This window comes from Monashia sp. NPDC004114 (assembly GCF_053603855.1).
The window spans coordinates 1-53,714 of sequence record NZ_JBSGGK010000028.1; the positions used below are offsets into that span (position 1 = coordinate 1).

At 71.3% G+C, this 53,714-nt stretch carries 40 protein-coding genes and 1 riboswitch; of the genes, 19 read left to right on the forward strand and 21 right to left on the reverse strand.

Annotated features, from left to right (window positions below):
• Positions 1-279: 279 nt before the first annotated feature.
• Both ACWEOW_RS23510 and ACWEOW_RS23515 read left to right on the forward strand, forming a co-directional pair.
• On the forward strand, positions 280-1,401 hold the full coding sequence (locus ACWEOW_RS23510; RefSeq protein ID WP_452271678.1) for a GuaB3 family IMP dehydrogenase-related protein: 1,122 nt from the start codon (positions 280-282) through the stop codon (positions 1,399-1,401).
• Positions 1,402-1,647: 246 nt separating this feature from the next.
• Positions 1,648-4,461 (forward strand): bifunctional glycosyltransferase/CDP-glycerol:glycerophosphate glycerophosphotransferase, encoded by a 2,814-nt coding sequence (locus tag ACWEOW_RS23515; protein ID WP_452271679.1) that lies wholly within the window; start codon positions 1,648-1,650, stop codon positions 4,459-4,461.
• Here the strand turns inward: ACWEOW_RS23515 and ACWEOW_RS23520 are convergent.
• Positions 4,359-5,993 carry a glycosyltransferase family 2 protein gene (locus tag ACWEOW_RS23520; protein ID WP_452271680.1) on the reverse strand — a complete coding sequence of 545 codons (1,635 nt, stop codon included), beginning with the start codon at positions 5,991-5,993 and terminating at the stop codon, positions 4,359-4,361. The genes ACWEOW_RS23515 and ACWEOW_RS23520 overlap by 103 nt on opposite strands.
• A 219-nt stretch (positions 5,994-6,212) precedes the next feature.
• Between ACWEOW_RS23520 and ACWEOW_RS23525 the strand changes: the two genes are divergently transcribed.
• Both ACWEOW_RS23525 and ACWEOW_RS23530 read left to right on the forward strand, forming a co-directional pair.
• Entirely contained in the window at positions 6,213-8,354 is a 2,142-nt protein-coding gene (locus ACWEOW_RS23525; RefSeq protein ID WP_452271681.1) for an acyltransferase family protein, read from the forward strand.
• A 157-nt stretch (positions 8,355-8,511) separates the two neighbouring features.
• Positions 8,512-10,212, forward strand: a complete 1,701-nt coding sequence (locus ACWEOW_RS23530; protein ID WP_452271682.1) for a GMC oxidoreductase — start codon at positions 8,512-8,514, stop codon at positions 10,210-10,212.
• A 402-nt stretch (positions 10,213-10,614) separates the two neighbouring features.
• On the opposite strand, the gene ACWEOW_RS23535 is transcribed toward ACWEOW_RS23530, so the two are convergent.
• The 10 genes from ACWEOW_RS23535 to ACWEOW_RS23580 all read right to left on the reverse strand — a co-directional run bounded on the left by ACWEOW_RS23535 (position 10,615) and on the right by ACWEOW_RS23580 (position 24,348).
• Positions 10,615-12,414 (reverse strand): ABC transporter ATP-binding protein, encoded by a 1,800-nt coding sequence (locus tag ACWEOW_RS23535; RefSeq protein ID WP_452271683.1) that lies wholly within the window; start codon positions 12,412-12,414, stop codon positions 10,615-10,617.
• A complete protein-coding gene (locus ACWEOW_RS23540; protein WP_452271684.1) occupies positions 12,414-14,126 on the reverse strand; it encodes an ABC transporter ATP-binding protein in 1,713 nt (570 codons plus the stop codon). The genes ACWEOW_RS23535 and ACWEOW_RS23540 overlap by 1 nt, the downstream gene beginning before the upstream one ends.
• A 141-nt stretch (positions 14,127-14,267) precedes the next feature.
• Positions 14,268-14,633, reverse strand: a complete 366-nt coding sequence (mnhG, locus tag ACWEOW_RS23545) for a monovalent cation/H(+) antiporter subunit G (RefSeq protein WP_452271685.1) — start codon at positions 14,631-14,633, stop codon at positions 14,268-14,270.
• Entirely contained in the window at positions 14,630-14,941 is a 312-nt protein-coding gene (locus tag ACWEOW_RS23550) for a monovalent cation/H+ antiporter complex subunit F (RefSeq protein WP_452271686.1), read from the reverse strand. Before ACWEOW_RS23550 ends, mnhG begins: the two co-directional genes overlap by 4 nt.
• Positions 14,938-15,588 carry a Na+/H+ antiporter subunit E gene (locus ACWEOW_RS23555; RefSeq protein WP_452271687.1) on the reverse strand — a complete coding sequence of 217 codons (651 nt, stop codon included), beginning with the start codon at positions 15,586-15,588 and terminating at the stop codon, positions 14,938-14,940. The genes ACWEOW_RS23550 and ACWEOW_RS23555 overlap by 4 nt, the downstream gene beginning before the upstream one ends.
• The gene (locus tag ACWEOW_RS23560) at positions 15,585-17,219 is read right to left on the reverse strand and encodes a Na+/H+ antiporter subunit D (RefSeq protein ID WP_452271715.1); all 1,635 of its coding nucleotides are present in this window, start codon (positions 17,217-17,219) and stop codon (positions 15,585-15,587) included. Before ACWEOW_RS23560 ends, ACWEOW_RS23555 begins: the two co-directional genes overlap by 4 nt.
• A gap of 25 nt (positions 17,220-17,244) precedes the next feature.
• Positions 17,245-17,859 (reverse strand): Na(+)/H(+) antiporter subunit C, encoded by a 615-nt coding sequence (locus ACWEOW_RS23565; RefSeq protein ID WP_452271688.1) that lies wholly within the window; start codon positions 17,857-17,859, stop codon positions 17,245-17,247.
• Positions 17,856-20,801 carry a Na+/H+ antiporter subunit A gene (locus ACWEOW_RS23570; protein ID WP_452271689.1) on the reverse strand — a complete coding sequence of 982 codons (2,946 nt, stop codon included), beginning with the start codon at positions 20,799-20,801 and terminating at the stop codon, positions 17,856-17,858. The genes ACWEOW_RS23565 and ACWEOW_RS23570 overlap by 4 nt, the downstream gene beginning before the upstream one ends.
• Positions 20,802-21,006: 205 nt before the next feature.
• Complete coding sequence (locus ACWEOW_RS23575) at positions 21,007-23,481, reverse strand: immune inhibitor A domain-containing protein (RefSeq protein WP_452271690.1); 2,475 nt, start codon at positions 23,479-23,481, stop codon at positions 21,007-21,009.
• Between the two features lie 180 nt (positions 23,482-23,661).
• Entirely contained in the window at positions 23,662-24,348 is a 687-nt protein-coding gene (locus ACWEOW_RS23580; RefSeq protein WP_452271691.1) for a DUF6636 domain-containing protein, read from the reverse strand.
• A gap of 82 nt (positions 24,349-24,430) precedes the next feature.
• Here ACWEOW_RS23580 and ACWEOW_RS23585 point away from each other — a divergent pair, with 82 nt between their 5' ends.
• The 3 genes from ACWEOW_RS23585 to guaA all read left to right on the forward strand — a co-directional run bounded on the left by ACWEOW_RS23585 (position 24,431) and on the right by guaA (position 27,390).
• The gene (locus ACWEOW_RS23585; RefSeq protein WP_452271692.1) at positions 24,431-25,210 is read left to right on the forward strand and encodes an SURF1 family protein; all 780 of its coding nucleotides are present in this window, start codon (positions 24,431-24,433) and stop codon (positions 25,208-25,210) included.
• The gene (locus ACWEOW_RS23590) at positions 25,207-25,638 is read left to right on the forward strand and encodes a DUF3817 domain-containing protein (RefSeq protein ID WP_452271693.1); all 432 of its coding nucleotides are present in this window, start codon (positions 25,207-25,209) and stop codon (positions 25,636-25,638) included. The genes ACWEOW_RS23585 and ACWEOW_RS23590 overlap by 4 nt, the downstream gene beginning before the upstream one ends.
• A 186-nt stretch (positions 25,639-25,824) precedes the next feature.
• Positions 25,825-27,390, forward strand: coding sequence for a glutamine-hydrolyzing GMP synthase (gene guaA / locus ACWEOW_RS23595; protein ID WP_452271716.1), 1,566 nt, complete (start codon positions 25,825-25,827; stop codon positions 27,388-27,390).
• 251 nt (positions 27,391-27,641) lie between these two features.
• Here the strand turns inward: guaA and ACWEOW_RS23600 are convergent, their stop codons facing one another.
• A complete protein-coding gene (locus tag ACWEOW_RS23600; RefSeq protein ID WP_452271694.1) occupies positions 27,642-28,106 on the reverse strand; it encodes a hypothetical protein in 465 nt (154 codons plus the stop codon).
• A 167-nt stretch (positions 28,107-28,273) separates the two neighbouring features.
• Between ACWEOW_RS23600 and ACWEOW_RS23605 the strand changes: the two genes are divergently transcribed.
• Positions 28,274-30,976 carry an asparagine synthase-related protein gene (locus ACWEOW_RS23605; RefSeq protein ID WP_452271695.1) on the forward strand — a complete coding sequence of 901 codons (2,703 nt, stop codon included), beginning with the start codon at positions 28,274-28,276 and terminating at the stop codon, positions 30,974-30,976.
• A gap of 21 nt (positions 30,977-30,997) precedes the next feature.
• Here ACWEOW_RS23605 and ACWEOW_RS23610 read toward each other — a convergent pair whose 3' ends face one another.
• Complete coding sequence (locus ACWEOW_RS23610) at positions 30,998-31,828, reverse strand: PIG-L deacetylase family protein (RefSeq protein WP_452271696.1); 831 nt, start codon at positions 31,826-31,828, stop codon at positions 30,998-31,000.
• Positions 31,829-31,933: 105 nt separating this feature from the next.
• Here ACWEOW_RS23610 and ACWEOW_RS23615 point away from each other — a divergent pair, with 105 nt between their 5' ends.
• A complete protein-coding gene (locus ACWEOW_RS23615) occupies positions 31,934-33,058 on the forward strand; it encodes a glycosyltransferase (protein ID WP_452271697.1) in 1,125 nt (374 codons plus the stop codon).
• A 75-nt stretch (positions 33,059-33,133) separates the two neighbouring features.
• On the opposite strand, the gene ACWEOW_RS23620 is transcribed toward ACWEOW_RS23615, so the two are convergent.
• Entirely contained in the window at positions 33,134-34,444 is a 1,311-nt protein-coding gene (locus ACWEOW_RS23620) for a chloride channel protein (RefSeq protein ID WP_452271698.1), read from the reverse strand.
• Positions 34,445-34,482: 38 nt separating this feature from the next.
• Here ACWEOW_RS23620 and ACWEOW_RS23625 point away from each other — a divergent pair, with 38 nt between their 5' ends.
• Genes ACWEOW_RS23625 through ACWEOW_RS23635 form a run of 3 tightly spaced genes read left to right on the forward strand, consistent with a single transcriptional unit; the run spans position 34,483 to position 35,800 of the window.
• Complete coding sequence (locus ACWEOW_RS23625; RefSeq protein WP_452271699.1) at positions 34,483-35,193, forward strand: NUDIX hydrolase; 711 nt, start codon at positions 34,483-34,485, stop codon at positions 35,191-35,193.
• Positions 35,194-35,203: 10 nt separating this feature from the next.
• On the forward strand, positions 35,204-35,557 hold the full coding sequence (locus ACWEOW_RS23630) for a hypothetical protein (protein WP_452271700.1): 354 nt from the start codon (positions 35,204-35,206) through the stop codon (positions 35,555-35,557).
• Positions 35,558-35,584: 27 nt separating this feature from the next.
• Positions 35,585-35,800 (forward strand): hypothetical protein, encoded by a 216-nt coding sequence (locus tag ACWEOW_RS23635; RefSeq protein WP_452271701.1) that lies wholly within the window; start codon positions 35,585-35,587, stop codon positions 35,798-35,800.
• Between the two features lie 7 nt (positions 35,801-35,807).
• Here the strand turns inward: ACWEOW_RS23635 and ACWEOW_RS23640 are convergent, their stop codons facing one another.
• The 4 genes from ACWEOW_RS23640 to ACWEOW_RS23655 all read right to left on the reverse strand — a co-directional run bounded on the left by ACWEOW_RS23640 (position 35,808) and on the right by ACWEOW_RS23655 (position 40,672).
• Complete coding sequence (locus ACWEOW_RS23640; RefSeq protein ID WP_452271702.1) at positions 35,808-37,496, reverse strand: sigma factor-like helix-turn-helix DNA-binding protein; 1,689 nt, start codon at positions 37,494-37,496, stop codon at positions 35,808-35,810.
• A gap of 72 nt (positions 37,497-37,568) precedes the next feature.
• Positions 37,569-39,134: an amidohydrolase gene (locus ACWEOW_RS23645; RefSeq protein WP_452271703.1), complete on the reverse strand. Its 1,566-nt coding sequence runs from the start codon at positions 39,132-39,134 to the stop codon at positions 37,569-37,571.
• Positions 39,131-40,114: a quinone oxidoreductase family protein gene (locus ACWEOW_RS23650; protein WP_452271704.1), complete on the reverse strand. Its 984-nt coding sequence runs from the start codon at positions 40,112-40,114 to the stop codon at positions 39,131-39,133. Before ACWEOW_RS23650 ends, ACWEOW_RS23645 begins: the two co-directional genes overlap by 4 nt.
• 69 nt (positions 40,115-40,183) lie before the next feature.
• A complete protein-coding gene (locus ACWEOW_RS23655; protein ID WP_452271705.1) occupies positions 40,184-40,672 on the reverse strand; it encodes an N-acetyltransferase family protein in 489 nt (162 codons plus the stop codon).
• 109 nt (positions 40,673-40,781) lie between these two features.
• On the opposite strand from ACWEOW_RS23655, the gene pcrA reads away from it, so the two are divergent.
• On the forward strand, positions 40,782-43,274 hold the full coding sequence (pcrA, locus tag ACWEOW_RS23660; RefSeq protein ID WP_452271706.1) for a DNA helicase PcrA: 2,493 nt from the start codon (positions 40,782-40,784) through the stop codon (positions 43,272-43,274).
• 331 nt (positions 43,275-43,605) lie between these two features.
• On the opposite strand, the gene ACWEOW_RS23665 is transcribed toward pcrA, so the two are convergent.
• Complete coding sequence (locus tag ACWEOW_RS23665; protein WP_452271707.1) at positions 43,606-44,283, reverse strand: M23 family metallopeptidase; 678 nt, start codon at positions 44,281-44,283, stop codon at positions 43,606-43,608.
• Positions 44,284-44,684: 401 nt separating this feature from the next.
• Positions 44,685-45,638 (reverse strand): esterase/lipase family protein, encoded by a 954-nt coding sequence (locus tag ACWEOW_RS23670; RefSeq protein ID WP_452271708.1) that lies wholly within the window; start codon positions 45,636-45,638, stop codon positions 44,685-44,687.
• An 80-nt stretch (positions 45,639-45,718) separates the two neighbouring features.
• On the opposite strand from ACWEOW_RS23670, the gene ACWEOW_RS23675 reads away from it, so the two are divergent.
• The 4 genes from ACWEOW_RS23675 to ACWEOW_RS23690 all read left to right on the forward strand — a co-directional run bounded on the left by ACWEOW_RS23675 (position 45,719) and on the right by ACWEOW_RS23690 (position 50,380).
• Positions 45,719-46,150, forward strand: a complete 432-nt coding sequence (locus ACWEOW_RS23675) for a cobalamin B12-binding domain-containing protein (RefSeq protein ID WP_452271709.1) — start codon at positions 45,719-45,721, stop codon at positions 46,148-46,150.
• A gap of 584 nt (positions 46,151-46,734) precedes the next feature.
• On the forward strand, positions 46,735-47,913 hold the full coding sequence (sucC, locus tag ACWEOW_RS23680) for an ADP-forming succinate--CoA ligase subunit beta (protein WP_452271710.1): 1,179 nt from the start codon (positions 46,735-46,737) through the stop codon (positions 47,911-47,913).
• Between the two features lie 39 nt (positions 47,914-47,952).
• Positions 47,953-48,849 (forward strand): succinate--CoA ligase subunit alpha, encoded by an 897-nt coding sequence (gene sucD / locus ACWEOW_RS23685; protein WP_452271711.1) that lies wholly within the window; start codon positions 47,953-47,955, stop codon positions 48,847-48,849.
• 151 nt (positions 48,850-49,000) lie between these two features.
• Positions 49,001-50,380 (forward strand): cell division protein PerM, encoded by a 1,380-nt coding sequence (locus ACWEOW_RS23690; protein ID WP_452271712.1) that lies wholly within the window; start codon positions 49,001-49,003, stop codon positions 50,378-50,380.
• Positions 50,381-50,641: 261 nt separating this feature from the next.
• Here the strand turns inward: ACWEOW_RS23690 and ACWEOW_RS23695 are convergent, their stop codons facing one another.
• Entirely contained in the window at positions 50,642-51,034 is a 393-nt protein-coding gene (locus ACWEOW_RS23695; RefSeq protein ID WP_452271713.1) for a hypothetical protein, read from the reverse strand.
• A gap of 137 nt (positions 51,035-51,171) precedes the next feature.
• Between ACWEOW_RS23695 and purN the strand changes: the two genes are divergently transcribed.
• Both purN and purH read left to right on the forward strand, forming a co-directional pair.
• Positions 51,172-51,783, forward strand: a complete 612-nt coding sequence (purN, locus tag ACWEOW_RS23700) for a phosphoribosylglycinamide formyltransferase (protein WP_452271717.1) — start codon at positions 51,172-51,174, stop codon at positions 51,781-51,783.
• Positions 51,784-51,921: 138 nt separating this feature from the next.
• Positions 51,922-51,999, forward strand: a riboswitch (ZMP/ZTP riboswitch).
• A 38-nt stretch (positions 52,000-52,037) separates the two neighbouring features.
• Positions 52,038-53,639, forward strand: coding sequence for a bifunctional phosphoribosylaminoimidazolecarboxamide formyltransferase/IMP cyclohydrolase (gene purH / locus ACWEOW_RS23705; RefSeq protein WP_452271714.1), 1,602 nt, complete (start codon positions 52,038-52,040; stop codon positions 53,637-53,639).
• Positions 53,640-53,714: the final 75 nt, after the last annotated feature.

The window sequence follows — 53,714 nt, forward strand, 5'->3', positions numbered from 1 at the left end:
CGCCCCGAGCATCGCTACCTGCCTCGACGCCGCTGACCGACCCACCCGCCGCGGGGGGACGCCACGGTTTGGGGGCCGCGGCGCCGAGGTGGTGGGTATCGGGGTGGTCTGGCCGCGTTTTGGGGGCCGCGGCGCCGAGGTGGTGGCTATCGGGGTGGTCTGGCCACGGTTTGGGGGCCGCGGCGCCGAGGTGGTGGGTGTCGGGGTGGTGGGGCCACGGTTTGGGGGCCGCGGTGGCGCCATGGCGGGTGAAGCGCGGGTGATCGATAGGATCGGCCGGTGACCGAGATCGAGATTGGCCGTGGCAAGCGCGGTCGGCGCGCCTACTCCTTCGACGACATCGCGGTCGTGCCCTCGCGGCGGACCCGCGACCCCGAGGAGGTCTCGGTCTCGTGGCAGATCGACGCCTACCACTTCGACATCCCCGTCATGGCGGCCCCGATGGACTCCGTCGTCTCGCCGGACAGTGCCATCGCGCTGGGCAAGCTCGGCATGCTGCCGGTGCTGGACCTCGAGGGCCTCTGGACGCGCTACGAGGACCCGGCGCCGCAGCTGCGCGAGATCGCCGCGATCGAGCCGGGCGCGGTGACGGGCCGGATGCAGGAGATCTACGCCGAGCCGATCAAACCCGAGCTGATCACCGAGCGCCTGCGCCAGCTGCGCGACGCCGGCGTGACCGTCGCCGGGGCGCTCTCCCCGCAGCGCACCCAGCAGCACTGGAAGACCGTCGTCGACGCCGGTGTCGACCTGTTCGTGATCCGGGGCACCACCGTCTCGGCCGAGCACGTCTCCGGCCGGGCCGAGCCGCTCAACCTCAAGCGGTTCATCTACGAGCTCGACGTCCCCGTCATCGTCGGCGGCGCCGCCTCGTACACGGCTGCCCTTCACCTCATGCGGACGGGTGCGGCCGGCGTGCTCGTCGGGTTCGGCGGCGGCGCAGCCCACACGACCCGCACCGCCCTCGGTATCCACGCTCCCATGGCCTCCGCCGTCGCGGATGTCGCCGCGGCCCGCCGCGACTACCTCGACGAGTCGGGCGGCCGCTACGTGCACGTCATCGCCGACGGCGGCGTCGGCACGTCCGGCGACATCGTCAAGGCCGTGGCCTGCGGGGCCGATGCAGTCATGCTCGGCGCCGCCCTGGCCCGCGCCACCGACGCCCCCGGTGGCGGCTTCCACTGGGGCCCCGAGGCGCACCACCCGGAGCTGCCCCGCGGCGAGCGGATCGAGCTCGGCGGCCAGGCATCGCTGGAGGAGATCCTCTTCGGGCCCGGCCGACGCGCCGACGGCACGACGAACATCATCGGCGCCCTCCGGCGAGCGATGGCCACGACGGGGTACTCCGACGTCAAGGAGTTCCAGCGCGTCGAGGTCGTCGTCTCGCCCTACCTCGGCGCCTGACCCCAGCCGGGAGCCGACTCGACGGGAGGGTGTGAGCTCCGGTCGAGCGGGCGCTTCGGCCCAGGCGAGACAAGGCAGTCCGGGGCGGCACAGGACGGTGACCGCCCACGCAGCGGATAGGATGCAAGGCGTCGTTGACCCGGCATACGGGGTGAATCGACACCAAGGGCGCGACGAGCTCTCGTCGCGCAGACCAGACGACACCAGATGCGGGCACCCGGTGGTCCGCGCGGGAAGGCACCAGTGATGACGGAGACGACCCCCGAGAACCCGACCGCGAGCAAGCAGAAGCGGCCGCTCTTCTCGATCGTCTCGGCGGTCTACAACGTGTCGCGGTACCTGCCGGAGTTCATCGAGTCCCTCGAGGCGCAGACGTTCGACCTGTCGCGCATCCAGCTCATCGCAGTCGACGACGGCTCCACCGACGACTCGCGCGCCGTGCTCGAGGAGTGGGCGATGCGCGCGCCGCTGGAGGTCGTCGTCCTGAGCCAGGCCAATGCCGGCCAGGCGGCCGCGCGCAACGCCGGCCTCGAGCAGGCCACCGGTGAGTGGGTCACCTTCATCGACCCGGACGACACCGTCAACGCGAAGTTCTTCTCCGCCATGGCCGCCTTCGCCAAGGAGAACCCCGAGGTCCAGTTCCTGTCGGCCAACGTCGTCCTGCGCAACGAGAGCACGGGCGAGCGGGCCAAGCACCCGCGCTGGCGGATGTACTCCGCCGACCAGCTCGTCGATCTCGACGTCGCCACGGCCTTCATCCCGGGCAGCTCGACGACGAGCCTGATGCGGCGCGACGTGGTCGGCGACCTGAGGTTCAACGCGGGGCTCCGGCCCAACTTCGAGGACGGCGACTTCGCCGTCCGCTACCTGCTGCGTGCCCCGAGCCGCCAGGCCGGCTTCATCGGCTCGGCGAAGTACTTCTACCGCAAGCGCGCCGACCAGTCCTCGACCCTGCAGACCGGCATCTCGGCGACGGGCCGCTACTCGACCGTCCCGCGCGAGGGATACCTCGCACTGCTCGACGAGGCCGCCGCGAAGTTCGGCTCGGTGCCGATGTGGGTCCAGCACGTGGTCCTCTACGAGCTGTCCTGGTACTTCTCGGCCGACGACGCGATGGCCAGCTCCGCCGCGGCGATCGAGGGTGAGCTCGCACAGACCTTCAGGGCGACGCTGCGGCAGATCATCGACCGCCTCGACCCCGACGTCATCGACGCCTTCGCGATCCGCAAGCTGCAGCCGCACTGGCGCGACATCATGCTGCACGGCCTGCGCGACGAGTCCTGGCACACCCCCTACGTCGTCACCGACAGCTACGACGCCGTCAAGCGCACGGTGCGGCTGCTTTACCGCTGGGTCGGCGAGCCGCCGGCCGAGGCGATCTACACCCGAGGCGAGCTCGTCGCTCCGGAGTACTCCAAGACCCGCGCCATCGACTTCTTCGGCGCGACGCTCATGTGGGAGAAGGTGCTCTGGGTCGACGCGCGGGGGACCGTCGAGGTGCGCCTCGACGGCACGCGTGTCGAGCTCGAGACCGCATGGCAGCGGCAGGCGGTCCGCGCGCTCGGGGCGCGCGCGATCTCCAACCGGTTCCGGCCGCCGCGGATGCGGCGTCGCGAGGCGCTCGACGCGCTGCTCGTCGACCCGGTGCGGCTGCTCGCGGCCCGGCCGCAGGTGCGCAAGGTCTTCAAGGACGCCTGGGTGCTCATGGACCGCATCCACGACGCCAACGACAGCGGCGAGATCCTGTTCCGCTGGCTGCGCACCAACCGGCCCGAGATCAACGCGTGGTTCGTCATCGAGAAGGACACGCCGGACTGGAAGCGCCTCAAGGCCGACGGCTTCGGCTCGCGTCTCGTCGCGCACGGCTCGCTGCGGTGGAAGCTGCTCATGATCAACGCGGCGCACCTCATCTCCTCGCACATCGACGCGCCGGTCCAGAAACCGCCGGCGATCATCAAGCACATCCAGCCGCGCTGGAAGTTCACGTTCCTGCAGCACGGCGTCATCAAGGACGACCTGTCGCGCTGGCTGAACGCCAAGCAGATCGACCTGTTCGTCACCTCGACCCCCGGGGAGTACGAGTCCATCGCTGCCGACGGGTCGCCGTACGTCTTCTCCACGAGGGAGGTCGCGCTCACCGGGCTCCCGCGCTTCGACCGGCTGCACGAGAAGGCCTCGCGGATCACCGGCGACGCCTGCGACCTCATCCTCGTCGCGCCGACCTGGCGCAACTGGCTCGTGCCGCCGCTCAAGCCGGGCAGCCAGCGGCGCGTCATCGACTCCCACTTCTTCGAGACCGAGTACGCAAAGTCGTGGACGGCGCTGCTCAACAGCCCCGAGCTCGCCGAGCTCGCCGCGCGCACCGGACGCAAGATCGCCTTCCTTCCGCACCCGAACATCCAGCCGGTGCTGGCCAAGATGGACCTGCCGGAGTCGGTGCTGCGGCTGTCGTTCGACGGCGCGGACGTCCAGGACTACTTCGCCCGCGCCGCCGTGCTCGTCACCGACTACTCCTCGATGGCGTTCAATGCCGCCTACATGGACCGTCCCGTCGTCTACTTCCAGTTCGACGCGCATCGGGTTGCGGCGGGCGGCCACGTCGGACGCGCCGGGTACTTCCGCTACGAGCGCGACGGGTTCGGCCCGGTCGTGGCGGGAGTCGACGAGGCCGTCGCGGCCGTCGTCGACATCGCCGAGAACGGGTATGCCGCCCGGCCGGAGTTCCAGCAGCGGATCGACGAGACCTTCCCCCAGCGGGACGGCCAGTGCTGCGCCCGGGTCGCCGCGGCGATCAAGCAGATCGGCAAGCCGGCACCCAAGCTGGAGGCGCTGGCCAGGGCCCCCAAGGGGGCCAAGGTCACCAGGGGTGCGAAGGCCACCGCGGCCGCGCGCGCAGACGGTGCGACCGCAGCGCCGTCAGCTCAGGCGGCTCAGGCGGCTCAGGCGGCTCAGGCGGCTCAGGCGGTCGAGTCGGGCGACCCGGCTGGGTCGGCCGACGCACCTACGGACGGGTCGGCCGAGGCGGGCCGCAGCGACACGTTCCCGTTGCGGGTGCGGTAGAGCTCGAGGCCGCTGTCCGCCGCGAGCGGCGGCAGCTCGAGCGCGCCCGAGACCTCCACGGCCCTGGGCCTCCGACCCGGGACCGGCACTGGCAGCAACCCGGGGAACGCCGCCTTCACGTCGTAGGCCTGTGCCGGCGGCGCGTCGCCTCGCAGCTGTGGCAGCGTCAGCGTGACCGCGAACCGCCCGTCGGGCTCGAGCCGGGTCAGGGCCGCGTCGACGACTGACGCGCGGTCGCGGTCGACGAGGACGACCTTCATCCGGGCGCGGGCGCGCAGGCTCCCGTCGCCGTCGACGACCGTCCCGGCGAGCGAGAGGGAGCGGGCACCGGCACTGATCTGACGGCATACGGTGGTCCGCAGGTGCCGGCCACGGGCGTGCTCGTTGCGGACCAGCCTGGTGACGTCGTGGGCGACGGTCGCCGACTGCGCGGGCACGTAGGGCCACCACCAGCCGCCCTCGCGGTGATCGAGCGGGCGGGCCACGTGCAGCCGGCGGTACGCGAACAGGCAGGCGGCCACAGCGCTTTCGTCCGAGCCCGTCACGATCTCCTGCACCGCGAGCCGGAACGGCTGCGCCAGCGCGGTCCGGCGCTGCTGGGGCTGCGCCTCGAGATAGTCGCGGGCGGCGGCGAGCCACTGGGTGCGGTAGTCGTCGTCGCGGCCGTCGATGTCCTTGCCGTACAGGGCCAGGTCGTGCTCGACGAACTTGGCCAGCTTCGCCTCGGCAAGGTCCGGCCGGCCGTCGAGGATGCGGTCGATCGCACGGTTGGCGGTGAGCCGGTCGTGGAAGTTCGAGATCTCGTGACGTCGCGCCGTGATCGACTCGCCCCCGGCGACGTTGTAGACGTACCAGTGGTAGACGGTCTCGTCGAGCGTTGCGATCCGCGACGCCTGGGCCCAGAGCGCGACGGTGAACGGCTGGTCCTCGTAGAGGATCCGCTCGGGGAAGCGGATCGCGTGCTCGTCGAGGAAGTCGCGGCGCATCACCTTGGCCACCGCGATCGTGTCGTGCCAGAGGGGGGAACCCGGGGCGAGCGGCGTGACCGGACCGCTGGTGTATGCCGTCGCCGGAAGAGGCGTGACCCGCTCGGTCCGCTCGTTGTACCGCGACACCGCACCCGCGGCGACGTCGGCGTGCTCGGCCTCGGCGAGGTCGACGAGCCTCCTGAGCGTACCCGGGAGGTACTCGTCGTCGCTGTCGACGAAGGCGACCCAGCGACCGCGCGCCTCGTCGAGGCCAAGGTTGCGCGGGGCGCCCGGAGCGCCGTCGTTCTCCCCACGGTGCACCACTCGCACGCGTGGGTCGGAGGCGGCGAGAGCGTCGGCGACCCGTCCGGTGTCATCGGTCGACCCGTCGTCGACGATGAGCACCTCGATGTCGCCGGTCGCGTCTGCCGCTGACACACCCTCTGCATGCCTTGCGGTGGGGGGAGTCCACGCCGCGAGCGCCGAGGCCACAGCCCGTGGGAGACGCCCTGCGTCGTTGTAGACGTTCGAGATGACGGTCAGCGAAGGAGTCGGGCTGCTCACGCAGAGTCCACTTCCGGTCGGGATGGCGACAGGGCGATCCTAGCCGGGGCGTGAGTCCCGAGGCCCACGCGACCGGGACTGAAGTCCCGCTGCGCCGGTGGTTACGAACCGGTTGCGAGCCGGTGGCTCTCCGGTGGCTAAATGGGAAATGACGGCCTCGTGCGTTAGGTTGTCCAGGTTGATTTTCGGGCATGGGTTATCACGTACGGAGTAAGTTTCTTGGCTGCACCCGACGCTTTGGGCACGACGGTCGTCGGCGGAGTCACGAAAGTGACGACCCCACCGGCGCGACGCGAGCGACCCGTGGAGGCCGGTCCGCGCAAGGACATCCAGGCTCTTCGTGCGATCGCCGTCACGCTGGTCGTGATCTACCACTTCTGGCCCAACCGGCTCACCGGCGGCTACGTCGGTGTCGATGTCTTCTTCGTCATCTCCGGCTTCCTCATCACGCTGCACCTGCTCGAGCGCCCGATCAAGCGCACGGCCGACCTGTTCGCCTTCTGGGCCAGGCGGGTGCGGCGACTCATCCCTGCGGCGACGCTGGTCCTCGTCGTCACGCTCGTCGCGAGCATGATCTGGCTCCCGCAGACGGTGCACGCGCGGGTGGCCAAGGAGGTCATCGCCTCGGCGCTCTACGTCGAGAACTGGATGCTGGCGTGGACCTCGACCGACTACCTCGCGACCGACCAGCTGCACTCCCCGACCCAGCACTACTGGTCGCTGTCGGTCGAGGAGCAGTTCTACATCATGTGGCCGGTCCTGATCGGCCTGGCGTTCCTCGTCTGTCGCCGGCTGTCGCGCTCGTTCCGCTACGTGCCGCTGTTCGTCATCGGTGCGGTCAGCCTCCTCTCGCTGGCCTGGTCTGCCTGGTTCACCAACGACGACGCGGCGCAGGCCTACTTCGTGACGACGACGCGCATCTGGGAGCTCGGGGTGGGCGCGGGGCTGGCCGCGGCGGTGCACGCCGGCCTCCGCTTCCGGTCGACGCTGCTTCGGGCCCTGCTGGTCTGGGGCGGCCTCGCGGCGATGATCTGGGCCGCGTGGAGCTACACCGGGGGGACGCCGTTCCCCGGCCTGGCCGCGATCCTGCCCACCGTCGGCGCGGCGATGGTCATCGCGGCGCGCTCGGACGACCTCGCCCCCAGCCCCCGTCACCTGTGGTCGGGCCGGCCGGTCCAGTGGCTCGGGGACGTCTCCTACTCGGTGTACCTGTGGCACTGGCCCGCGATCGTCATCGCGCCCTTCGTCCTCGGCGACGACAACGTGAAGGGGTGGCAGAAGCTCGTCATCATCGCGATCGTGCTCGCGCTCTCGGGCCTGTCCAAGCGCTGGGTCGAGGACCTCATGCGCTTCACGCCGGCGATCGCACGGAGCACCAAGCGGTCCTTCATGCTGCTCGCCGCGTGCCTCGCGATCTCGCTGACGACCGCCGGTCTCGCCCTGTGGCAGTCCGACCGTGCCGCGTCCGAGGCGGAGTCGGTGCGGGTGAACCCGGCCGCCCAGTGCGTCGGGGTCGACGCATTCCGCGACCCTGCGTGCGCCGGCCGGACGATGGCGATGCTGACGAACCCGATCCAGGCGGCCGACGACAAGCCCGACGTGTACGCCGACGACTGCTGGAACAACCGGCCCTTCACGAGGCACAAGGTCTGCTCGTACGGCCCGAAGAACGCCACCGTCAAGATCGCCCTGTACGGCAACTCGCACGCCGGCCAGTGGGAGCCGCCGATCGTCAAGACCGCCAAGGAGCGTGGCTGGCGGGTCGACACGTATCTCGCGTCGGAGTGCTACTCGGTCGACGTCCCCGTCCAGTTCGGGACCAAGACCCTCGAGGACAACTGCGTGGCCTGGAACGCCTGGGCGCGCGGCCGGATCGCCGACGGAGGCTATGACCTCGTCGTCATGTCGGACCGCACCCTGCAGCCGCTCGCGGGTGTCCCGGCCGCGCAGAAGACGGCCGTCGCGAAGGCGTCCTACAACCGCGTCATGGACACCTTCATCGAGGCGGGCGCTCGGGTCCTGGTCATCCGTGACACCCCCGGAGCGACCGGCAGCGTGCCTGACTGTGTGGCCCGCTACTCGAACGACGTGGCCAAGTGCGCGACCAAGGAGGCGCCCCAGCCGACCAGCGGGCTCGAGCCCGACCCGCTCGCCGATGCCGCTGCCGACCGGGTCGGCAAGGACGTCACTCGGCTCGAGGTGACCGACCTGCTCTGCCGCGACGGGTCTTGCCCGGCAGTGCTCGGAGGCCTCATCACCTACTTCGACCACGGCCACATGACCAAGACGTTCTCGCTGACGCTCTACCCAGAGGTCTCCCGCGCGCTGCGCACCGCGCTGTCCGGCGTGCCTGGGGCCTGAGCTCGCAGGCGCCGACCGCGGCCGAGGTATTCGGATCGAGGTATTCGGATCGAGGTGATCGGTCGCGCGATGCGCCGACCTCGTACCTCCACCCGGATACCTCGAACCGGGAACGTGTCGTGTGTCGCGGGGGAGTGGCCCGCCTAGGCTGGCCGCCATGGGGTACGACCACGACGTCGTCGTCATCGGGTCCGGCTTCGGCGGATCGGTGTCGGCGCTGCGGCTGGCCGAGAAGGGCTACCGCGTGCATGTCTTCGAGGCGGGCCGCCGATTCGAGGACGCCGACTTCGCCCGCACGAGCTGGGATGTGAAGCGCTACCTGTGGGCGCCGCGGCTCGGCTGCTTCGGGGTGCAGCGCATCCACCGGCTGCCTGACTGCCTCGTCCTCGCGGGCGCCGGTGTCGGTGGCGGCTCCCTCAACTACGCCAATACCCTCTACGTGCCGCCACCGCCCTTCTTCCGTGATCGCCAATGGGCCCACATCACCGACTGGCAGTCCGAGCTTGCGCCGCACTACGCGACCGCCCAGCGGATGCTCGGGGTCGTGACGAACCCGTGCGAAGGCCCGGTGGAGCAGCTCATGCGCGACACGGCATACGACCTCGGCGTCGGCGCGACGTTCGCCAAGACGCCGGTCGGCGTCTTCTTCGGCAAGCCTGGCGTTCGGGTGGCGGACCCGTACTTCGGCGGCGCCGGGCCGCAACGCACCGGGTGCACCGAGTGCGGCAACTGCATGGTCGGCTGCCGGGTCGGGGCGAAGAACACCCTCGTCAAGAACTACCTGGCGCTCGCCGAGCGGCTTGGCGTCACGGTCGAGCCGCTGCGGACCGTGACGTCCGTGCGTCCCGTCGACCCGGCTGTGCCGGAGCAGGGGTATGCCGTCACGACCGTCCGCAGCGGCGCCTGGGGGCGGCGCCGGGCGCAGTCGCGCACCGTCACGGCGGGCCAGGTCATCGTCGCCGCGGGCGCGTGGGGCACCGCTGCGCTGCTCCAGGCGATGAAGGCGACCGCCGAGCCCGACGGGCTCCCGCACCTGTCCGACCGGCTCGGGGAGCTGACCCGGACCAACTCCGAGGCGCTCGGCGGAGCCATGACCGCTCGCACCCCCCACGAGGTCGACCTCACGCGAGGGGTGGCGATCACGTCGAGCTTCCATGTCGATGACACGACCCATGTCGAGAACGTCCGCTACGGCAAGGGTTCGAACCTCATGGGAGCGCTCGCGGTGATGCAGGTCAACGGGGGCGGACGGGTGCCCCGGTGGGCACGGTTCCTCGGTGGGGCGGTGCGGCATCCGGCGGTGTTCGCCCGGTCGCTGTCGACCCGGCGCTGGAGCGAGCGCACGGTCATCGCCCTCGTCATGCAGAGCAGCGACAACTCGATCACCGTGCGGCGCAAGCGCGGCGTGTTCGGGTGGCACCTGACCTCGACCCAGGGCCACAGCGAGCCCAACCCGACGTACATCCCGCAGGGCAACGTGGCCGTCCGTGCGATCGCCGCGCGGCTCGAGCGCGCCACCGGCGAACGGGCCTGGGCGGGTTCGTCGATCGGGGAGATCCTCGACATCCCGATGACGGCGCACTTCCTCGGTGGCGCGGTCATCTCCGACTCGCCCGACACCGGGGTCATCGACCCCTACCACCGGGTCTGGGGCTATCCCGGTCTGCACGTCGTGGACGGGGCAGCGGTCTCGGCGAACCTCGGCGTGAACCCGAGCCTGACCATCACGGCGCAGGCCGAACGGGCGATGTCGCTGTGGCCGAGCAGCGGCGAGCCGGACCAGCGCCCGGCCCAGAACGAGCCCTACCGCAGGATGGCCGGATCGCAGCCGGTCGTGGGGGCGGGCCCGCTCGTGTGAGCCCGCAGGGGTGGGGCCGTCTCCCCTCACAAACGGCCCCACCCGATGGCGCGGGCCGCACCTGGTGAAGGTTGCGGACCGGCGGGGGTGAGACCGTCACCCCTCAGAGACGGCCTCACCCATGGCGCGGGCCGCAACCGGTCAGAAACGAGCCCGGCACCACGCTGACAACGACATACCCAGCCGAGGGTTACGCCGGTCACCACCGCCGATCCCACACCACCAACCCCGTCGAGTGGCCGCTTCGTCACTCGTGACGCGTGAGGCGACGAGGCCACTCGACGGGAGGTGGCTGGGACGACGAGGCCACTCGACGGGAGGTGGCTGGGACGACGAGGCCACTCGACGGGAGGTGGCTGGGACGACGAGGCCACTCGACGGGGCTCGAGTGGCCGGGTCGTCTCAGCGGGCCGGCTGGGGCTCGTCCCGCCAGGAGCGCCAGAGAGCGGCATACGCCCCGTCGGCCTCGAGCAGCTGCTCGTGCGAGCCGATCTCGCTGACCAGCCCGTCCTCGACGACGCAGACCCGGTCGGCGTCGTGCGCCGTCATGAGCCGGTGCGCGATCGCGACAACCGTCCGGCCCTCCACGACCGCCGCGAGCGAGCGCTCGAGGTGACGCGCCGCCCGAGGGTCGAGCAGCGAGGTCGCCTCGTCGAGCACGAGCGTGTGCGGGTCCGCGAGCACGAGCCGGGCCAGGGCCAGCTGCTGGGCCTGCGGCTCGGTGAGCCGTTGGCCGCCCGAGCCGACGACGGTGTCGAGCCCATCCGGGAGCTCCTCGGCCCAGACGCGGGCGTCGACCGCCTCCAGTGCCTCGAGCAGCTGCTCGCGGGACGCGCTCGGCCGGGCCAGGCGCAGGTTGTCCTCGAGCGAGCCGACGAAGACGTGGTGCTCCTGGGTCACCAGGGCGACCTGACCGCGCAGCTGCGGCAGCTCGAGGTCGACGAGACGCACGCCGCCGACCTCGACCCGACCGACCCGCGGCCCGTCGATGCCGGCCATGAGCCTGCCGAGGGTCGACTTGCCGGCACCGGACGGGCCGACGATGGCAAGCCGCTCGCCCGGCGTGAGGTCGAGCGAGACACCGCGCAGCACGTCGCGACCGGTGCGGTAGGCGTAGTGCACGTCCTCGACGTCGAGGCGGTCGTCTGCCGGCTCCTGGCCCGTGGCCGCCCGGTCCGGAGGCACGTCGGCGATGCCGATGACCCGCGCGAGCGAGGTCGCGCCGACCTGGATCTCGTCGAGCCAGGAGATGAGCTCGTCGAGCGGTCCCGCCATCTGCTGGACGTACAGGGCCACGGCGGTCACGGTGCCCGCGGTCACGATGTCGCGCGAGATGAGCCACCCGCCCCACAGCAGCGTCACCGCGACCGGCATGAAGAAGGCGAACTCGACCGACGGGAACCAGCGCAGCCGCAGGTTCAAGGTGTACAGCTCGGCGTCGTAGCAGTCGCGCAGGGCGTCGTCCATCCGCCGCCGGCGACGCCGGCCGAGCCGCAGGGCGTCGATGGTGCGAGCGCCGTCGGCGGACTCGGTGACGACCCCGTTGAGCACGGCATACGTCGCGCGCTCGCGCAGGTACCCGGCGGGCGCGTAGCGCAGGTAGCGGCGCGTCGAGATCCAGAGGATCGGGATGCCGACGACGATCGCCAGAGCGACCTGCCACCCGGTGATGAATGCGGCAACCACGGTGATCACGGTCGTCACTGCGCCGACGAAGATCGACGGGATGCCGAAGCGGATCACGTGGGAGAGCGCTTCGACGTCGTTCGTCGTGCGCGAGACGAGATCGCCCGTGCCGGCGCGCTCGACGGTCGACAGAGGCAGCTCGACGACCCGCCCCATGAACTGCTCACGCAGCTCGGCGAAGACCGTCTCGCCCATGATGAAGGACGCCCGCCGGGCGAACCACGTGACGATCGTCTGGAGGACGACCGCGCCGGCGATCCACATCGCGAGTGTGTTGACGACCGCGAGCGAGCGCCCGTGGCTGATCTCGTCGACGAGCAGGCCGATGGCGCGCGGCGCGACGAGCGCGGCGACGGCGGCGAGCGAGTGGAGGCCGACGACGAGGGCGAGGCTGCCTCGGTGGCGCCCCAGCAGGCCCCGCGTGTGCGCCCGCACCGATTCCATGTCGGCGACTGGCAGCGTGCGGGTCGGCTGCCCGGGGTGCTCGGCCGGCAGGGTGGCAGGTGTTGCGGACATCAGTCCTCCTCTCCGCGGATCACGGTTCGTCGGTAGTCGGGTCGGTCGGTCATGAGCTCCTGGTGGGTGCCGGTCGCGACGGCCTTTCCGTCCTGCAGGAAGACGACGCGGTCGGCGCGGTCGAGGATGAGCGGGCTCGCTGTCATGACCACTGTCGTTCGCCCGGTGCGGGCCGTCGTGAGACGGTCGGCGATCCGGGCCTCGGTGTGGGCGTCGACGGCGCTCGTCGGCTCGACGAGCACGAGTGTCTCGGCGTCGGTGAGCAGGGCCCGGGTGAGGGAGAGCCGCTGCCGCTGGCCGCCGGAGAACGCACGTCCGCGCTCCTCGACCTCGTTGTCGAGGCCATCGGGCAGCGCCTCCAGGACGTCCTCGCCGCTCGCGACGTCCAGCGCGGCGAGGATCGTCGCGTCGTCGTGCTCCCCGCGGGGGTCGAGCTCCTCGCGCAACGTGCCGGTGAACAGCCGCGGGTCGGTCTCCGAGACCACGATGCGACGCCGGAGCTCGGCGAGCGGCGCGTCCGCGAGACGCGTGCCGTTCAGCCGGGCGTCCGTGTCGTGCGGGCCGAACCGGCCGAGGCGGTCCGCGAGCGCAGCCGACTCCTCGGGCCGGGCCGACACGACGACGGTGAACAGCCCGGGCTCGATGCTGACCTCGCTGTCGGGGTCGACCAGCCGCGCCGGGTGGGTCGGAAGCGCTTGCGTCGCAATGGCTTCGAGCTGGTCGGGGGTGACGGCGAGGACCCGGATGAGCTTGCGGGCGCCGATGTGTGCACGGGTCGCGCGGTCGACCATCTCTGTCGCGGTGCGCAGCGGGATGACGAGGAAGGCGGTGTAGCCGTAGAAGGCGACGAGCTGGCCCGGGGTGATCTGGCCCTCGATGGCGAACCTGGCCCCGAGCCACACGACGACCAGGACGAACGCGCCCGGCAGCAGCACCTGGGCGGCGTCGAGCGCCGCCTGGTAGCCGGCCACCCGGTTGCCGACCTGGCGCACGGACTGTGACTGTGCGGCATACCTGGTCAGAAAGGTCTGCTCGCCGCCGATGCCGCGCAGCACGCGCAGGCCGGCGACCGTGTCGGCGCCGAGCCCGATCAGCTTGCCCGACTCCTCCCGCTGCGCGAGCTGGCGCTGCTGGAGCGGGCGCACGATGAACGTGAGGCACGCGACGAGCACCGGGACGCCGATGAGCACGACGAGGCCGAGCGGCGCGGAGGCGCTGAGCAGGATGAGCGCGACGACGACGTACGACACGACCGCGCCGGCGAACCGGGCCAGGACGTCGTAGAGCCCGCCGATCCGCATCGCGTCCGAGCTCACCGTCGCGACGACGTCGCCCGTCGGCACGGTGCGCGTCAGCGCCTCGCCGGTGTCGGCGGCCTTGTGCCCGACGAGCTGGGCGGAGCGGAACGCGCCCTGGAGCCAGTTGGCGACGGCGTACTTGTGCCGGAAGGCGCCCGAGACCGCGCTGACGAGGACGAGGCCGACGAGGATCGCGCACCAGAGCGCGAGCGACCCGGCGTCGCCGCCGATGATGCCGTCGTCGATCGCCTTGCCCATCGCGGCGGGGAAGAGGGCCTGGCTCACGAGCCAGACGACGCCGAAGCAGATCGCGATGACGAGCGTGCGCCACTGTCCCTTGCCGAGCCACCGCAGGTATGCCGTCGGGCCGGTGAGGTCCGGAGTGCCGGGGTCGGCGTGGGGCAGCGAGATCACTTGTTTGATGTTACGTTCGGCCCAGGCGTGCCTCATGCCATTTTTCGGCGGCTCCCGCGGGCGACCGCAAGAACTGAAGCCGAGTTGAGATCAAACCGCACAACCCCTCGCGCCGAACGCGGCGTTGGTATGCCTTCCGGCTCAGCTGGTCTGGTCCGACCCGGAGCGCTCCAGGGCGTCCGAGAGCTCGTCGACCACGAGGGTGGACTCGTCAACCCGGCCGTTGCGGTAGGCCGCCCGGCCCACGAGGTGGGCCGAGACCGGTGAGGTGAAGAACTGGGTGGCGCCGAGCAGGATGAGGGTCGTCACCGCGGCCCAGGTGCGCAGTGTCAGGGCGAGCCCGACGAGGATCACGATGAGCCCGAGGGTCTGCGGCTTGGTCGCGGCATGCAGGCGCGAGAGCGTGTCGGGGAACCGGGCCAGGCCCAGCGCTCCCGCGAAGCAGAGGAAGGCGCCGACCAGCAGGCACAGAGCCCCGGCAGCGTCGAGCACGGCGGTCCAGCTCATGGGTGCAGCCTCCTCTCGCGGACCTCGCCCTCCACCTCGTCCGTGTCGCGGGAGAGGAACCGGGTGACGGCGACGCCGCCCACGAAGCCGACGAGCCCGAGGATCATCAGGAGCGGCAGGTACGTCGACGTGTGCTGCCGGGCCGACTCGAGGGCGACTCCAGCGATGACGATGACGAGCAGGATCTCGGCGGCGATGATGCGGTCGAGGTTGCTCGGGCCGCGGTAGAGGCGCACGAGCACGATGACGGCGGCTGCGCCGAGTAGGGCGAGGGCGGCGATGACCACCGACGTGACGAGCCAGGTCATGGGGCATCTCCAGGGGGTCGGGCGCGTGGTCCTGAAATGGGTCCTGCGGGTCCGGTGGCCCGACCCGCGTCGGCGAGCTTGGCGGACTCGATCGCCTCGATCTCCTCGCGTGAGCCGAGGGCCCGCACGACGCGCTCCTCGACCACGAGGACGTGGCGCCGCTGCGCCTCGACCGCGCCCTTGCGCTCGACGTCGAGCAGGTGCAGGTAGAGGACCGAGGTCGAGCGTCGGGCGTCGATGACGACCGAGCCCGGCACCAGCGCGATGAGCTCGGCTGTGAGGGTGAGGTAGAAGTCCGACCGCGAGCGCAGCTGGACCTCGATGACGGCGTTGCGGGGGCGCCGGGTGCCCAGGGCGAGCCGCAGCACCTGCCAGGTGGCCGCGACGAGGTCACCGAGGAACCGGATGATGAGCCAGGCGAGCCGGTGCGGGCGGAGGCGGCCGTTGAACTCGATCGAGGGCAGCGGGAACGCGTACGTGACGAACAGGCCCACGAGGATGCCGTTGACGACGTTGCCCCAGGTGATGCGGTCCCACATGAGCACCCAGGCCAGGGCGATCGTGGCGATCGCCCGCGGCTGGAAGGTGCGGCGCCTGCGGGGCGCTGCCGGGCGGCGTACGTCGTCGGTCGTCGGGGTCGCGCTCATCTGCGGGCCTCCGGCGGAAGGACGGCATTGACGTAGGGAGTGCGCGCGATGAGGTCCGCGGCCGCCTTCTGGGTGTACGAGAAGAGCGGCCCGGCGAAGAGTGTGATGGCAAGGCCGACGGCCGTCATTGCCGCGGTGGCCCCGAGCATCGTGCGCGGCAGCGCCCGCGGCGAGGTGTCCACGGCCACAGCGACCGCCACAGCACCACCCCGGGCCGCGGCACCCTCCGCCTCTCCGGTGTCGCCGTAGGGGCCCGCGGTCCCGGACGCCTCCGCAGCCTCCGCCGCCTCTTGAGCCGCGATCGCCTCGGCGGCTGCCCGGGCCTCGGCGAGCGGACGCCAGAACGCCTGGCTCCACACCTTGGACAGTGCGTACAGCGTCAGCAGGCTCGTCACGATCCCGCCCACGACGAGCACCCACGCGAGCGGAGTGCCCACCTCGATACCGGCATGCAGCAGCCCGATCTTGGCGAGAAAGCCGGACAGGGGTGGGATGCCCGAGAGGTTCATGGCAGACAGGAAGAAGAGCACGGCGAGCACGGGGGAGGCCACGGCGAGGCCGCCCAGTCGGTCGAGGGAGGTGGTGCCGGCGACGCGCTCGACGAGCCCGGCGATGAGGAACAGCGCGGTCTGGATGGTGATGTGGTGCGCGACGTAGAAGATCGCCCCGGCCGTGCCGTCCTGGGTCGCGAGGGCGATCCCGAAGATCATGTAGCCGATGTGGCTGACCAGGGTGAACGACAGGATCCTCTTGAGCCCCGACTGGGAGACGGCGCCGAGGATGCCGATGACCATCGTCAGCAGGGCCGCCCACATGAGCAGCCCGGTGAGCGGGGACTCCGGGAAGAGCAGGGTCTGCACGCGGATGATCGCGTAGACCCCGACCTTCGTGAGCAGGCCGGCGAAGACCGCGGTCACCGGCGCCGGAGCGGTCGGGTAGCTGTCGGGCAGCCACGCCGACATCGGGAAGACGGCCGCCTTGATCGCGAACGCCGTGAGCAGGCAGAGCTGCAGCACGAGCGCAACGCTCGGGGTGAGGTCGGCGATGCGGATCGAGAGCTGGGCCAGGTTCACGGTGCCCGTCGCGGCATACACGGCGGCGATGCCGACGAGGAACAGGGCCGAGCTGAGCAGGCTGACCACCACGTACGTGGTGCCGGCGTGGATCCGCGACTCGGCGCCGCCGAGCGTCAGCAGCACGTAGGAGGCGAACAGCAGGATCTCGAAGCCGACGAAGAGGTTGAACAGGTCCCCGGCGAGGAACGCGTTGGCCACGCCGGCCGAGAGCACGAGATACGTCGGATGGAAGATCGTCAAGGGTGTCTCGGTCTCGTCCTCGCCGTCGGCCTGCCCCTGGCCGATGGCGAAGAGCAGCACGAGCAGTGTGACCACGCCGGAGACGAGCAGCATGAGCGAGCTGAGCCGGTCGGCGACGAGGGAGATCCCGAGCGGCTCCTGCCAGGCGCCGAGCCAGAGCACCTGGGGGCCGTGTGCATTCGTCTGCTGCACCAGCACCGCCGCGACGAGGACGGTCGCCGAGAGCACCGCGATGCTCGTCGCTCGCTGGAGCCGCGGTGACCGCCGGAAGGCGAGCGTCAGCGCGGCCCCGAGCAGCGGCAGCAGCACGGGCATCGGGACGATGTCGGCGACGGAGAGGTCAGCCACGGCGCTCACCTCCCAGGCTCTGGCGGTCGGAGCCCTCGTCGCCGCTGTCCTCGGGTCCGTTCTCGGGTCCGTCCCCGGAGCCGCCATCGAGGCGCTCGCCGGCGAGCTCGTCGGCGGTCGTCGTGGAGATCTCGGAGGGGTCGTAGGTCGACGACGTCGCGTCCTCGATGGCCAGGCGCTGGATCCGGGCGTCCTCGGCGTCGTCGGGCACGTCGTCGGTCCCCGAGACCTGCCACAGGCGGTACGACAGCGCCAGCAGGAACCCGATGGTCGCCAGCGAGATGACGATCGCGGTGAGGACCATCGCCTGCGGCAGCGGGTCGCTGATCGACTGCGGGGCCTCGCCGACGAAGGGTGGGCGTCCGGCGCGGCCGCTCACGACGAGGTAGAGGACGGCGACGCCGTTGCCGATGAGCACCATCCCGAGCAGCACGCGCACGAGGCTGCGGTCCAGCACGAGCGCCGTGCCGGCCGCAACCAGGCCGACCGTGACGAGGACGAGCGTGAGGTTCGGCTCGAGGGTCGGCTCGATGAGGGCGGCGACCGCCGGCTGCTGCGCCAGCGGCGTCAGCGCGGTCACCGGCGTCAACGCTGTCGGAGGCATCATCGGTGCGCCACCTCCTCGCGGCGGCCGCGGCCCTCGTCCGAGCCGCCTCCCTCGGAGACCTCGCCGCCGGTCGGGCCCGCGTCCGCTGCGGCGTCCTCGCCCGGGACGGGACCGTCTGACTCGGCCTGGATCTGCCGGTCGATGCCCGTGCCGAGGCTACGCACGATGTCGAGCATCATCCCGACGACGATGAGGTAGACGCCGATGTCGAAGAACACCGAGGTGACGACGTGGACCTCGCCCCACGGCGGCAGGGTGAAGTCGATGGTTGTCGTCTCGAGGATGGTGCCCCCGAAGGCGAGCGGCGCGAGCGCGGACCCGACGGCGACGAGCAGCCCGAGGCCGACGACGAGGCCGGCGTCGAACGGGGCGGCCTCGTCGAGCTCGTAGCGGCCGCCCGCGAGGTAGCGCACGACGAGCGCCAGCCCCGCGACGAGCCCGCCGGCGAAACCGCCCCCGGGCTGGTTGTGCCCCGAGAAGAGCAGGAAGAGAGACGCCGCGAGCATGATGTGGAACACGAGGCGCGTGACGACCTCGAACATCACCGAGCGCTTCTCCTTGCGCATGGTGCGCCCGCCGTGCAGCCACGTGCCGCGCGCCGGGTCGGTGGCGGGGATGGCCTTCGACGAGGCCCGGGAGATCCGGGTGTTGCGGGTGCTCACGAAGATCAGGCTGGCGACGCCGGTCGCCGCGGCGACGAGGACCGACACCTCCCCGAGGGTGTCCCAGGCGCGGATGTCGACGAGGGTGACGTTGACGATGTTCTTGCCGTGCCCGAACTCGTATGCCTGCGTGGGGTACCCCTCCGAGACGGGCATCGAGTGGCGGCCGCCCGCAGCCACCAGGGCGATGGCTCCGACGGCGCACCCGACCGCGGCACCGAGGGCCAGCCGCCAGGTGCGCGAGGGGGAGTGCGGGTGCCGGGTGAACTTCGTCGGCAACCGGCGAAGCGCGAGCACGAAGACGACGAGGGCGACCGTCTCGACGAGCATCTGGGTGATCGCCAGGTCAGGCGCCCCGTGCTCGATGAAGAGCAGCGACACGCCGTACCCCGTCGCGCCGACGAGCATGACTGCGGTGAGGCGGCGGCGCGTGATCAGCACGAGCACCGCTGCAGCGACGACGATCCCGCCCACGACGGCCTGACCAGCGTTGTCCCACAAGCGAACCGACGGCATAGCCCGGCTTGCGAAGGCAGCCACCCCGGGAAGTGCGACGAAGACGAGGAGGATGGCGGCGAGGTAGATCGGCAGCGACCCGCGCTGGGTCACGGCAGTCGTCTCGACGGCGCCCCGGTCGACCCAGCGCATCGTCCGCGCGAAGCCGCGCTCGCCGTCGACCAGGGCCGGCACGCGCGCCTGCGCCCGCGCGACGTCCTCGCGCACGAGGAAGAGCACGAGACCCAGCAGGATCGACAGCGCCGAGAGCAGCAGCGGCACGGTCAGCCCGTGCCACAGCGCGAGCGGCTCCGGGGCCGACCCGACGGGGAACTGGACGGCATACGGCATCAGCCAGGGCGACTCGAGCGGTGCGAGCAGGCCGAGCGCGAGACAGGCGACGCCGAGCAGGAGGGGGGCCAGGACGAATCCCGGGTGCGGCGGCTTGACCCGTGTCGGGGCGACCCCCGGCTTCGTCGCGAAGGCGCCCCACAGGAAGCGTGCCGTGTAGGCGGTCGTGAGCGCGGAGCCGACGACGATCGCAACGAGCGCCACCCAGCCGTATGCCGCCGGGAGGGGGGCAGAGTGCTGGACCTCGTCCCAGACCGCGGTGAGCGCGCTCTCCTTCGAGACGAAGCCTGCCAGCGGGATGACCCCGGCCATGGACAGGCCCGCGAGGGTGGCGGGCACCGACACCGGCAGCAGGCGCCGCCCGACGCCCGACAGCTCGCGCAGGTCGCGGGTGCCGGTCGCCTTGTCGACGACCCCCACGGTCAGGAAGAGCGTCGACTTGAACAGGCCGTGAGCCAGGACCAGCGCGAGGGCGGCGAGGGCCGACTCCTTGGTGCCGAGGCCCGTGATGGCCACGATGAACCCCAGCTGGCTCACCGTCCCGTAGGCGAGCAGGAGCTTGATGTCGTGCTGGCGCAGGGCTCGCCACCCCCCGACGAGCATGGTGAACAGGCCCAGCCCGAGGGTGAGCGCGAACCACGCCGGGGCCCCGGCGAAGACGGGGGCGAGCAGCGCGACGAGGTAGATGCCCGCCTTGACCATGGCCGCGGCGTGCAGGTACGCGCTCACCGGGGTCGGCGCCGCCATCGCTCCGGGCAGCCAGAAGTGGAACGGCACGAGCGCCGACTTCGACAGCGCCCCGACGAGCAGCAGCACGACGGCGGCCACCATCACGGCGTCGAGCGGCGGGGGCGAGGCCACGAGGGCGGAGATGGAGTAGGTGTGGTGCACGCCGATCGCGATGATGCCGATGAGCATCGCCAGGCCGCCGACGGTCGTGACGAGCAGGGCCTGCATGGCGGCGCGGCGGTTCGTCGAGCTGGCTGGGTTGTGACCGATCAACAGGTAGGAGAAGACCGTGGTCAGCTCCCAGAAGATGTAGAGGACGAGCAGGTTGTCGGTCAGGACCAGCCCGAGCATCGCGCCCGCGAACGCCGTGAACACCGAGGTGAACCGCCACAGCGAGGGGTCGTCGTCGGCGAAGTACCACGCGCAGTAGAGCAGCACGAGCGCGCCGACCCCCGTGATGAGCAGCGCCAGCACCCAGGACAGCGTGGTGAGGCGGAAGTCGAGGTCGAGGCCGAGGCCCGGCACCCACTCGATCCGCTGGGTCGGCAGACGGCCCTCGCGCACGTCGACGGCCACGGCGACCAGCCAGCCGAACGCGACCGCCGGCACCACCGCGAGGACGAGGAAGGCCTTGGCGCGCAGCACGCGCGCCAGCCAGGGCGCGAGCGCGGCAGCAAGCAGGTGCAAGAGCAGTAGCTGCGCCACGGCGGCCCCTCGGTCGTCGGGTGAACAGGTCGTCCACGACGCCCGCCGGACCGGTGGCCCCGCGTCGGTCGTGAGGGTCAATCCTATGTGCAGCCGAAGACCCCGCCGACCGGACGGTCGGCGGGGTCTTCGTGATCAGGCGTTGCTGACCGGACCGGATCCGTGCTCACGCGCACTCACGCGCGGGACCGGTTCGGCCTCCGGCTCACTTGGGAGCGACGAGGACGTTGAGCGAGTTGCCCTGCATAGAGCTGCCGACGACGCGGATCGTCGTGCCGGTCTTGGGCACGTCGACGCCGTACCACCCCGGCTGGTAGCGACCGGCGTGGGAGCCGGTTGCACCGTGCTCGTCGGAGTTGGTCCACCACGACTTGGTGTCGTCGAAGACCGGGACGGCCGGCTTGCTCGCGATCGACCCGGCGACGCTGTTGTTGTGCAGCGAGATCGCGTCGGTCGGCTCGAGCCCGAAGGTCGAGTCGTAGGAGAGGATCCGGTTGCGCATCAGCGTCCCGTCACTCCAGTGGCTGAACTCCGGGTGGGCGTCGACCGGCAGGATCAGGCCCGAGCCCGGGTGGTCACCCACGTTGTTGTCGGCCATCGAGGAGTCCCAGTAGCTGACGAGCAGGCCGTTCTGGTACGGGTAGCTCTCCACCATGTCCGGCGTCGTGTTGAGGAAGCCGAAGTTGTATGCCGTGGCGAGCGACGTGTCGTACCCGTCGTACTGCCGGTTCTCCGCGACGTAGGCGTTGAAGAACTTCTGCGTCACGGTGCCGGAGCTGGCCCGGAAGCCGCTGCCGTCAGCCGGGTCGAACGTCCAGCCGGCGTCGCTCTCGGCGCCGTCCAGCGGCTGCCCGCTGATCGCGATCGCGTCGAGCTGGAGGCCGGGCGGCGGCGTGCTGACGCCGGGCTGCCCGACCTGGGCGACGTCCTGCCAGTAGCGGAACTGCAGCGTTACCGTCTGGCCGGCCCACGCGGACAGGTCTGCGGTGAGGTCGGTCCAGTCGGCCTTGACGCCCGTGATGCCGTGGCCCTGGTTCTGCCCGTTCGGGTCGGTTGAGCTCGACAGGTTCGTGTTGACGTAGGTCCACGTGGCGCCGTTGTCCGTCGACACGCGAAGGAAGGCGTAGTCCCAGTCCTGCTCGATGTTGTAGCGAGCCTTGGCCGAGAGCGAGACCGAGCCCGCCGGCAGAGTCACCTGCTTCGTCATCGTGGTGTCGATGTCGTCGCGCGCGTCGCTGTAGTACACGTGCTCGCCCTCGTAGGGGGCGCCGAGCTCGAGCGGCACCTCCTTGTCGGGCAGCAGGGTGAACAGCGCCTGCGCCTGCTTGGTCGCGGGCGCGTTCGAGCCGATCGTGTGCGAGGACCGCTTGCCGGCCTGCGCGACGTCGTAGAACGGGCCCTGCTTGCCCTGCGGCTGGAGCCAGCCGAGCTGGAACAGCTCCCAGGCGCCCAGGTCGGTCGGGGCGTCGCCGATCCCGTCCGGGCCGCCGTCGCCGATGTTGGCGCCGGAGGACATCAGGGTCCAGAACGCGGTGTTGTTCTCCGCGCCACCGGTGTTGCCGGACGTGTCGTACAGGTCGGGCAGACCGAGGTCGTGGCCGAACTCGTGGGAGAAGACGCCGAGGCCGCCGTTCTCCGGCTGCATCGTGTAGTCGCCGACCCAGATGCCGGTCGGGTTGTTCGGCACGAGCGGGCTGCTGACGGTGCCGGTGTTGCTGCCGATGTTGACGCCCGCGCCGAGCGGTCCGCCACCCTGGATGTTCGCGAACGAGCGGTGGCTCCAGATCGCGTCCGTGCCCTGGTGCGGGTCTCCGGCGGCCTCGTCGCCACCGGCGTGGACGATCTGGAAGTGGTCGATGACACCGTCGGGCTCGTTGAAGTTGCCGTCGCCGTCGATGTCGTACCGGTCCTGCTGGTCGAACGTCTTGAGGTATGCCGTGATCTCGGCCATCGTCTTGCCCGACTTGAGCTGGTTGTCGACCCAGACGGCGAGAGCGTCACGCACGAGTGCCTTGGACGTGTTGCAGACGATGCTGCCGCAGTAGTTACGGCCGTAGAGCGCCTCGTTGTACGGCACCTTGACCCAGTCGGTCACCGCGCCCTCGACCGAGTACCGGCCCGAGGACTGGCGCTGGTAGTAGTCGGCCATGCGGGTGAAGTACATGTTCTCGTAGTGGGCCTTGTTGTAGTCGGCCTGCCAGAGAGTCGAGTTGTCGACCGCGCGGTCGGGTGCGGGGATCTCGTTGTGCAGCGGCCCGGTCACGTCCGTCGCGCTGCCGTCCTTGGGCGGGCCGAGGAAGGTGCCCGGTGGCACCGTCGTGCCGATGCCCCCGGGGTACTGCTCGTTCCCGAACTCGACGATGACGACGAAGATCTTGTCGGTGCCCTCACGCTCGAGCGGCACGTACTGGCCCGGGCCGAGCTTGGCCACCTTGCCCTGGGCGGACTTGTCGCCCTTGAGCCGCTTCTCCAGCGCCTTCTGGCGCATGGCGTCCTGCTTGACCGCCATGGGTGAGCGGAGGTTGTCGTTGCCGGCGTTGGCGTTCTTGCCGGACGACGCGCCGTTGTCGGCGCTCGGAGCGGCCTGGGCCGGTGACGCCACGATGGCGCCTGCGACCAGGGCTCCCGCGGCGAGCAGGCCCGTCAGCCTGCTGCGCCCGGTGTGCATTGTCTGCCTCACGAGGTTGTCCCCTAGTTGTGAGATTCCTGTTGGACGCCGCGCTCGCCTGGGCATACGAACATCCCCCGCCGGGCGCAACGATCGACAGTCAACTGCGCGTGACCAGTGAGATAACCCTCTGTTCCGGAGCCGTTACCAATTCGAGACCATCGGGGCGATGGTCGGGGACCAGAGATTCGGTCAGAACGTGACGAAGGTGTCTCGCGCCAGGAAGAAGCCATGGTGCGAGGCCGCGTCGACACACGTCATGCCGGTCTCCTCGCTGAGACAGGCGACCGAGCCGAGCGCAGGGTCCGTGCGCGAGCCGTAGTCCAGCGTGGGCGCGCCGCCCTGCCGGATGGTGTCGGAGTTGCACACCGGCCGGGCGCCCTTGTCGGACAGCTCGATCCGGCCGATGTCCTGCGGTCCGTCCGTGGGGCAGATCGAGGGGATAGGCGGCGTGATCCGTCCCTTCTCGACCTCGCATGCAGCGAGCTGGCTCGGGCCGCGACCGGCGACGCACGAGATGTTCCCGCTCGGGCTCTGGAACGCCGCTGCCGTCCCGCCCGCGACGCGCGCGCCCGCGATGCGCTGCTGGGCCTCGGCGAAGGAGTGGGGTGCGCCGCGCTGGCGACCGGCCGCGAGGCTGATGGGCACCTGGCTGGTCGGCGCCGGGCTCTGGGCCAAGGACGTCGGGACCGTGGTCGGCTGCGCCGGCGAGGACGGGCTCCCCGTCGGGTCGACGTAGACGGTGACCGTCCTTCGCGGGCTCGGGATGTCGGTGACGCCGCACCCGGCGAGGACCACCGACATCGCGCCGACCGCGCCGACCAGTGCGACGACGCGCACGAGAACCACGTGGCGCGCCCGGTTCGTCCTGCTCACCATGGGCGTGGAGTCTGCCACGCCTTGCTGGACAGGTCACCCGGGCGGTCTCGAGGCTCCCGAGCAGGTGACCTACCCTTGGGGCGTGTTCCGCAGCCTGCTCACCCCGCGCTGGGTCGGCATGCTTGCCCTCCTGCTGGTCATCGTCACGGCATGCGTGTTCCTCGGCCTGTGGCAGCTCGGCGTCGCCCGCGACGAGGGCCGCAAGGACGCCGTCGCGGCCGCCGCCAGTCTCCAGCGGGCGCCGCTGCAGGACGTGACGAAGCCGCACGCGGCGTTCGCGGCGGAGTACTCGAACCGTCCCGTCACCGTCACGGGCACGTATGCCGCCGACCGCACCTTCGTGGTCGTGGACCGCAGGCTCGACGGCCGGGTGGGGTCGTGGGTGGTGACGCCGCTGCAGACCGCCGGCGGCACCGTGGCGGTGCTGCGCGGCTTCGTCGACGGCACGCCGGCCGCGAGCGCCCTGCCGCCGACCCCGCCGGGGGTCGTCACGGTGACCGGCACCCTCGGCCCGGGCGAGTCGCCGCGGCCCGGTGGTGCGCTGCCGGAGCCGCAGCGGCGCGCCATCGACCTGGCCGAGCTCGTCAACGAGTGGCCGGGTGACCTCTACAACGTCGTCGTCCTCGCCTCCGCGGAGAGCGCGGGCTCGACGGCGAGCAGCGGCGCGCCCGTCCAGGCTGCCGGCCTGTCCCGAGTGCCACCTCCGGAGCTCGACGCGTCCCTCAACCTGCGCAACGCGGCATACGCCGTGCAGTGGTGGGTCTTCGGACTGTTCGCGATCTGGATGTGGTGGAAGATGTTCCGAGCCGAGCAGCAGGCGCAGACGCCGTCGGCTGCCCCGAAAGAAGGTGTGAGCGCGTGAGCCCGACGTACCCGACCAACCTGGCCAAGCCCGAGCAGATCAGGTCGGCCCTGGCGATCTACCGGGTGCTCGCCATCATCGCCGGCATCGCCCTGTTCGTGCTCATCCTCGAGATGGTGATGAAGTACGGCTTCCACCAGGAGAACGTGCTCACGAAGTACTGGAGCCCGATCCACGGGCTGATCTACATGGCGTATGCCGCCTCGGTCGCGAACCTCGGTATCAAGGCCGCCTGGGGGATCAAGCGGATCGTGCTCAACCTGCTGGCCGGCTTCGTGCCCGTCGTGCCGTGGGTCGCCGAGCAGCGCAACAGCCGCGAGGTCCACGCGATGCTGTCCCGGGCCTACGTGGCTGGGGACGGCGGCACCGGCGACTCAGCGAGCGCTGCCGGCGGCCCGGCCCCCTCGGGACCGGGCGCGAGCGCCTGAGCGCGGCGGACGGCATACCGCCTCGGTGGAGCCGGCGCCCGCGCCGGACGCGCGCTCGACCCTGGCCGATAGAGTTTGTGCGTGACCGACGCCGTGCCGCCCGACCTGCCCGACACGCAGCCCGACCCACAGACGGACCCCCAGCCTGGCACTGAGCCAGGCGCTGCGACCGATGCTCCGACGAGCCTGCAGGACCACCCGGTCCTCGTCGTCGACTTCGGGGCGCAGTACGCCCAGCTGATCGCGCGCCGCGTCCGGGAGGCGCAGGTCTACAGCGAGGTCGTGCCGCACTCGATGTCGGTCGCCGACATGCTCGCCAAGCGCCCTGCCGCCGTGATCCTGTCCGGTGGGCCGAGCTCGGTCTACGAGGAGGGCGCGCCGCGGCTCGACCCGTCCCTGCTCGATGCCGGCGTGCCGGTCTTCGGGATGTGCTACGGCTTCCAGTCGATGGCCCAGGCCCTGGGCGGCACCGTCGAGCGCACCGGGGCGCGCGAGTACGGCAAGACCGACGCCTCGATCTCCCGCCCCGACTCCACGCTCTTCGACGGCCAGCCCGACGAGCAGGTCGTCTGGATGTCGCACGGCGACGCCGTCAGCGACGCGCCCGCCGGCTTCACGGTGACCGCCTCGACCATCGGCACGCCCGTCGCGGCCTTCGAGGACGACGAGCGGCGCCTCTACGGCGTTCAGTGGCACCCGGAGGTGCTGCACTCCGAGCAAGGCCAGCGGGTCCTCGAGAACTTCCTCTGGAAGGGCGCCCGGATCGCGCCCGACTGGACGCCGGGGCACGTCGTCCACGACCTCGTCGACGCGATCCGCGAGCAGGTCGGCAGCGACCGTGTGCTCTGCGCGCTGTCGGGAGGCGTCGACTCCTCGGTCGCTGCGGCCTTGGTGCAGAAGGCGGTCGGCGACCAGCTGACCTGTGTGTTCGTCGACCACGGGCTGCTGCGCGAGGGCGAGGCGGAGCAGGTCGAGAAGGACTTCGTCGAGGCCACCGGCGTCGACCTCGTCGTCGTCGACGCGCGCGACCGGTTCCTCGAGGCGCTCGCCGGCGTGACCGACCCGGAGACCAAGCGCAAGATCATCGGCGAGCAGTTCATCCGGGTCTTCGAGCAGGCCGCCCGCGACGTCGTCCTGGACCGCGGCGACGAGGAACACCCCGTCAAGTGGCTCGTCCAGGGCACGCTCTACCCCGACGTCGTCGAGTCCGGTGGCGGCGAGGGAGCCGCGAACATCAAGAGCCACCACAACGTCGGCGGGCTGCCGGAGGACCTCAAGTTCCAGCTCGTCGAGCCGCTGCGCAGCCTGTTCAAGGACGAGGTGCGCCAGGTCGGCCTCGAGCTCGGGGTGCCGGAGGTCATCGTCTGGCGCCAGCCGTTCCCGGGGCCGGGCCTGGGCATCCGGATCATCGGCGAGGTCACGGCCGACCGGCTCGCGGTGCTGCGCCGAGCCGACGCGATCGCGCGCGAGGAGCTGACCCGGGCGGCCCTCGACCGCGACATCTGGCAGTGCCCGGTCGTGCTCCTCGCCGACGTCCGCTCGGTCGGCGTCCAGGGTGACGGCCGCACATACGGCCACCCGGTCGTCCTGCGGCCCGTGGCCTCGGAGGACGCGATGACCGCCGACTGGGCGCGCGTGCCCTACGACGTGCTCGCGACGATCTCGACCCGCATCACCAACGAGGTCGAGGAGGTCAACCGGGTGGTCCTCGACGTGACGAGCAAGCCGCCAGGCACCATCGAGTGGGAGTGAGCGCACCGCGCTGAAGAGCGCGCGCGGTGTGACCAGCGTGACCGGAGTGACGGGCGGGCCACTCGACGGTCATGCCGGTCGAGTGGCCGCTCCGTCCCAGCGTCATCCGGTCGAGTGGCCGCTCCGTCCCAGCGTCATCCGGTCGAGTGGCTGCGCCGTCCCAGCGTCATCCGGTCGAGTGGCCGCTCCGTCCCATCCGTCATCCGGTCGAGTGGCCGCTCCGTCCCATCCGTCTCAGCAGCGTGCGGGCCTCAGCGACCCGTCATGGCGATGTACGTGGCCGCGTTGCCGTTGGGGTGGATGAGCACGGCGGGCCCGAGGCAGCGTGCCGGCACGTTGAGCGTGGCCTTGATCTCGGCGTTGCCCGCAGAGCTGAGCGGTACGGTTCCCGTCGTCGCGGCCTTGACGTTGTTGCAGGCGACGCTCGCCGAGACCGTCACCACAGGTCCGGTGCCGACGCCCGGGATGACGAGGCCGACGATCGAGACCTTGAGGGTGCCGTCGGCCTGGACCTTGGCCTCACCCGAGGTGATCTGCCAGGGCGCGCCACCCGGGTTCGAGCCGAAGAACGGCTTCGGGTCCGTGGGGAGGCTGCCCTGGATCGGCGCCCGAAGGAGGTCGTCGCTCGTCGCGGCGACGGCAGCGGTGGTGGCGAGCACGCTGGCTGCGGCCAGAGCGCCGAGGACGAACGTGGCCGTGCGGGAAGGTCGGTGCATGGGTCTGCTCCTTGTGATGTCTCGTGCCGCTGATGGTGGTCGCGGGCGCCGGGCGGACCGTCGGGGCCGCCGGACGTCCCCCACCGAAGACGGCGTCCGGCACCCTGACGGTTCACCTGTCTGCGGGCGTGAAAGCGGATCCAGCCGGAGTCGCTAGGGTTGCGCCCATGTGCGGAATCGCCGGACACCTGGGTGTCCCAGCCGACGAGACCCTGCTCGAACGCCTGGTCGCGCAGCACCCGGGGTCGGTGCCGACCCAGCGCTACCAGGGCGACGCGGAGGGACTGGCCGGTCGTCCGGCCGGGCGCCGCGGCAGTGGGCCGCTGCTGGCCACGAGCCGCGGCGGCCGTTTCACGCTGGCCCTCGACGGTGAGCTCTACAACCGGTCCGAGCTGCGCTCCGACCTCGAAACGCTCGGGCACGACCTGCCCACCGGCGCGGACGCGGAGCTTGTGCTCGCCGCGTTCACGGAGTGGGGCCCGGACGGGTTCGACCGTCTCGACGGCGCGTATGCCGTGGCCGTGTGGGACCGCGACACGCGTGCGTTCACGCTGGCCCGAGACCCCTTCGGCATCCGCCCGCTCTACGTATGCCGGGTGGCCGGGTCCACGGAGCCTGCTGGGTCAGGCGGGTCAGCGGGATCCGACGAGACGACGGGCTGGCTGTTCGCGAGCGAGATCCGGGGCATCCTCGACAGCGGGCTGTACGAGAAGCGCCCGAACGACCTCGTCATCTACCGCTACCTGCGCCACCGCGTGCACGACGACGGGCCCGAGACCTTCTTCGAGGGGATCGAGCGCGTCGCTGCTGGCGAGGTCGTCACGCTCACCGGCCGCGGGATCGACCGCCGGTCGTTCAGCCGGCTGCGCGACGAGCTCGAGGCGGGCCGGGCCCGGCCGCGGGCGTACTCCGCCCCGGTCGCGCAGGAGTTCCGCCGGCATCTCACCGACGCCGTGCGGCGCCGCTCCGGCGCCAGCGGGCGGATCGCGACGGCCCTCTCCGGCGGCCTCGACGCCGCGGCCATCGCCGTTCTCGTCGACGGGCTGGCCCGAGAGAACGGGACGCACCAGCCAGGACGGTCCGGCGCCCTGGTGCAGGACACGTGGTCGGCCGTGTACCCGGAGACCGTGGCTCCCGAGCGCGAGCAGCTCGACGTGGTGCTGGCCACCCTCGGTGACCGGGTCGATGCACACCGCATCGAGCCGACCCCGTCGGAGTTCAAGGCCGACCTGCACGACTTCGTGCGCACGCAGGAGGAGCCGACCGGCTCGACGGGCCCGTACACGCAGTACCGCGTCCTGCGCGCCGCCGCCGACCTCGACGGAGTCGTTCTCGACGGCCACGGCGGCGACGAGACGCTGGCCGGGTTCGGCCCGCACCACCTGGTCCGCCTCCGCGAGCTGCGCAACCAGAGCGCGATGCAGGCCGCGACCGAGCTCGGCCGCTCGATCGACGTGCTCTACCGCAGGGGCCGGCCGGTCATCGGCGCCCGGCTCCGAGGCCGCAAGGACGTGCCGGTCACCTCGCTGCTGGCCTCGTCGTTCGCCGCAAAGCACGTCGGCGACACGTACGACGTCGAGCGCACCGACCTGCACGCCCGGCTGATGCAGGACATCTTCACCGGTTCCCTGCCGGCCCGGCTGCGATACACCGACAAGAACGCCCGACGGTTCGGGGTGACGGTGCGGCTGCCCTTCGTCGACCGTGACCTGACCCGGTTCGTGGCCTCGCTCGATGACGACGCCCTCGTCAAGGACGGCGTCGGCAAGCGGGTGCTGCGCGACGCGATGCGCGGTGTCCTGCCCGACGCGGTGGTCGAGCGCCGTGACAAGGTCGGGGCGACGACTCCCCAGCGAGACTGGTTCCTGCGTCTCAAGAACCACATCTACGGCGAGTTCCTCAGCGAGTCGTTCGCCAACCGCCCCTACTTCGACCAGACCGCGGTGCTGGAGGCCTTCGAGGGGTGGATCAAGGGGACGAACACGATGGACTCCTCGACGATCTGGCGCATCCTCAACGTCGAGCTCTGGCTGCAGGAGTTCTTCGACGAGCGCCCCGACGAGGTCGACGCACCGGTCCACGTCAAGACCGACTTCGAGCCGAACGCCCGTAAGCAGCTGGACCTGACGACCGCCGACGGCCAGCAGGTGCGCCGCTACCCGCTGCGCACGGACCTCTACGCCCGTGAGGACGACCTCGTCGGCAAGACCCTGGGCTACGTCGAGAGGTTCTTCGCCGGGCTGCCGCAGGCCGGCGGCGACCACGCTGCCGCGACGACGGGCCGCTGGTACTTCTTCATCTCCGAGAAGATCGTCGCGATCACCCAGGGCCGGTCGTTCTTCATCTGGGACATCAAGGTGGGCAGGCCGGCCAGGATCCTGAGCCGGTACGTCACGCGCACACCTGCAGGCATCGGCCTGGGCTCGCCCTTCACGATGCAGCTGGCCATCGAGGAGGCCGGCCTGCCGCGCGTGCTCTTCGCGTCCGCAGGCGGCGCGATCGGCAAGCTGGTCGGCCGCCGGGGCCTGTTCTACGACCTCGTGGGCGGTGACATCCGGGCGATCGACGGCCCGACCGAGTACTCGGTGTACCCGGCCAACGTCTCGGCCAAGCTCGGTCCGAAGGACCCTGACGAGGTCGCGGCGCGCCTCAGCGCGGCGATCCGCGAACGGGTGCCGGCGGCATACCGGGACACCTTCGGGGGCACCGTGGTCATGGACGCGAACGACATCGGCCGCAACGTGCTCGGCCAGGACGCGCCGGGTCCCAAGGAGCGCTACGAGGCGATGTTCGCGGACAACCCGCTGGGGCAGGGCTCGGAGCAGACGCCGATGGCCATCGTGTTCGAGCGGGGCCCGGCGCCCGGCTGAGCCGGGCGCCCGGAGCGAGGCTCAGCCGAGGCCGTCGAAGACGTCCCGCCGGATCGGGTCGCCGGGCGCTGCGGCCGGGTCGACGTACCACTCCCGCCCGAACACCAGGTCATAGAGCGGTCTGGGGATGCGCAGGAAGGCCGCGAGCGTGCGGTCGGCGCCGCCGTCGGCACTGGCCTGCGAGGCATGCGCGCGCATCGAGGCCCGCTTGGCCTTGACGTAGCGGCGCACACTGACCCGGTGGGTGATCTCACGGCGTGCCGAGAAGGCCCGGTCGAAGCTCGCCCGGTCGAACTCCGGCGGGAACCGGTAGATCTTCGCGGCGAGGTCGATCGCCTTGGTGATGGTGTCACGCGGGACCGTCGCCTCGAGCAGCCTTGGCGTGCCGGCGATCTCGGCCGCCCGGCGGCCGACGCGGTGCACCTGCTTGTGGTCCGGGTGGCCATAGCCGCCGTTCGGCTCGTAGCTGAGCAGCACGTCCACCTGCTCCTCGCGCAGGATCGCGGCCAGCCGCCCGGCGGCCTCCTCGACGTCGGCACGCACAAAACGCGTGGCGCCGGGTGGGTCCGGGGCGAGCTCGGGCCCGAGCCCGCTGTCGGCGTAGCCCAGGTGCTCGACCCGGGCGACCCCCAGCGCGTGCGCGCTGGCGCGCAGCTCGGCCATCCGGCGCGTCGCGAGGCCACCGTCAGCAGCATACTCCTGGGCCGCCAGGCCGAGCGCGCCGTCGGTCGCCACGACGACGACGACGCGATGGCCCTCGGCAGCTGCGCGCGCCATCGTGCCCGAGGTCAGGAGCGCCTCGTCGTCTGGATGGGCGTGGAAGGCCAGGAGCGTGCGTGGGGTCGTGGACATGGCGGATGTTCCGGATCTCCGAGGGTGACGGTGTGACGGATGTGGCACTCCGGCGCGGGACGCCGGCTCCAGGCACCCATCTTGGCGCATGACAGAGTGTGCCCCGTGAAGGTGGCCCTGCTCTCCGACTGTTACCTGCCCCGCCTGGGCGGCATCGAGGTGCAGACGCATGACCTTGCCCGCGAGCTCCTCGCACTCGGGCACGAGGTGGAGGCGTTCACGGCGACACGCGGCCCGGGCGGCGAGATGCACGGCGAGGTCACCGTGGTCGACGGGATCCCCGTGCACCGGCTCGCGGCCCGGATGCCGTGGGAGCTCCCGGTGAACCCGTGGGCGCCGAAGGAGCTGCGCCGCCGCCTCGTCGAGGGTGGCTTCGACGTCGCGCACGTGCAGACGGGCGTGGTGTCGCCCTTCGCGTGGGACAGCACGCGGGTCACGGTGGGGCTCGGGCTGCCGACGGCGATGACGTGGCACTGCATGCTCGCGGGAGTCGCGCCGGTCTTCGACGCGGCGCGCTTCGTGCGCAGATGGGCCGCGCGTGGGGTGGCCATGTCTGCCGTCTCGGACGTCGCGGCAGAACCGCTCCGGCGTCTCGTCGGAGCATCAGTCTCGGTCAGCGTGCTGCCCAACGGGATCGACGTCGCGCGCTGGGTCGCGCCGATGCCGGAGCGGAGCCCCGGGCCGTTGCGTCTCGTCACGGCTACCCGCCTGGCCGCCCGCAAGCGCCCCTCGGCGCTCGTGGAGCTGGTCGAGCGGGCCGCGGCCCTTGCCGGGCCGGGCTCGCTGAGCCTGACCATCCTCGGTGAGGGCCCCGACCGTGGCCGGGTGGAGCGTCTCGTGCGCGAGCACCGGCTCGACTGGGTGTCGATGCCCGGGCGGGTGTCCCGCGACGAGCTTCGGCGCAGGTATGCCGCCTCCGACGTCTACCTGTCGCCCGCGCGCCTCGAGTCGTTCGGGATCGCGGCCCTCGAGGCGCGCACGGTCGGCCTGCCCGTCATCGGACGGCAGGGCTCGGGGGTCGGCGAGTTCGTCAGCCACGGCGTGAACGGCCTTGTCGTGTCGAGCGACTCGGAGATGGCGTCGTCGATCGCGAGGCTCGCCGCCGAGCCCGAGGAGGTGGCCCGGATGCGTGCCTGGAACGTCGCTAACCCGCCCCGGCAGGAGTGGTCGCAGGTCGCGGGGCGCGCGGTGGCCGAGTACGAACGCGCCCAGGAGCTCGCGCGCCGCTGACCCCGCGTGGGCCCGGGGGCCGTGGAGGCTTGTCGCTGTCAGGGCGACGTGAACCCTTCACGATCTGACGGCTGCTCACGCGACCGGGGCGGGGGCTCGGCGGTCGGGAAGCCATCGCTTGAGCCCCTGAAGCGTGAGCCAGGCGCTGGCCGCCGCGAACACGGCGAGGGGGATCGCGTCGTGCCCGGCCGTGCCGGTGAGCAGGGCGGCGAAGAGCACCGACGTGAACAGGAACGAGCTCATCGCGGTCATGCCGGCAGCCGTGCCGATGGCGAGTGCGGCCGTCGGCGACATGCCGAACCAGGCGACGGCGAGAGCCGCGACCGCCACGCCGAGGAAGATCGCCGGGAAGATCGGTCCGCCGCGGAAGCCGCAGCCGAGGCAGACCGCGAACGCCAGGCCCTTGGCGACGAGCAGGACGACGAGGAGCGCTGCCGAGCCGTCGGTCCCGAGCGCAAGCAGGTCAGGGATCGCGCTCTGGCCAGAGAAGAGCACGTCGTCGCTCGTCGCGCCGAGGCCCTGCGCCAGCAGAGCGAGCAGACCCGTGACCACGGCGCCGCCGACGAGGACCAGTGTCGTGCCGCGCGGGCGCAGTGCGAGCACGACCTCCCCACTTCGGCGTGCGGCACGGACCACCACCGCAGCGACGATCCCGGCGACGACCGCGATGACGATGTCGCCGATGCTCACGGTCGCGTACGTCGGCAGGTCACCGACGGCGATCGAGGCAGAGCCCAGGCCAGGCCAGTCGTTGACGCCGAGGAAGACGATGTACCCGGCTGCCGCGGCTACGAAGCCGGGCAGGAGCACCGGCACGAGGCGGGCGCCGAAACCGAGGCCGGCCTCCATGAGCATGAAGCTCGCGACGATCGGCCCGCCGAAGAGCGCCGAGATGGCGGAGTACGACCCGGCGGTCGAGACCACCTGGCGCTCGCGCGATCCGAGCCGCGCGATCCGTCCGACCGCGATGCCGGTGGCCGAACCGAGCGCGATGAGCGGCGCCTCCGGGCCCAGCACCGCGCCGAACGCCAGCGTCGCGACGGCCGCAAGGGCGATGCCTGGCACATGGGCCAGCGGCGTCGGCGAGGCGCCGATGCCCTCGAGCGGTTCGTGCCCGCCGTCGCCGGGCAGCAGGCGGCGCGCGACGAGCACCAGCAGTGCGCCGACGACCGGCAGGCCGACGACGAGGTACCACGGGGGCCGGCTGACACCCATGGCCTTCGGCAGGTCGGTCCACAGCAGGTCCTCGAGCACATGGACGAGGGAGAGGAAGGCTGCGCCCACGAGAGCTGCCGGGATGCCGATGAGCAGCCCGATGAGCACGAGGCGCAGGTAGCGCCAAGGATGGACGCGCCGCTCGGTGTCGGCAGGTGCCTCGTCAGCCACACGAGCAGGCTAATGTCCGCGTGCCTAGGATGTCGGGAATGGTCAGGACCAACGTGCCGGGCGGAATCCGCGTCGTGGGAGTGGACTCCGCGGGGGAGCGCATCGCCGACCAGGTGCTGGCTCACGGGTCCCATCCCGAGCAGATCTTGGCCTCCGGCGGCCTGGCGGCCGAGTCGCCTTTGTCCGCAAGGGTTCTGGACGACGGGTCGCTGGAGCTGGCGTATGCCGTCACGCCCCTTCGCGTCGCAACGTCGCCCGAGCGGGCGGTCCCCAGAGACGCGGATGTCGGCGACGACGAGGTGGGGGAGCCCTACCAGCGTGTCGCGGCATACGCCATCGTGACGAGCGAGCGCGGGGTGCTGCTGACGCAGTTCAACTCGCAGACGGCCGTGCCCGGCTCGTGGGGGCTGCCCGGTGGCGGGCTCGACGAGGGCGAGGACCCGGTCTCCGGGGTTCATCGTGAAGTCTGGGAAGAGACCGGCCAGCGGATCGAGCTCGGCGATCTCCTGACGATCCAGTCGCAGCACTGGGTGGGCCGGGCGCCGTCGGGGACGCTCGAGGACTTCCACGCCGTCCGCATCGTCTACCGCGCCACCTGTCCCGATCCGAGCGAACCGGTGATCCACGACGTCGGGGGCACCACGTCGGACTCCCGCTGGTTCGGCCCGGACGAGCTCGCAACGGTGCCGATGACGCGGTCGTGGCGCGGCCTGGCAGCCCTCGACGAGCTCGCGCACGGCGCTCCGTAGGATGACCGCCATGGACCTCCTGCACAAGATCCTGCTCGCCCTCCACCTGCTCGGCATGGCCGCCGTCGTCGGTGGGTGGATCGCGATCCGGGCCGGTCGCACGGTGACCCCCGTCGTCGTGTGGGGTGCCCGTGCCCAGATTGTCACCGGGCTGCTCCTCGTCGGCCTCGCCGAGTCGAGCTCTACGGACGACTTCGCCGTCAACAACGCCAAGATCGGCGTCAAGCTCGTCCTCGCGCTCGTGGTCGTGGTCGCGGCGGAGATCGGCTCGGCGCGCTCCAAGCGCGGCCAGGACTCCGGCACCTATCTGGACATCGCGGGCCTCGGCGGCGTGGCGGCGACGCTGGTCGCCGCCCTCTGGTGACCCGACCCGGCTGAGGGTGTCGACGAGATGCGTTGGAACGCAGGCGTTCTCGCCGGGCTTCTCATCGGACTGGTCTGGCTTGTGGCGGGCCTGACGCTCGTGCTGGTCGGCCGCCGACGGCGACAGACATCCCACGCCGACGGCGCCGGCAACATGGCCGTCATCGGGATCTTCCTTCTGGTCGTCGCGGCGTTGACGTGGTTCGCCACGCTGCTGCTCGCCGTGGTCCCGACGACACCCTGACCCAGGCTCAGCCGGCGGTGAACCTCACGCCGAGGGCCATGACGGGCGGCACGGTGTCCGACGTGAGCCAGTGCGATAGCCGGCGCACCTGCCCGCTCTGGACGTTCCAGGCCATCAGCCAGGTGCCGTCCGCGCCGGTGTCGGCATAGACCAGGTCGAGGTCGACGGTCCAGCCGAGCACGGGACAGCAGCCGCTCGCCCTCGGCCGCTCCTCACCGAGAACGAGCAGGTGTTGTTGCCCGGTCCCGTCGATGGCAACGATGACCTGCTTCGGCCGCACCGCGTCGATGCCGCGGCCGGCCACGCCGTCGATGCTGAAGGCCGACGCGACGTGGGCGGCGCTCGAGACCGTCGGGCCGTAGGGTCTGGTGCGCGGCCACCCGACGAGCAGCGGCCGCTGGTACGGCACGTGGTCGTCGAGCACGGGCGTGCCGTTGTCCGTGCGGTACTCGACGAGACCGTACGCCTCAGGCTGTCGCGTCGCGTGCCGGTCGTCGGTGCCGCCGATCTGCCACGTCTCCTTCTCCGATCCGGCCATGAGCCACCCCCCGAACCACCAGACCCGGTCGAGGGTCGGCGATGGGACCGGGATCGACTCGATCGTGCCGGTCGCGGTCCGCAGCACGACGACCCGCCCCGGCTGAGGGAAGGCGATCGCGGTGCGGTCGTTGGAGAAGGCGTGGACGCCGAGGGGCGAGCGCCGCTCCCCGGTCGGGGTGACGACGTCGGTCAGCTGCAGGGTGTCGACGTCGAGCTGGTCGCCGGTGCGCCACACGAGCACCGGCTCCCAGCGCCCGGGTGAGAGACCGCGCAGGTAGACCGCGTCGGCGAAGACGCTCGGCACCCCGAAGCCGACCTCGCTGGCACGGCGCACCCCCTGATCCGGGTCGATCACCTCGGGCAGCCCGGCGTCGAGCCGCGCGACCGAGTGCTCGGTGCCCGCGGGCGGAGCCTCGACGTACGCGCTGCCGTCGCCCGATAGACGCCAGAGCGGCACCTCGGCCGGCAGTGATGTCAGAAGTCGCGACTCGACCGGGGGCGAGCTGCTGCGTGACCCGCCAACCGCCGTGGCCGCGGCCAGCACGAGCGCCGCGACGGCCACGGCGGCGCCCACCCGGCGGCGCACCTGGGTCTGCCGGGCCCGGGCAGCGCGCCACGCTCGGTCGGCGTGGTCGACCTCCCTGACCTCGGCGCCGATGGACCAGAGCAGGCGCGACAGTGCGGGGGGCCCGCCGGCCGCCTGCTGTTCCGCTTGTGCCGTAAGGACGGCCGCGCGCAGCTCACGTCGGACGGTGCCGTCGTCCAGCCCGAGGATGTCGGCCGTGTCGGCCTCGCTGCGCTGGTCGACTAGGCGGAGCACGGCAACGGCTCGCTGCCGCGCCGGGAGGCGCCACACCACCGCGTGCGACCCTGGCCCAGCCGGGGCGTGGCGGACGGCCTCCCTGCGAGCTGCGCGGTGCGGCATACGTTCGCCGGCGTGTGCCTCCGCGAGCGCCTCGCGGTAGAGCGCTCGCCGCACGAATGCACTCGGGTCGTCACGTCGCACATGGTCCCAGTGCAGGGCGAGCGCGACGAAGGCGCGGTGGACGGCGCCCTCGGCAGCGGCGGGGTCACCGCAGACGAGGTATGCCGCCCGCGTCAGCGCGAGCTCCCAGGCTCGCACGTAGGTGGCGAAGTCGGCATCGGTCTCGCGCACGGTCCCCTCCTACGTCAAGGATGGACCTTGTGCGGCCTTCCGGCTCCTGGCGCGGGGCCGCCGATCTCCAGGTCAGGTCAGCCGCTCGAAGACCAGCCCCCCGCCGACCCACGTCTGGAGCACCTGCGCGCCGCGGATCTCCGCTGGGTGGGACTCCTGCAGCGCCCAGAGGTCGCGGTCGAGGGCCACGAAGTCAGCCAGCTGGCCCGGGACCAGGCGTCCCACGTCGCCGCGCCCGACCGCCTCGTGCGAGCCGACCGTGTGGGCGTGGACGGCCTCGTCGAGCGTGATCCGCTCCTCTGGCCGCCACCCGCCGATGGGGTGGCCGTCTGCGCGTTGCCGGGTGACCGCGGCGTGCAGGCCGTAGAAGGGGTTCGGGTCCTCGACCGGCGCGTCCGAGCCGAACGCCAGGCGCACGCCGGCATCGAGGAAGCTGCGCCATGCGTAGGACGCCAGGCGCCGCGGGCCGATGATCGCGTCCGCGAGCTCGAGGTCGGCCGTGCAGTGGCTCGGCTGCATCGACGCGATGACGTCGAGCGAGCGGAAGCGGGGGATGTCGACCGGCAGGACGTGCTGGGCGTGCTCGATGCGGAGCGGGCCAGTGTGTCCCTCGGCGCGCACCGCCTGGAAAGCGTTGAGCACCAAGCGGTTCGCCTCGTCGCCGATGGCATGCGTGCAGACGTCGAGCCCGGCCCGGACGGCCATGAGGGTGCGCTCGAGCAGCACCTCGTAGGGCATCGCGGCGATGCCGCAGCCCTCGTGCCCGATGAAGGGCTCGGTCATGTGGGCCGTGTGCGAACCGAGCGCGCCGTCGCTGAAGAACTTGACCGGACCGACCCGCAGCAGGTCATCGCCCTGCCCGGAGCGGCGTCCTTCGGCGATGGCCTGCTCGAGGTCGGGATCACGCGTGCACTTGTTCACGCGGATGCGGAGCGCGCCGTCCTCGTGAATGGCGGCGTACGCAGCCCGGACGTCCTCGCCGTCGATGTCCGTGATGCTGGTGAGACCGACCGACAGCAGTCGGTGCTGGTTCTGCTCGAGCCACGGACGCAGCGGGCTCAGCTCCTGCGGGATCACGTCGAGCAGCTCCTGGGCGGACTCCCGAAGGATCCCGGTGGGCTCTCCCTCGGGGTCGCGGACGATCTCGCCGCCGACCGGGTCGGGTGTGTCCCTCGTGATGCCCGCCCGTTGCAGCGCAAGGGAGTTGGCCCAGATCGTGTGCCCGTCGACGCTCGACAGGGCAGCGATGCGTCCACCGCTGACGGTGTCGAGCGAGTGACGGTCGGGCTGCACGGGCACGTCCCAGCGGTTGTGGTTCCACCGCCCGCTGTGCAGCCACTCGCCCTCGGGGAGGGTTGCCGCGTGGGCCTTGACGAGGGCGAGCGTCTCGTCGAGGGAGAGTGCCTCCCGCAGGTCGACCGCCGACAGGTCTCGGGCGACCCACTCGGTGTGGATGTGTGCGTCATGGAGCCCGGGCATGACGACCTCGCCGGGCAGGTCGACGACCGTCCCGCCCGCATCGACGGCGTCAGCACCGATCGCGACGATGCGCCCATCGCCGACGAGCACTGCGTGCGTCCATGGCTCGGTCGGCGAGCCGGTCCAGATTCGCCGGTGCCGCAACAGAGTCCGGCTCATGCGTTCGGCACCAGGATCAGCTTGCCGGTGGTCTTGCGACCCTCGAGCGCCTCGTACGCCTGCGCCGCGTCGGCGAAGGCGTAACGGCCACCGATCTCGAGCTTGAGAGACCCGTCGGCGATCGCGCCGAGCACCTCACGGGCTCGCCACTCGTACTCGGCGCGGTCGGCCGTGTAGTGCCCGAGCGTCGGGCGGGTGAGGAAGAGCGAGCCGCCGGAGTTCAGCCGCTGGATGTCGAACGGCGGCACCTGTCCGCTGGCCCCGCCGAAGAGGACCATCATGCCGCGCGGGCGCAGCGACGCGAGCGACGCGTCGAAGGTGGACTTGCCCACGCCGTCGTAGACGACATCGACGCCTCGCCCGGCTGCGGCCCGGACCGCTCTCGCCAGGTCGTCGACCTCCGAGTAGTTGATGAGGTGCTGGGCGCCGAGATCACCTGCGATCCGGCACTTCTCGTCGGTGCCCGCGGTCGCCACCACCGTCGCTCCCTTGGCCGTGATCAGCTGCACGAGGAGCTGCCCGACCCCGCCCGCCGCGGCGTGGACCAGTGCCACGTCACCCGCCCTGACGGCATACGTGCTGTTGACGAGGTAGTGGGCCGTGAGGCCCTGGAGCATCGCGGCGGCGGCGACCTCGAGGTCGAGACTGTCGGGCACAGGGACCACCGCGGAGGCGGGCTTGTTGACGACCGTCGACTCGCTGCCCGACGACTGGGACCAGGCGACGCGGTCACCGACAGCGACGCCGGACACCCCCGGACCGGTCGCCGTCACCGTGCCGGCGCCCTCTTCGCCGAGCACGAACGGGGTCGGGATCGGATAGACGCCCTGGCGCTTGTAGACGTCGATGAAGTTGACGCCGCTCGCGGCGACCTCGATCTGTACCTCCCCGTCACCCGGGTCCGGCACGTCGTGGCTGCGCAGCTCGAGCACACTCCGGTCACCGGGCGCGGTGACCACGACACTGGTCGCTTGGGTCATGCCGTCACCCTACGACCGGCGGCGGCCTGTGGCGCGGCCTGTGGCGCGACCTGGCAGGCGCCTTTCCCGTCAGGATCCGGCGACCGTGGCGAGGGCGGCGCCGTCGAGGCGGAAGGTCTTCCACTCCCGGAGCTCGTGGGCGCCGTGCGCGCGGTAGAACTCGATCGAGGGCGTGTTCCAGTCGAGCACTGCCCACTCGAGCCGGGTCCACCCTCGCTCGACGCAGATCTGCGCCAGTCGCGCGAGCAGGGCTCTGCCCAGCCCGTGGCCGCGCTGCTCGGGCTCGACGAACAGGTCTTCGAGCCAGATCCCCGCCCGGCCCGTCCACGTCGAGAAGCTCCGGAACCAGAGGGCCATGCCGACTGCGGTGCCGTCGCGCTCGGCGACCAGGGCGTATGCCGTCGGGTCGCCCGAGGAGGGGAACAGCGCCTCCCGGAAGAGCTCGGGTGTCGCCGTCGCCGAGTCGGGCTCGTTCTCGTAGGTCGCCAGCTCACGGACGAGCCTGATCAGGTCGGGGACGTCGCCCTCGGCGGCGTCGCGGATCACGAAGTCGGTCACGGCGACATCCTGCCCCTTGTGGATGAGCGCGGTTCGTCCATCTCGCCCGGCAAGGGCTGTGCGTCGCAGTCAGGGAGTGTTGGCGGTCCGACGTAGGCTGGTGGTCATCATGAGCACCCTCTTCGACGACCTTCCCATCCCCGGACTCGAGCCCGGCGAGGGCGCCGGTTCCCGCAAGTCCGGGCGCGCGGGCGCGGTCACCGACAAGGGGGTCCCGACCTGGGCCGAGGCCGCCGCGCAGGCCGGCATCCAGACCCCTCAGGAGGCGGCGACCGACCTCGACCCGGCGACCCTGCTCAAAGGACTCAACCCCCAGCAGCGCGAGGCCGTGGTCCACGAGGGAAGCCCGCTGCTCATCGTCGCGGGGGCCGGATCGGGCAAGACTCGGGTGCTGACCCACCGCATCGCGTGGCTGCTCGGTGACCGCGGCGTGCAGCCGGGGCAGGTCCTGGCCATCACCTTCACCAACAAGGCCGCCGCCGAGATGCGCGAGCGGGTCGAGGCCCTCGTCGGGCCACGGGCCCGAGCCATGTGGGTGATGACGTTCCACTCCGCCTGCGTGCGCATCCTGCGCCGCGAGGCGGCCAAGGTCGGCATGAAGTCGACCTTCTCCATCTATGACGCCGCCGACAGCCAGCGGCTCATGGCGCTGGTCCTGCGAGACCTCGACCTCGACCCGAAGCGGTACCAGCCGCGCAGCTTCACCGCGCAGGTCAGCAACCTCAAGAACGACCTCGTCGACGAGGAGACCTACGCGTCCAGGGTCAGCGAGGGCAACCACTACGAGCGCACCGTCTCGCAGGCCTACACGCAGTACCAACGCCGGCTCCGTCAGGCCAACGCCCTCGACTTCGACGACATCATCATGATGACCGTCCACATGCTCCAGGCCTTCCCGGACGTCGCGGAGTACTACCGGCGGCGGTTCCGGCACGTCCTCGTCGACGAGTACCAGGACACCAACCAGGCGCAGTACCAGCTGATCAAGGAGCTGGTCGGCGAGGTCAAGGGCCCCGAGGGCTCGTACGCCGTCCCGCCGGCCGAGCTCTGCGTCGTCGGCGACTCGGACCAGTCGATCTATGCCTTCCGTGGCGCGACCATCCGCAACATCCTCGAGTTCGAGCAGGACTACCCTGACGCGAAGACGATCCTGCTCGAGCAGAACTACCGCTCCACCTCACGGATCCTGCGCGCCGCCAACGCGGTCATCGCCCGCAACGAGGACCGTCGTCCGAAGAACCTCTGGACCGACTCTGGCGACGGCCCGCTCATCGTCGGCTACGTCGCCGACAACGAGCACGACGAGGCGGCCTTCGTGGCCAAGCAGATCGACGACCTCGCGGCGGAAGGGCTCACCCGCCCGGGCGATGTCGCCGTGTTCTACCGCACCAACGCCCAGAGCCGGGCCATCGAGGAGGTCCTCGTCCGAGTCGGCCTGCCCTACAAGGTCGTCGGCGGCACCCGCTTCTACGAGCGCCGGGAGATCAAGGATGCACTGGCCTACCTGCGAGTGATCTCCAACCCGACCGACACGGTCAACCTGCGCCGCATCCTCAACGTGCCCAAGCGCGGCATCGGCGACCGGGCCGAGGCGTGCGTCGCGGCCCTCGCCGAGCGCGAGCGCATCCCGTTCGTCGCCGCCCTCGGGCAGGCGCAGGACGCCCCGGGCATCGCGACGCGGTCGGTCGCCGCGATCCAGTCCTTCACCGACATGCTCGAGCGGCTGCGCATCGTCCGGGAGGGCGGTGGGGGCATCGCGACCCTCCTGGAAGCCGTGCTCGAACAGAGCGGGTACCTCGCCGAGCTGCGCGCAAGCCACGACCCGCAGGACGAGACCCGGATCGAGAACCTCGCCGAGCTCGTCGCCGTCGCGCAGGAGTTCGACGAGCGCAAGGCGCGTGACGCCGACGACCTCGCCGCCGGCATCGTGCCCGCCCCGGACGGCACCGAGCCCGAGGACGTCGCCCCCGCAACGGATCTCGAGGAGTTCCTCGAGCAGGTCTCCCTCGTGGCCGATGCCGACGAGGTGCCGGACGAGCCCGACGCGCAGGCCCAGGGCGTCGTCACCCTCATGACGCTGCACACGGCCAAGGGCCTGGAGTTCCCGGTGGTGTTCCTCACCGGGATGGAGGACGGCACGTTCCCGCACCTGCGAGCCCTGGCAGACCCGAAGGAGCTCGAGGAGGAGCGGCGCCTCGCCTACGTCGGCATCACGCGCGCCCGCGAGCGGCTCTACCTCTCACGCGCCGCGGTGCGCTCGGCCTGGGGTGCGCCGCAGTACAACCCGCCATCGCGCTTCCTCGACGAGATCCCGGCCGACCTGCTCGACTGGCAGCGGCTCGGGCCCTCGTTCTCGGGTGCCCGCGGCTCCGGGCAGCCGGCCGTTGCGACGCTCGCGGCACGCCCAGGGGTCCGCAGCCCGGGCAAGCGCCCGGTCATCTCGCTCCAGTCGGGCGACCGCGTGAGCCACGACGCCTTCGGCCTCGGCACGGTCGTGCGGGTCGAGGGTGAGGGGGACAAGTCGATGGCTCACGTCGACTTCGGCGACGAGACCGGCACGAAGCGCCTGCTGCTGCGCTACGCCCCTCTCGTCAAGCTCTGACCGCACGTTCCTGACCCACCTGCGCCACGGGCGGCATACCTCCCGGGCCCGCTCGGGCGCCGCGGCCCCCAAGTGGAGGGGTATGCCGGCCCGTGACCACCCACTCGGGCGCCGCGGCCCCCAAGTGGAGGGGTATGCCGGCCGGTGACCACCCAATCGGCGCCGCGGCCCCCAAGTGGAGGGGTATGCCGGCCCGTGACCACCCACTCGGGCGCCGCGGCCCTCAAGTGGTGGCGCGGGCGCGCGCGACGGGCGGGATCGCACGGAAGCGGCCGAGAACGACGAAGCCCGCCCCCGGGCGGGGGGCGGGCTCGCGAAGTCTGCTGTCAGGTCAGAGGTACACGCCTCGGTTGGCGAGCCACGGACGGGGCGGCACCGCGGAGCCGCCGTCGGGGTGGATCTCGAGGTGCACGTGCGGGCCGGTCGAGTTGCCGGTGCTGCCGCTGTAGGCGACCCGCTCGCCCGGGGAGACCGCTTCGCCGACCGAGACGAGGAGGCGGCTGTTGTGCGCCATCCACGAGACCGTGCCGTCCCAGTAGCGAATCTTGACCATGTAGCCGTAGCCCTCGGTGGACCACCCGGCGAAGATGACGGTGCCGCTGGACAAGGCCCGCACCGTGCTGCCGGTGGGGCAGGCGAGGTCCTGGGCGGGGTGCAGCTTGCCCCAGCGCCAGCCGAAGCCGGAGGTCAGGGTGTAGTTGGCGACCGGGGCGACCCAACGGTGAGCCTTGGCGATCGCGCGCGCCTTGGCGGCCGCCTTGGCCTTGGCGGCTGCGGCCGCCCTCGCCTTGTCCGACGCGGCCTTGGCTGCCGCTGCCTCTTCGGCGGCGTTCTGAGCCTCGGCCGCTGCGTCCTGACCAGTGCTCGTCGCGTCGACGATGAGCGTCATCGCCTCACGCGCCATGTCACGGGACGAGCGGGCGCCGGCCCGGTTGGACGCCGCGGCGGCCACCGCGTCGGGGTCCGCCGCAAGTCCCAGCCCGGCGACCGTGTTCGACACGTTCTTCATCGCTGCAGCCTCGGGGCTGAGCGCGCTCGCGCCGGAACCACGGATGACGAGGCCGCCGGCGACAGTGGAAGAGAGCAGAGCAACGGGGACGACAATGTGTCGACCCCGCGTTGGCTTCATAGCCGGCCTGTGGCGGCCTACGTAACGTCCTCTGGGCACGGAGCAAACACCTAACGGTTCCAGTCAGCGAGGGCCCAAGGGTAACGTGACCGTTTCGTTACTCAAAAACCTGCCACGAATCCCAGAGCCCCGACGTCGCGGGAGGGGTTCGCGACTGCGCCTGACACTAGGGCATCCAGAGTCGGTGCAACAAGGTTGTGCACCGAGGTTTTGGTGGCGATTCGAGATGATCGAGACCGTTTCGCACGGAACGGCCGACACGCCCGTTCGGTGCGCCGCCTTCAGGCCGACGTCGTGCTAGTGCGTCGGGTGCGCAACGTGCTGACACCCGGGGTCACCGTCGCGCCGCTCGTGTCGAGGTGGGCCAGCGCGGTGGAGATGCCGTGGACGACGCTGCTCGTGATCGGCAGGCTCATGTGCCCCACGCCGTGGAGCGCGATGTTGTGGACGTTGAGGTCGTCGTGGTGCAGGGCGGCGTTCCGCGGCGGGAGGACGACCTGGTCGAGGTCGGACCAGTAGACGATGAAGCGGGTCTGGCAGTCCTTGACCGGCTGCGCGAGCTCGTCGTAGAGGGCGCTGCCGGGGCGCAGCTGACGGGTCAGGCCGTTGTCCCAGACGTAGGCGAGGTAGCTGCCCTGGTGCGGCGTGCCGAGGGTCACGAGCGTGTGCACGTGGGCGTCGCCGCCGAGGCGGGTCACGTAGTAGCGCGCGATGAGTCCGCCCATGGAGTGGCCGATCACGTGGATCCGCTCGTAGCCGGTCTCTTCGACGATCCGCTCCACCTCGGCGCCGAGCCGTGCGGCAGCGGCCCGGATGTCGTCGGTGAAGATCGAGTAGTTGATCGTGTCGATGCGGCCGAACCCGCGGCGCACGAGGCCGCGGCGCAGCACGGTGAAGATCGAGCGGTTGTCGACCATGCCGTGCACGAGCAGGATCGGGGTCTCCGCCGCCTCGACGTTGCGCACCGCGAGACCTCGTCGGCCGGGCGGGAGATGGCCGAGCCGGTACCCCTGCCGGCGGTCGCTTGTGCCGACATCGAGCAGGCCGAGGGGGTACAGGCCCAGGTGCAGACCGATCCATGTCGCCTCGACTGCCGCTCCTGCGAGGCCGGTCGGCGTGAGCAGCGCGCTGGCGACCTCACCGAGGGTGGCGAGCAGCCCCTGTGGCGGACTCGGCTCGCTCGCCTCGGTCACGCTCGGGCGCGGCGTCCGCGCCGCGCGTGCTGCCCCTGCCATTCTTCGACGTTACCCCGAGTAGTGGGCGATGGGTCACTATTGGGCGCTGCACCGGCACACCGCTGGCTAGAGTTCCGGGCATGAGCGAGACCCCGGGATCAGTAGGCGCAGTTGCGGGAGACGTCATCCGCGTCGTCGTGGCCAAGCCGGGCCTCGACGGTCACGACCGTGGGGCCAAGGTGGTCGCCCGAGCTCTGCGCGATGCTGGTATGGAGGTCATCTACACCGGGCTGCACCAGACACCGGAGCAGATCGTCGAGGCCGCCATCCAGGAGGACGCCGACGTCGTCGGCCTGTCCGTGCTCTCCGGCGCACACATGACGCTGTTCGCCCGAGTGGTCGAGCTGCTCGGCCAGCGCGACGCGAGCGACATCATCGTCTTCGGCGGCGGCATCATCCCCGACGACGACATCCCCGAGCTCGAGGCGCTCGGTGTCGCAAAGGTCTTCACTCCGGGTGCGACGACGACCGAGATCGTCGAGTGGGTGCGCGAGAACGTCCACCCCGCCTGACCGCTTCGCGCGGCTGGCCGATCCGCGCGGTATGCCGCCCGCTCTCATCACCCCCGTCGAGTGGCCTCCCAGCCCCACCTGTCACAGCAAAGTCCGAGTCGAGTGGCCACGCCGTCCCACCCGTTCCGTGCCTGGTGGGGCCTGGGTGACGGAGCGGCCACTCGAGGTGTGACGGGGCGGCCACTCGAGGTGGGGCCTGGGTGACGGAGCGGCCACTCGAGTTGTGACGGGGCGGCCACTCGAGGTGTGACGGGGCGGCCACTCGAGGTGTGACGGGGCGGCCACTCGAGGTGGGGCCTGGGTGACGGAGCGGCCGCTCGAGGTGTGACGGGGCGGCCACTCGAGGTGGGGCCTGGGTGACGGAGCGGCCACTCGAGTTTGGGGAAGGGACCCTCGGTGTGTGATCTTCGTCCGGTCCGGCCGCCCGATGCGGTCGCTGCTGGTCCGGGGCACTAGAGTCCCAGGGACAGCCTGAATCGGTTGCGCCTCACGCGCAGGGACCGACCGAGCACCAGCGCGGGGCCCCGGCACGTCCAGCGGGCGCAGTCGACGACCCGTTTCGACGACGAGGACGGACCCCACCCGTGGATCTCTTCGAGTACCAAGCCCGCGACATGTTCGAAGCGCACGGCGTGCCCGTGCTGGCCGGCGCCATCGCCACGACGCCGGAGGAGGCCCGTGCCGCAGCCGAGCGGATCGGCCAGGCGTCCGGTGGTGTGACGGTCGTCAAGGCCCAGGTCAAGACGGGCGGCCGTGGCAAGGCCGGCGGCGTCAAGGTCGCCAAGAGCCCCGACGAGGCGCAGCAGCACGCGCAGGCGATCCTCGGGATGGACATCAAGGGCCACACCGTCCACACCGTCATGGTCGCCGCGGGCGCCCGGATCGCCGAGGAGTACTACTTCTCGCTCCTGCTCGACCGCGCCAACCGCAGCTATCTCGCCATGTGCTCCAAGGAGGGCGGCATGGAGATCGAGCAGCTCGCGGTCGAGCGGCCCGATGCGCTGGCCCGGATCGCGGTCGACCCGAACGTCGGCATCGACGACGCGAAGGCCCAGGAGATCGTCGACGCCGCAGGCTTCGACGACGCGGACAAGCCGAAGATCGCCGACGTCATCAAGACGCTCTGGAAGGTGTACCGCGACGAGGACGCCACGCTGGTCGAGGTCAACCCGCTCGTCAAGACCGAGGACGGCTCGATCATCGCGCTCGACGGCAAGGTGACCCTCGACGGCAACGCCGACTTCCGCCACCCCGACCACGCCGCCCTCGAGGACAAGGCCGCCGCCGACCCGCTCGAGGCGGCCGCCAAGGACAAGGGCCTCAACTACGTCAAGCTCGACGGGTCCGTCGGCATCATAGGCAACGGCGCGGGCCTCGTGATGAGCACCCTCGACGTCGTCGCCTATGCCGGTGAGGAGTTCGGCGGCCAGAAGCCCGCCAACTTCCTCGACATCGGCGGCGGTGCCAGCGCCGAGGTGATGGCCAACGGCCTGCACATCATCCTCGGTGACGCGCAGGTCAAGAGCGTCTTCGTCAACGTCTTCGGTGGCATCACCGCGTGCGACGAGGTCGCCCGCGGCATCGTCGGCGCTCTCGACGCGCTCGGGGACGAGGAGACCAAGCCGCTCGTGGTGCGACTCGACGGCAACAACGTCGAGGAGGGCCGCCGCATCCTCGCCGAGCGCAACCACCCGCTCGTCACCATCGAGCCGACGATGGACGGCGCCGCGCGCCGCGCCGCCGAGCTCGCAGCAGCCAACTGACCGGGTCACGTACGAGAACTGAAAGAGGCGCAACAAGCCATGGCAATCTTCCTCAACGCTGACTCGAAGGTCATCGTCCAGGGCATGACCGGCTCCGAGGGCATGAAGCACACGCAGCGGATGCTCAAGTCCGGCACCGACATCGTCGGCGGGGTCAACCCGCGCAAGGCCGGCACCACCGTCGACTTCGAGGGCGGCGTGACCGTCCCGGTCTACGGCACCGTGCAGGAGGCGATCGCGGCGACGGGCGCGAACGTCAGCGTCATCTTCGTCCCGGCGCAGTTCACCAAGGCCGCCGCGGTCGAGGCGATCGACGCGGCCATTCCGCTCGCCGTCGTCATCACCGAGGGCGTGGCCGTGAAGGACACGGCGGAGTTCTTCAACTACGCCAAGGCGAAGGGCACGACGCGGATCGTCGGCCCGAACTGCCCCGGCCTGATCACGCCGGGCGTCTCCAACGCCGGCATCATCCCGGCCGACATCTCGGGCACTGGTCGGATCGGGCTGGTCTCCAAGTCGGGCACGCTGACGTACCAGATGATGTACGAGCTGCGTGACTTCGGTTTCAGCTCCGCCGTTGGCATCGGTGGCGACCCGATCATCGGCACGACCCACATCGACTGCCTCGAGGCGTTCCAGAACGACCCCGACACCGACGCGATCGTCATGATCGGCGAGATCGGCGGCGACGCGGAAGAGCGCGCCGCGGCATACATCAAGGAGCATGTCACCAAGCCGGTCGTCGGCTATGTCGCGGGCTTCACCGCCCCCGAGGGCAAGACGATGGGCCACGCGGGCGCGATCGTGTCCGGGTCGTCGGGCACGGCGCAGGCCAAGAAGGAGGCCCTCGAGGCCGCCGGGGTCAAGGTCGGCAAGACGCCGTCCGAGACGGCGCAGCTCATGCGCGAGATCATGCAGCAGCACGTCGTGGCCTGACCTGCCACCCGCGGTTCGTCGCGGGCGGTCACCCGGTGCGGGTGGCCGCCCGTCGCGCGTCCCCGGCCGGACGGCATCCCGACGAAAGCAACGACACCGGTTCACGCCCCACCGGCGTGGGGGCTCGCCCCAGGTCCGGGTCCTTGTGACCATGGACGAACCGACCGGCATACCAGCGCCCAGGTCACGATCCACGACAAGCCACGGGGTGAGAGCACTGGCCACATCGACGAGCCTCTCGTCGGCGATGCCGGCTGCCCTGCGGGCCGGTGTGCTGGCCGCCATCGGTACGTGGTCGGTCGTCGTGCTGCCCGCGCTGGCCGGGTGGGTGGCCTCGTCGGAGAGCTCGCTCGGCTGGTTCTCGGCCGTCTCGGTCGGGACCGCGATCTGGTTCCTCGGCCACGGGCAGTCCGTCGGCATCGGCAGCCTGTCCATCTCGCTGACGCCGCTGCTGCTCCTGCTGGTCTTCGTCTACATCGCGTACCGCTGGGCGCGCCGCCTCGCTGCGACGCAGCGCCTGCGCGTCGGCGCCGACCACTGGAGCCGCGTCGCCGGCCGCGAGCTCGTGCCGGGTTTCGTCATCGGCTACGGGCTCGTCGCAGCGGTGGTGGCGCTGTTCACCCTCGGCGGCCCGGCTACACCGGGGGTGGCCGCGGTCCTCGGCGCGCTGGTCGTGCCAGTGGTGGCGCTCGGTTTCGTCCTCGTGCGGCCGGACAGTGACACCGCGCCGGCTTTCGTGAAGCGGTGGTTCCGCCGCGGGCCGACCTGGCTGCCGTCCGTGTGGCGCATCGGATGGCGCGGCGCGGGCCTCCTGCTGGCGCTCGGGGCCGCCGTGGCGCTCGGGCGCATCGTGGTGAGCTGGGGGTCCGTGTCCGCCGTGCAGGAGCAGTACTCCGGCAACCTCGCCGAGAGCGCGATCCTGGCCGCCGGGCAGATTGCGCTGCTCGGCAACGCCGCGACGTGGGCGCTGTCGTTCATTGCCGGCCCCGGCTTTCAGATCGCCGTCGGCTCGACGATCTCACCGGCGGTGGCACACCCCGGCCTGCTGCCGCTCATCCCCGTGTTCGGCGCGCTGCCGGAGTCGGATGCGTACCCCTCCGTGATGTATGCCGTCGCGCTCGCCCCCGTCGCCGTCGGCGCCTACCTGGGCCGCCGGGTCGACGCTGAGCTGGAGTTCTTCGGCAACGTGCGCGCGCGGATGTCGGCGACCGTTGCCGCAGCGGCGCTCGCCGTGGCGGTGATCATCACCCTGACGGCGCTGGGCAACGGGGCCGTCGGCACGGACCGGCTGTCGGACATCGGTCCGCGGATCTGGCCCTTCGCCGCCGCCCTCGCACTCGAGGTCGTGGGCGGCGCGCTGCTCTGGCTTGCTGGGCTCCTGCTCGCCGACGTGGTGCGCTCGCGTCGAGAACGCTCGGCCGAGGCCGACGGGCCGGACGACCGGAAGCCGGTCAAACCGGGTCCCCCTGACGGGACTGACGGCACGGCCAGCGGGTCCGGCGACGACCCGGACCGGCTGCCGGTGACCTGAGGCTCGTGGTCACAGCCAAACCCGGGTGAATGCGTGGCCACTCGAGGGGGTGGTTGACTCGAGTGGCCTCGTGGTCACAGCCAAACCCGGGTGAATGCGAGGCCACTCGACGGGGTGGTTGACTCGAGTGGCCACGTGGTCACAGCCAAACCCGGGTGAATGCGGGGCCACTCGGCGGGGTGGTGGACTCAAGTGCGCGGGACGCACGAAACTCGGTTTCGTGCTTGGCGCAGCGGCCGCGCGGGTGCCGGACGGCCAGCCTCAGCGGACGACCAGGCTCAGCGGGCCGGGCTCCTTGAGCTTCTCGCAGTCGCCCTGCGCCACCGCCGTCTGCGCGCCCGCCCGGCACTCCTCGTAGGCGCTGACCGTGCGGTAGAAGGCGAGCTGGAACAGCAGGGACGAGATGAGCATGCCGATGATGACGAGGGTCAGCGCGGGCCAGATCTTCTCCCGCCCCGCCCGCATCGTCAGGAAACGCAGCAACCGGATGGTGAGCACGACCGCGATGACGAGCGGGATCAACGCCACGAACCGTTTCGGCAGCGGCAGGTACATCGCCACCAGGGCGAGCAGCACGAGCACAGCCACCGGCAGCGTGAGCTTGGCCTTCTCTCGAGCGAAGGCCAGCTCTCGCTGCATGTCGGGGTCAGTCATGGCCACCATCCTCGCCCATGGGCGTCCGGGGCGACGCACGGGTGGGGCACGGTCCGGTCGCTAGACTGCCGCGCGTGACGAGCCAGGCGACCCCCACCGACCCTGACCGTGTTGATCCACTGGCCGACTCGCGTGACGTGCCACCCGATGCCGACTCGGTCGGCATCGTCGTCCTCGTCTCCGGCTCCGGCACGCTCCTTCAGGCGCTGATCGACGCCACTGCGGACCCGGACTACGGCGTGAGCATCGAGGCGGTCGGTGCCGACCGACCGTGTGCGGGGATCGAGCGGGCGGCGGCGGCCGGCATACCGACGTTCGTATGCCGGCCGGCGGACTTCGCCGACCGTGCCGAGTGGGACGTCGCGCTCGCTGAGGAGCTTGCAGCGGCGGCGCCGAGCTTCGTCGTCACGGCCGGCTTCATGCGCCTGCTGGGGCCGACCGCGCTGGCCCAGCATCGGTTCATCAACACCCATCCGGCCCTGCTGCCGAGCTTTCCTGGCGCGCACGGTGTCCGCGACGCCCTGGCCTACGGCGTCAAAGTCACCGGCACCACCTGCCACGTCGTCGATGCGGGGGTCGACACCGGGCCGATCATCGAGCAGCGGGCCGTCCGGGTCGAGGCGGACGACACCGAGGAGACCCTGCACGAGCGAATCAAGGTGCAGGAGCGCGACCTGCTCGTCGAGACGGTCCAGCGCCTGGCCGCCGAGGGTTTCGCCGTCGAGGGCCGGCACGTCCGGATCGGCTGACCAGGCGCCTGCGCTCAGTGACCACCCGACCCGGCTTTCTCCCGTCGAGCGAGCGCGTCGTCCACGGTGCGCACATGACACCGTCGTCACACCCGCGGGTCACGCTCGATTCGGGCCATCCAGTGGTCCGCCGGTAGGCTGGCCGCACACGACTGGCGCGGGTGGGTCTACCACCAGGGAGTGAACGTCGGAGCATCGCCCGCCTGGGTGCTCCTGGAACGGACCGACCTGAACCGACTGCTGCAGGAGCTGCCATGTCCGATGGACGCCGCCCGATCAAGCGCGCCCTCGTCTCCGTCTACGACAAGACCGGCCTCGACGACCTCGCCAAGGCGCTCGGCGCCGCGGGCGTGACGATCGTCTCGACCGGCTCGACAGCGAAGACCATCGCCGCTGCGGGGGTGCCGGTGACGCAGGTCGAGGAGCTGACCGGCTTCCCCGAGTGCCTCGACGGTCGCGTCAAGACGCTCCACCCGCGGGTCCACGCCGGCATCCTCGCGGACACCCGCAACCCCGACCACCTCCGCCAGCTCGCCGAGCTCGAGGTCGAGCCGTTCGACCTCGTTGTCGTCAACCTCTACCCCTTCCGGGAGACCGTGCAGTCCGGCGCGAGCGAGGACGAGTGCATCGAGCAGATCGACATCGGTGGCCCCTCGATGGTGCGCGCCTCCGCCAAGAACCACGCGAGCGTCGCGATCGTGACGAGCCCGGCGGCATACGGCCAGGTCGTGGCGGCGGTCGACGCCGGTGGCTTCACGCTGGCAGAGCGCAAGCGCCTCGCGGCCGAGGCGTTCGTGCACACCGCGACCTACGACAACGCCGTGGCGAACTGGATGGGCAACGTCGTGGCCGACACGACCGACGGCACGGGTTTCCCCGCGTGGACGGGCGCGACGTTCGACCGGTCGGCCGCGCTGCGCTACGGCGAGAACCCGCACCAGCGGGCCGCGCTCTACCGCCACTGGCGCCCGGGCGTCGCCTCGGCCGAGCAGCTGCACGGCAAGGAGATGTCGTACAACAACTACGTCGACACCGACGCCGCAGTGCGCGCTGCACACGACCACGGTGACCAGCCGACCGTGGCGATCATCAAGCACGCGAACCCGTGCGGCATCGCCGTCGGGGACACGATCGAGCAGGCCTACGAGCGGGCGCACGCGACCGACCCGGTCAGCGCCTACGGCGGGATCATCGCCGCCAACCGGACCGTGACGAAGGCGATGGCCGAAGCCGCGAAGCCGGTCTTCACCGAGGTCATCATCGCGCCGGACTACGAGCCCGAGGCGCTCGAGATCCTCACGGCCAAGAAGAACCTCCGGATTCTGCGGCTCCCCGCCGGGATGGCCGCTGCGGCCGACCCCATCGAGACGCGCGCGGTCAGCGGTGGCCTGCTCGTGCAGTCCGTCGACCGCGTGGATGCCGTGGTGCATGACACCGAGGGCACCGTCACGGGCGGTGACGACGCCGCACGCTGGCGCCTCGTCGCAGGTGAGGTGGCCGACGCGGCGACCCTCGCGGACCTGCAGTTCGCCTGGCGCGCGATCCGCGCCGTCAAGTCCAACGCGATCCTGCTCGCCAAGGACGGCGCGGCCGTCGGTGTCGGCATGGGCCAGGTCAACCGGGTCGACTCCTGCTTCCTGGCCGTGCGTCGTGCGGGGGAGGATCGCGCCCGCGGGTCGGTGGCGGCCTCGGACGCGTTCTTCCCGTTCGCGGACGGCCTGCAGATCCTGCTCGACGCGGGCGTCAAGGCCGTCGTGGCCCCGGGTGGGTCGATCCGCGACGAGGAGGTCATCGAGGCGGCCCGCGCCGCGGGCGTGACGATGTACTTCACCGGCACCCGCCACTTCGCCCACTGACGAGCTCCGGCCCCTGAGTCCGCCACACACCCGGAAACCGCGAGCTCCTGCTGGTTGCAACCAGCAGGAGCTCGC

Coding starts and splice junctions, on each gene's coding strand:
- ACWEOW_RS23605 (WP_452271695.1), top strand. CDS start 28,274: ATGTGCGGAATCGCCGGACACCTGGGTGTCCCAGCCGACGAGACCCTG.
- ACWEOW_RS23630 (WP_452271700.1), top strand. CDS start 35,204: ATGGACCTCCTGCACAAGATCCTGCTCGCCCTCCACCTGCTCGGCATG.
- sucD (WP_452271711.1), top strand. CDS start 47,953: ATGGCAATCTTCCTCAACGCTGACTCGAAGGTCATCGTCCAGGGCATG.
- ACWEOW_RS23550 (WP_452271686.1), bottom strand. CDS start 14,941: ATGACCTGGCTCGTCACGTCGGTGGTCATCGCCGCCCTCGCCCTACTC.
- ACWEOW_RS23635 (WP_452271701.1), top strand. CDS start 35,585: ATGCGTTGGAACGCAGGCGTTCTCGCCGGGCTTCTCATCGGACTGGTC.
- ACWEOW_RS23690 (WP_452271712.1), top strand. CDS start 49,001: ATGGACGAACCGACCGGCATACCAGCGCCCAGGTCACGATCCACGACA.
- ACWEOW_RS23650 (WP_452271704.1), bottom strand. CDS start 40,114: ATGACCCAAGCGACCAGTGTCGTGGTCACCGCGCCCGGTGACCGGAGT.
- ACWEOW_RS23675 (WP_452271709.1), top strand. CDS start 45,719: ATGAGCGAGACCCCGGGATCAGTAGGCGCAGTTGCGGGAGACGTCATC.
- ACWEOW_RS23625 (WP_452271699.1), top strand. CDS start 34,483: ATGGTCAGGACCAACGTGCCGGGCGGAATCCGCGTCGTGGGAGTGGAC.
- ACWEOW_RS23560 (WP_452271715.1), bottom strand. CDS start 17,219: ATGCCCGTGCTGCTGCCGCTGCTCGGGGCCGCGCTGACGCTCGCCTTC.
- purH (WP_452271714.1), top strand. CDS start 52,038: ATGTCCGATGGACGCCGCCCGATCAAGCGCGCCCTCGTCTCCGTCTAC.
- ACWEOW_RS23565 (WP_452271688.1), bottom strand. CDS start 17,859: ATGATGCCTCCGACAGCGTTGACGCCGGTGACCGCGCTGACGCCGCTG.
- ACWEOW_RS23555 (WP_452271687.1), bottom strand. CDS start 15,588: ATGAGCGCGACCCCGACGACCGACGACGTACGCCGCCCGGCAGCGCCC.
- ACWEOW_RS23580 (WP_452271691.1), bottom strand. CDS start 24,348: ATGGTGAGCAGGACGAACCGGGCGCGCCACGTGGTTCTCGTGCGCGTC.
- ACWEOW_RS23695 (WP_452271713.1), bottom strand. CDS start 51,034: ATGACTGACCCCGACATGCAGCGAGAGCTGGCCTTCGCTCGAGAGAAG.
- ACWEOW_RS23600 (WP_452271694.1), bottom strand. CDS start 28,106: ATGCACCGACCTTCCCGCACGGCCACGTTCGTCCTCGGCGCTCTGGCC.
- pcrA (WP_452271706.1), top strand. CDS start 40,782: ATGAGCACCCTCTTCGACGACCTTCCCATCCCCGGACTCGAGCCCGGC.
- ACWEOW_RS23530 (WP_452271682.1), top strand. CDS start 8,512: ATGGGGTACGACCACGACGTCGTCGTCATCGGGTCCGGCTTCGGCGGA.
- ACWEOW_RS23515 (WP_452271679.1), top strand. CDS start 1,648: ATGACGGAGACGACCCCCGAGAACCCGACCGCGAGCAAGCAGAAGCGG.
- ACWEOW_RS23610 (WP_452271696.1), bottom strand. CDS start 31,828: ATGTCCACGACCCCACGCACGCTCCTGGCCTTCCACGCCCATCCAGAC.
- mnhG (WP_452271685.1), bottom strand. CDS start 14,633: ATGAGCTGGACCGCCGTGCTCGACGCTGCCGGGGCTCTGTGCCTGCTG.
- ACWEOW_RS23665 (WP_452271707.1), bottom strand. CDS start 44,283: ATGAAGAACGTGTCGAACACGGTCGCCGGGCTGGGACTTGCGGCGGAC.
- ACWEOW_RS23535 (WP_452271683.1), bottom strand. CDS start 12,414: ATGTCCGCAACACCTGCCACCCTGCCGGCCGAGCACCCCGGGCAGCCG.
- ACWEOW_RS23645 (WP_452271703.1), bottom strand. CDS start 39,134: ATGAGCCGGACTCTGTTGCGGCACCGGCGAATCTGGACCGGCTCGCCG.
- ACWEOW_RS23670 (WP_452271708.1), bottom strand. CDS start 45,638: ATGGCAGGGGCAGCACGCGCGGCGCGGACGCCGCGCCCGAGCGTGACC.